This window comes from Polaromonas sp. A23, assembly GCF_002001015.1.
Lineage (GTDB): Bacteria > Pseudomonadota > Gammaproteobacteria > Burkholderiales > Burkholderiaceae_C > Polaromonas.
The window spans coordinates 1-53,393 of record NZ_MUNO01000027.1; the positions used below are offsets into that span (position 1 = coordinate 1).

The following is a 53,393-nucleotide window of genomic DNA, read 5'->3' on the forward strand; positions in this document are numbered from 1 at the left end:
CAGCCCAACACCCCGGGAGCCCCAGCAGCGCCCGCGCCAAGTAACCCCGCCGGAATCCGCTTCTAGACCCGAGGCGCCTGCCGCGTTCAGCGCGGCAGCCAGCCCAGACCGGCCGAGGTTCCACCCGGCTGGCCGCCTTTTTTCGGCCGGTACTCGCAACCCAGCCAGCCGTCCCAACCGCAGGCCTGCGACACCTCGTCAATCACGCTGAACAGGTAGGGGTAATTAACTTCCCCGATGTCGGGTTCGTGCCGCTCCGGCACACCGGCGATCTGGAAGTGGCCAACCGCTCCAGTCGGCAGGTACTGGCGTATCTTCATGGCCACATCACCCTCGACGATCTGGCAGTGGTACAGATCCATCTGCACCTTGAGGTTGGGTGCGCCGACCTCGGCCACGATCTCGTGCGCGTGGTCCTGCCGGTTCAGAAAGAAGCGCGGCACGTCGCGTGTGTTGATCGGCTCGATCAGAACATCCCGCCCATGTTTGGCGGCTTCGGCCGCGGCCCAGCGCAGGTTGGCGACATACAGCGGCCGCAGCGCCTCGCGTTCGTTCCCCGCTTCCAGCAGGCCGGCCATCAGGTGCATGCGCGGGCAATCCAGTGCTTCTGCGTACTCCAGGGCCAACAGCACGCCAGTGCGGAATTCCGCTTCGCGGCCCGGCACCGCCGCAGTCCCCCGGACACCGGACTGATCCCAGGCCTGGGCGATGGACGCGGCATCGGTTCCGCCCGGCGGCGCATTGAACAGCACCTGTTGCAAGCCGTTGCCCTTCAGGCGCGCGGCCAATTCCTGCTTGCCGAATGCATAGGGGAAAAGAAACTCCACCGCCTTGAAACCGTCCTTCGCTGCCGCCTCGAAGCGGTCCAGAAAGGGCAGCTCGGGGTACATCATCGACAAATTAGCTGCAAATTTCGGCATAGAAATTCTCTGAAACGCTCTTGAATTGATAGCTACTTGTGCACGTATTTAAAGGGCCGAAGGCCAATTTACCTACGAATCATCTTTACCAACGGGCTCCGAAAGTCTGGCGCAGCTCGTCGATTTGCGGCCCGGTCAGCGGCTCCGGCGACGCATCGGCAAGCAGCACGAGCCTGGCGGTTTCCTCGAGTTCTTCCAGCGCGGCCATGGCCGCGGCCGGGCTGTGGTGCCAGACATTGGGGCCCAGCCGCGCCAGCATGACAGCGCGTATCGGCGTGCCTCGCTGACCATACCGTGTGATGGCTTCACCCACCCGGGTTGCGGCGGCGGCATCGCCCGGGCGGTGGTAGCCAATCAGTGGCACATGGCCAACCTTCATCACGAAATAGGGCGTAAGCGCCGGCAGCAATTCCTCGCCCGTGGCTTGCAGGCTCAGCGCCACACAGTGCGTGCTGTGGGTGTGGATGACGCAACGCGTGGCGGGGTCGAACCTCGACGCCGCCGCGTAGATGCCGGCATGCAGCGCGATGGTTTTGCTCGCGGTGTCGCCGCTGAGCTGCTTCGCATCGGCATCGAGCCGGGCCAGCCGCGCCGGGTCCAGAAAACCCAGGCAGGCGTCGGTCGGCGTGATCAGGAAACCGCCGCCCGCCGAGGCATCGAGCCGCACGCTGATGTTGCCGGCCGTGGCGTGCACGTAACCGCGCTCGAACAGGCTTTTGCCAACGCGGCAAATCTCTTCTCTGGCCTGGTTCTCGGTGAGTGCAGTCATGCCAGCATCGTAAAGGCTTTGGTGAAGAAGTCGTCGCTGCCGAAGTTGCCTGACTTCAGCGCAAGATGCAGACCGCCATCGCCATCGCCGGTCGTGGCCGACGACCGCCGGGCCGCCCCAAGGTCGGCGACGCCCCCCTGGGGGGCAGCGAGGACACGCAGTGCCGAGCGTGGGGGCTCTATTGCGGCATGACACCAGGGCACGCCAGGGTCAATCTGCGGGCCGATCTGCATCTGCGTGATGCCCAGCGCCTGCACGCAGGCGCCCGAAGTCTCGCCGCCGGCCACCACCAGCTGGCGCACGCCCAGTTGCACCAGGCCACTCGCCACCGCGGCCAGCGTGCGTTCGACCAGGGCGCCGGCTTCTTCCACCCCGAGCCTTCCCTGCACGGCCTTCACGTCACCACTGTCGGCGGTGGAATACACCAGCACCGGGCCGCGCGCCAGCAGTGGCCGCGCCCAGGCCAGCACCTCGGCCACCACATCGGCACCTGAGGCGATGCGCAAGGGGTCGATGGCCAGCGCAGGATTGCCCCGCTTCATGAAGTCCTGCACCTGCCGGTTCGTCGCCAGCGAGCAGCTGCCCGACACCACCGCCTGCAGTCCGCCCGCAGCTGGCAAGCGGCTGGCCTGATCCGAGGGCGTGATGCCGAAGTTGGCTGGCAAGCCAATGGCGACGCCGGAACCGGCCGTCACCAGGGGCATGCCCTGGAGTGCCGGCCCCAGGCGCAGCAGGTCGTCATTGGATACCGCATCCACGATAGCCACCCCAACCCCGTCCGCCTGCAACTGCGCCATGCGTTCGCGCACCGCAGCCGCGCCGCGTGTGACCACACTGTGGTCGAGCAAGCCGACACGCCGCTTGGTCTGGGCCTGCATCACGCGCACCAGGTTGGCGTCCAGCATGGGTGTCAGCGGGTGGTTCTGCATGCCGCTTTCATTGAGCAGTACATCGCCCACAAACAGGTAACCCTTGAACACCGTGCGCTTGTTGTCGGGAAAAGCCGGCGTGGCAATCGTGAAGCCTGTCTGCAGCGCATCCATCAGCGCCTCGGTCACCGGGCCGATGTTGCCCTGCGCCGTGCTGTCAAAGGTCGAGCAGTATTTAAAATAAATCTGCTGAGCGCCCTGCGTCTGCAGCCAGGCCAGCGCGGCCAGCGATTCAGCCACCGCCTGGTCATGCGGCACGGTGCGCGACTTCAGCGCCACCACCACGGCATCGACCTCCGCGCCCAGCGGGCCGTTCGGCACACCGATGGTCTGCACCACACGCATGCCTGCACGCACAAGGTTGTTGGCCAGATCGGTCGCACCGGTGAAATCGTCCGCGATACAACCTAGAAATAGAGCCCCCACGCTCGCCACTTCGTGTGCTTCGCTGCCCCCCGAGGGGGCGCTGCGCCTGCGGGCCGGCAAAGCTGGTCCCGCGGCCCTGACTGTTGAAGAAGGGGGGTGGACACTCATGGTTTTTTCGGCAACTCGATGCCCGGGAATATCTTGATCACCGCGCTGTCGTCCTCTTTCGCAAAACCGGCAGTGGAGGCCTGCATGAACATCTGGTGCGCTGTTGATGACAGCGGCAGCGGAAACTTGCTGGCACGCGCGACATCGAGCACGATGCCGAGGTCTTTCACGAAGATGTCCACCGCCGAAAGCGGCGTGTAGTCGGCCGCCAGCACATGCGCCATGCGGTTTTCGAACATCCAGCTGTTGCCGGCGCTGTGCGTGATGACCTCGTAGAGCGCGGCCGGGTCCACACCCTCGCGCAGGCCCAGCGCCATGGCTTCGGCGGCTGCGGCAATGTGCACGCCGGCGAGCAGCTGGTTGATGATCTTGACCTTGCTGCCGGCGCCCGCCGTCTCGCCCAGCCTGTAGACCTTGGCAGCCATGGCCTGGAGCGCGGGTTCGGCCTTCGCGTAGGCGGCCGGCGCGCCTGAGGTCATCATGGTCATCTCGCCGCTGGCGGCCTTGGCGGCACCGCCGGAAATTGGTGCATCGATGTAAAGCAGGCCCAGGTCGGCCAAGCGTTGTTCCAGCGCGATCGACCAGGTCGGATCGACGGTGGAACACATCACAAACACGCTGCCGGGTTTCATGGCCGACGCGCAGCCGCCAGGGCCGAACAACACGGCCTCGGTCTGCGCGGCATTGACAACCACCGACACCACCACGTCACAGGCGGCGGCGAGTTCTGCCAGCGAGGCACAGGCCACACCGCCACCTTCGGCAAATACCAGCCCGGCTTCTGGCCGCACATCAAACACATGCACCTGGTAGCCGGCGCGGCGCAGCGACTGCGCCATGCCGCTGCCCATGGCACCGAGGCCGATCACTCCTGCAATCTGGCTCATTGACTCACTCCTTCAGCCGGGGCATGCCCGATTTCTGATTTGCTCTATTCATATTGTTATCATACAAATTATAGCGAGCAGCATGGCGGCTTTCTTTCGGGGCCGCGCTGCAGAAAACGGCTAGGAGTCTGGGCGGCAGAAGGCGTCGAAGCGAGAAGTGGCCCCGGCGAGGCCAGTTTTTGCCGGGTTTGCAGCGCCATAGCCGTAGCTATGGGGCAAAAAGCCGGTGAAAAATGGACCGTCGCGGCCACTTTGCAGCCGACGTTCCTTCTGCCGCCCAGACTCCTAGGGATCAGTGCGCGCGGGCTTGTGGAAGCAGCGCACTGGCCAACTGCACACCCTCCTGCTGCCAGAAAGCCGGATCGGCCTGTTCGATGCGCCGGATCGCGTTGTCCATGTGGCGGGCCGCAGCCTGTCGTGCCTTCAAGGCGTCGCCAGCCTCAATGGCCTTGGCAATGGCTTCATGCTCTGCCCGCACCTGCCCTGCAAAGTCAGCCCGGCGCGCTTCGTTGGCGCGGGTGACACGCGTGACGCCGCGCAGGAACTGGCGCAAATAATCCAGCGTGCTGATGAGAAACGGGTTCTGTGCCGAATCCGCAATCGCGCGGTGGTAGTTCACATCTTCTTCGGCGCCATCGCCGCCGGCCTTGACGGCCTTGTCAAGCGCCGCCATTGCCTGGCGAATGCGCTTGACGTCGGCGGCCGTGCGGCGCTGTGCGGCCAGCGCTGCCACCTCTGCCTCCAGCGCGCGGCGTACCTCCACCATCTGGATTACGGCCTGCTTGGAGGCCGCCGAACGTGTATCGAAATTCAGCGGCGCAAAAGCGGCACGCCGCACAAACACCCCGCTGCCCTGGCGCGACTCCACAAGGCCCAGCGACTTCAGGCGCGAGACCGCCTCGCGCACCACCGTGCGGCTGACGGCGAACTGCTCGACCAGCGCCGCTTCGGTCGGCAGCTTCTCGCCCGCCGCCGGCCGGCCAGCGCGGATTTCGGCCGACAGGGCCTCGGCTACCTGTTCTGAGAGGTGAACACCGGGCGTGATGGACTGAAAACGGTGGGTCATGGGTGCCTGAAATTTGTCGTACAACTCTACAACATCCAGTCTTTGGCCCTGTGGGGGTTCACCCCGGTTTCTTCAGTTTCCTAGAAAACCAGCGTCTTGACGCCGGATTCCGTGCCGAGCAGGCAGACATGCGCCTTCTGGAAAGCAAACACCCCGACCGTCACCACCCCGGGCCACTGGTTGACCTGGGACTCGAAGGCCAGCGGATCGCTGATCTTCAGGCCGGTCACATCCAGAATGTGCTGGCCGTTGTCGGTGACCAGCGGCGCACCGTTTTTCAGGCGCAGGGTGGCGGTGCCGCCCAAGGCTTCAAATTGCCTGCGGATGCGCTGCGCTGCCATGGGAATCACTTCCACCGGCAAGGGAAAATGGCCCAAGGTCTGCACCAGCTTGGACTCGTCGGCAATACAGACAAACTTGCGCGACTGGGCCGCCACGATTTTTTCGCGCGTCAGGGCCGCGCCGCCGCCCTTGATCATGTAGCCCGCATGGTCGATCTCGTCCGCGCCGTCGATGTAGACCGCCAGTTCCTCCACATCGACCGCCTCAAACACCTTGATGCCCAGCGCCTTCAGGCGTTCGGTGGAGGCCACCGAACTGGACACCGCACCGGCGATTGTGTCCTTGATGCCGGCCAGCGCGTCGATGAACTTGTTGACGGTGGAACCGGTGCCGACACCGACGATGCTGCCGGGCTCGACATAGCTGAGGGCGGCCTGGCCGACCAGTGTTTTGAGTTCGTCTTGGGTCATGGTGAAGAAGGTTGTGAGGTTTGCGACAATAGCTAAGCGCACCGCGCTATCGCCAGAACAACCCAAATTATCCAATGTCCCTGCTGCCTTACGCCCTCGCCCGCCCCTTTTTATTTGGGCTCGACGCAGAAACTGCCCACGAACTGACCATGGCCTCGCTGGCCGGAACCCAGCGCACGCCGCTGTCGCTGGTTTACTGCTCAAGCCGGGTGGACGATCCGATCGAGCTGGCCGGGTTGAAGTTCGCCAACCGCGTGGGCCTGGCCGCAGGGCTGGACAAAAACGCGCGCTGCATCGACGGCCTGGCCGCCATGGGTTTTGGCTTCGTGGAAGTCGGTACCGTCACGCCCAAAGCCCAACCGGGCAACCCCAAGCCGCGCATGTTCCGCCTGCCGCAGGCCAATGCGCTGATCAACCGGCTTGGCTTCAACAACGAAGGCCTGGACGCCTTCATCGCCAATGTGCAGAAGTCCAGCTTTCGCCGCCAGAACGTCAAGCATCCTTTGCTGCTGGGCCTGAACATCGGCAAGAATGCCGCCACGCCGATTGAGAACGCGGTCGATGACTACCTGATCTGCCTGGACGGTGTTTATCCGCATGCCGACTATGTGACGGTCAATATCTCCAGCCCCAACACCAAAAACCTGCGGGCGCTGCAAAGCGACGAGGCGCTGGATGCACTGCTGGGACGCATTGCGGAACGCCGCGAAAGCCTGGCCAAAGAGCATGGCAAGCGGGTGCCCATTTTTGTGAAGATCGCGCCCGACCTCGACGAGGCTCAGGTGGAAGTGATTGCCGCGACGCTCAAGCGCCACGGCATGGACGGCGTGGTGGCAACCAACACCACCCTCAGCCGCGACGCCGTCAAAGGAATGCCCCACGCCGAAGAAGCCGGTGGCCTGAGCGGAGCGCCGGTGCTTGAGGCCAGCAATCGCGTGATCAGCCAGCTACGCGCCGCATTGGGAAAAGGCTTCCCCATCATCGGCGTGGGCGGCATCATGAGCGGCCCGGACGCGGTGTCCAAAATCAAGGCCGGCGCCGACGTGGTGCAGATCTACACCGGGCTGATCTACAAGGGGCCGGATCTCGTCCCCCAGGCCGCATTGGCGATTAAAAAGAGCCGCTAGCCCAATAGATACGGACGCAAGCAGCTCCTATATTCGTAGCAAATCAACCCGCCAGTTCGGCCAGCCGCACCGCGACTTCCCGCTTGCCCATCTTTCTCAAGCTGGCGATGGCCGGCAACTGGCTGGCGCGGGGACGGGTCTTGCCCTCTTCCCATTTGTAGACGGACTGTACGGACACATTGAGAAGCTTTGCAGCCGCAGCGGCCGTCAGGTCCAGCCGGCGCCTTTGCGCAACAAGCCCTTTGGCGCTGAAGCGCAATCCACTGCGTGGGTCCTCTTCTTCTGAGGCGGCCGGCGCAGATTTCCTGCCTGACCTGGCCAGGCGGCCCAGTTGTTTTTCGAGGGCAAGCACCCGCCTTTTCAGGGCAGCAATGTCAGAACGGTATTGCGCTGACGCTTTCTTGAGGGGTTGGGACTCTGCGCGGGCATCCTTGCGCGCGACGCGGGAAATTTCTGCCTTTAAAACGCTGGCGATATTGGGCACTTCAACAATCTCCTGGTTGGAATTACGAGGGCATCTCCTCCAATTGTAGGAGGGAAAAATTCGGCGGCGCGCGGCGCTCAGTCGGGTACAAACTTCTGCTTGAAGCGCAGCTCGTCTTCAGGCAGCTCCAGCGTGACCAACTGCCCCATTTTGTTGTCGGCGAGCCGGCAGGCCGCGAACAGGCTGTATTTGCCCTTGAGGTTGTAGCTGTCCATGTCAATCAGCATGTAGGGGTAAGGCACGAAGACCTGATACAGGAAAATCGTGCGATGCCGGTTGCGCGGCGATGGAAACAGCTTGTAGTCGTCGGTGGTAATGCTTTGTGCGGTGGCCATGCGGTGCGGTCGATGTGGAAATCTGTGGGAAGGCAAGCGCTCAATAGCGCGGTGGAAGATCGTTGGCGGCAAGGCCCGGCTGGCGGGTGCCGGCTTCGGGGATTTGCTGGCGAAGCTCACTGACTTCCCGGATCAGCAAGTCGATTTGCTGTTGCTGCCGGACGATCACCTGGTTGAGTTCTTCCAGCAGGTCTTCGCCAAAACTGGCCTTGATCTCCAGGTCGGTCAGGCGCTTGTCTATCTCTTGTGCGGTATCCATGCCCCTATTGGACACGAGTTTGCGCCAGCAACGGCCACGGTTCTGCGGCTCATCTGCCAGAGGTTGCTGGCAACACGGCGGAAAGCTGCTTTTCGACCAACCCGTGCATGCCAGGACAGGCTCGCAAGGCCTTCAACCGGCAAAAGCATGAATCAAATCACCTCTTTGCCCTTTAAACACGGGCGCCAGTAGCTATAAAATCGATAGCGAACAGGGTGCCAACCCAAAGTGCCCCGGCCAATTTCTATCGGACACCAGCCAGCATGTCCACCACACACTCCCCCAGCGCCAGCGAGCTGGTCAGTCCCGGCGACTCGATACCGAACAGGTTGACCAGGCCCGGAACACCATGCGTGCCCGGCCCCTGGATCAGGAAGTCCCTCGCAGGCTCAGCCGGCGACTGGATCTTGGGGCGTATGCCGGCATAACCGGGAATCAACGCTCCGCCGGGCAGTGCGGGCCAGTATTTACGCACTTCCTGGTAGAAACCGTCGCCGCGCCGTGGGTCCACCACCAAATCATCGGGTGAGTCAACCCACTGCACATCGGGGCCAAATTTGGCTTGGCCGCCGAGGTCAATGGTCAGGTGGACGCCCAACCCGGCAGCTTCGGGCACCGGATAAATCAGACGGCTGAAAGGCGAGCGGCCTGACAGCGTGAAGTAATTTCCTTTGGCATAGTGGCTGGGTGGCACATGCTCCGTAGCCAGGCCCTCGAAGCGCCGCGCCAGCGCCTGCGCATGCAGGCCGGCGGCATTGACGACGGTTTGCGCTTCCAGCTCGGTGCCATCTTCCGCTACCAAAGTGATAGCTGCCTGCGCACATCGGGCAAGGGCCAGGGGCGAATTGAGTACCACCATGCCGCCTGCATTCTCCAGATCGCCCTGCAGGGCCAGCATCAGGCCATGGCTGTCCACAATTCCCGTGCTCGGTGAAGACACCGCCGCCACGCATTCCAGATTCGGCTCCAACGCCTGTGCTTGTTCGCGCGTCAGGAACTTCAGGTCATGCACGCCATTGGCCGCGGCCTTGTCGATGATGGATTGCAACTGGGCAATTTGTGAGGCCTGCGTGGCGACGATCAGTTTTCCGCAGCGGCTGTGGCCAATACCGCGCTCGGCGCAATAGCGGTATAGCAAGTCCTTGCCTTCCACACACAGCCGCGCCTTGAGCGAGCCCTGCGGGTAATAAATACCGGCATGAATCACTTCGCTGTTACGCGAACTGGTTCCGGTACCTATGGCATCCGCAGCCTCCAGCACCATCACCTCGCGCCCGCGCAGGGCAAGGGCGCGCCCCACCGCCAGCCCGACCACGCCTGCGCCAATCACCACCACATCAACACGGTCCATTCACGCTCCCTGATCAAATCCGTCAAGCACCTCGACCGCGTTGGTGCCCAGTGCCTCGGCCGCGTAGCCGCCCTCAAGCACAAACACGGTGGGCAACCCAAGCGCGGCCAGCTTCTGCCCCAGGCGTCTGAAATCGGCAAGCTTCAGGGCAAAGGTGGAAATCGGGTCGTCTTCAAAGGTATCCAGCCCCAGTGACACCACCAGCGCCTCAGCGCCAAATTGGCTGATGCGCAGGCAGCCCTGTTCAAGCGCGTCAAACCAGGCGCCTGCCGACGAACCGGCTGCCAGCGGCAGGTTGAGGTTGAAACCCAGCCCGGCGCCCTCGCCTGTCTCGTCCGCATGGCCCAGATAGAACGGGTATTCGGTGTGCGGATCGCCATGCAGGCTGACAAAGAGGACGTCGGAACGGTCATAAAAGATGCTCTGCGTGCCGTTGCCATGGTGGTAGTCCACATCGAGCACAGCCACACGCGCCCGGCCCGAATTGCGCAGGGCCTGAGCTGCCACGGCGGCATTGTTGAGAAAGCAATAACCGCCCATGAAATCAGCGCCGGCATGATGCCCCGGCGGCCGGCTGCAGCAGAAAACCGCCCTGGCGCCTTCGCCCAGCAAGGCTGCGGCGCTGGCTGCAGCATCGGCGCCGGCCTTGGCGGCGGCCCAGGTGCCGGCCGACAGTGGCGAGCCGTTGTCCATCGAATAAAGACCCAGGCGCGCTACAAAGTTCGCCGGCTCCCGGTCACTGCGCAAGGTGCGCACCGGCCATACCGAGGGAAAAGGCTGCAGGCCGGCATTGCCCGGCGCCAGGGCCAGCCAGTCGCTCCATGCGTTCTCGAGAAACGCGAGGTAACGCGCACTGTGTATCTGCGCCAGCACCGCACGGCTGTCGACGTGAGGTTGACGCAGTGCATGCCCGGCCTGCTGCAGGCTTTTTTTGACAAAGGCGGCGCGCGCAGGGGTTTCAAAACAGGGCACGCGCTCGCCTCGGAAAAACTCGAAGGCAGGCGCGTGGAGTTCGTGGGTGTCGCTGAAGAGGGCAATCATGAAGCGTGGGGTCAAGGTCGGCGCCCGATCGGCGCCGGGTATTTATAGCAGCCGCGGATCGGTGTGCAGCAGCCGCTCTGTCAATGAACGGAGATTGGCCTTCAACGCATCGAAGCCATCACCGGGTTCCAGCGTCTCTTCATTCATATAAAGCTTGCGGTTGATCTCCAGCTGGATGCTGTGGCGGTGAGCATCCGGGTCGGCATAACGCCGCACCAGCTCCACGCCCTTGTACGGGTGGTTGTAGGCCACGCTGTAGCCGAGTTCGCGCAGATGCTCGCAAACCAGCATACCCAACGCCGGGCTGGAGGTCGTCTCGTCGCGGTTGCCGACCACAAAGTCGGCATGTTCCTCCCCCGGAAAATCCGTGGAATAACTGGAAGCGACTGCGGGCATGGAGTGGCAGTTGATATGGATGCTGTAGCCGTGCTGCGCATGCGCGGTGTCTATCGCCCGCGCCACCGCTGCGTGATAAGGCTGCCAGCACTGTGCAATGCGCGCCTGCACTTCGGCCACCGAGAGCTTGCGCTGATAGATCGGCACGCCTTCATCGGTGGTGCGCCAGACCAGCCCCTTGCCGAGCCTGACTTTGGACAGGACCGTGGGATCGGTTGCCACCGGGCCGGGCCACTCTTCGTCGAACAGCTCCACATCGATCTCGGTGGTGTCGCGATTGACGTCCAGATAGCTGCGCGGAAAGAGCGCTTCAATCCAGTGCACACCCAGGCCCGGGGCGAAGTCATAAAGTTTTTCGACGTGAGTGTCTTCGGCGCGGCGCAAAACGCGAAACTCGCAGGCATGGGAGAAATCGGCGGGGTACACAGTGCCGCTATGCGGCGAGTCCAGCACCAGTGCACTGGCCCCTGGTAAGTGGCGAACAGGTGAAGTCATGGCTTTCATTGTGACCTGCCGCGCAAGCCTCTGCCTGGCAGTACGGATGCGCAGCAGACTCGCAGGATGCATCAATCTTGCGAACGGCATCAATCAAGCCGGATTTTTGCAAATCTGGCGATGCGCTGCATCTTGTCAATTTCTTTTTTGAGCTGCGCTGCGAACTCGTCGGGCGACGTGCCGGAAGCGAACAAGCCCTGCCCCGAAAGCCTGGCGCTGACCGCCGGTTCGCGCAACACACTGACGACCGCCTCGTGGATCCGCCTGACACCGGCAACCGGCGTTCCCGCGGGCGCGACCAGGCCAAACCAGGACGGATCATTGTTGGAAAACAGCGATAACTCCGCGTAGGTCGGGGTGTTCGGCAACACCTCCAGGCGTTTGTTCCACGACACCGCAATCGCCCTGAGCTTGCCCGACTGGATGAAAGGCAGCGAAGCGGCCACCTGGTCGAAATAAACCATCACCTGGCCGGCAACCACATCGTTGAGGGCCGGACCGGCGCCGCGATAAGGGATATGCACCATGAAGGTATTGGTGGTGCTTTTGAACAGCTCACCCCACATGTGGCCGATGGTGCCGTTGCCCGGTGAGGCATAGCTGAGCTTGCCCGGGTTGGCCTTGAGGTAGGCAATCAGTTCAGCGTAGTTGCGCACCGGCAGGCTGGCGTTGACGACTATCACGCCCGGCGCTTTAACCAGTTCGGTCACCGCCACAAAATCCTTGATCGGGTCATAGGGCAGCTTGGTGTAGACCGCCGGATTCACACCATGCGTCGACAAGGTTGCCACGCCCAGCGTGAAACCGTCCGGCGCAGACCGCGCCACTTCAGCCATGCCGATGGAGCCACCTGCGCCGGCGCGGTTTTCCACGATCACGGGTAGCCCCAGAACGCGTGCCAGGGGCTCTGACAATACGCGCGCAGTGATGTCAGTCGCTCCGCCGGGAGGAAAGGGAACCAGCAGCCTCAGGGGCTTGCCGGCTTGGGCCGAACCAAGTCCTGGAAGTAATGAACTTGCCGTCAATGCCATCAGGTGTCGTCGCTGCATGTGAACTCCATGGAAGTAATTTGATGAATGAATTGTGGACGAATGAAACCACCTTCAGAGGCCAAAGAAGCTGAAGTATTCGACTCAAGTCATTCCACAATGGAATGAAATTAGCGATAAGATCGCGCCATGAATGTCATGAAACGGCTGCAGCCCCCCATTCATTTGCTCAAAGCCTTCACCGCCACCGCGCGTTTTGGCAGCGTCTCGCGTGCATCCGAAGCGCTTCATCTGACGCAAAGCGCCGTGAGCAAACAGATCAGCGAGCTTGAGCAGATGACCGGCGTGCTGCTTTTCGAGCGGATACGCCAGCGGCTCACGCTGACACCGGCCGGCGTGCGTTATGAAGCGGCCATCCGCCCGCTGCTGGCCCAGCTCGAAGCGGCCACGCTGGACCTCATCACCAGCGGCGACGGCGGCGGTGCTCTTCACATTTCAACGCTGCCGACGTTCGGCGCCAAATGGCTGATCCCGCGGCTGCCCGACTTCCAGAAAGCACAGCCGCTGATCGCGCTTAATTTCGTGCCTTATCTGCAGGGTTACGACTTCCAGCGCGCCGACCTTGACTGCTCCATCCTGTTTGGCAACGGCAACTGGCCCGGTGCGGTGGCCGACTACCTCACCGGCCGCGATGTCGTATTGATCGCACCGCCGGCCGTGCCGCGCAAGCCGCACCTGCGCAAAGCCCAGGACGTCGCAGGCTTTACCCTTCTTCAGCATGTCAGCGTGCCCCATGCCTGGTCACATTGGTGTGAAGCCCACGGGGTGAGCGGCGTCAACGCCCTCATGGGTCCGCAGCTGGACCAGTTTCACAGCCTGATCCGTGCCGTGATGGCGGGCATGGGCCTGGCACTGGTGCCGCATTGCCTGGTCAAGGACGACATTGCGGCAGGGCTGGTGTCAGCACCACTCAAGGACGGGTACATGGACGAGATGGGCTACTACCTGTGCTACCCGGAATCACGCAGCCACCTCAAACCGCTGATCAGTTTCCGGCAGTGGCTGCTGGATGCGGTGAACAAGGTCGACGGCCAAGCCCCCTACCCCGACACGATCACAGGAAAGAACCCATGAACATCGACATCCGCGAGGCGCAAGCGCCCGACACCGCCTTGATCCACGCCTTCATCGTCGAGCTGGCTATTTATGAAAAAGCAGCGCATGAGGTGGTGGCCAGTGCGGCGGATATTGAGTCTAGCCTGTTCGCGCCTGACTCTCCCGCACGGGCACTCATTTGCACGGTCAACGGCCAGCCCGCAGGCTTTGCGGTGTATTTCCTCAGCTATTCCACATGGCTGGGGCGCAAGGGCATGTACCTCGAAGACCTGTACATCTCCCCCCAACACCGCAGGGGCGGCGCCGGCAAACACCTGTTGCGCCACTTGGCCAAACTGGCTGTTGACAGCGGCTGTGGACGGCTGGAATGGAGCGTGCTGGACTGGAACGAGCCCGCCATCGTGTTCTATCAATCGCTAGGGGCCAAGCCGCAATCTGAGTGGGTGCGATATCGCCTGGCCGGTCCAACCCTGAACGACTTCGCACGCCAGGAAGTTAAATAGATAACGCAAAGCCAACTGCAAAAGCTCGCACTCATTCATGCGCGCGCTCTGCAGGGACCAAACGGGGTCACTTCATCTGGACAGAGCCCGAGACGTTGACCAGAACCGCGCTCTTCCCAGCCTCCACAGGAATGGACGAGTCGGCCATGGCGGCTTTGGCCTCCATGGCCATCATGCGCGGACGAACGGGTCCCTGGTCGTTGGCATTGATGGAAACTTCGCGCAGCGAATAGCTGGAAAAGCCAAATGACCGCGCAACTTCCGAGGCCTTGGCCTTGAAACGCTCAATAGCCTGCGCCTGCGCATCGCCCTCAACCTTGGCACGCTGTTCGCGGCTCAGCGCAAAACTGACGCCGCCCATCGTCAATGTCTGAATCTTGCCGGCCGCCGCAGTGATCCGCGGGAAATCCCTGCCCTCCAGGACCAGTTCCGTGCTGCCTTGCCAGCCGTTGATCTTGCCATCCTTGCCGTAACGCGGATACAGGCTGAAATTACCCGTACGCACATCCATCAAGCCCGGCTGGGCCGTTTTTTTTGCTTCAGCCAATGCGGATTCGAGCGCCTGTTTGAGCTGGTTCTGTACTGCAGCCGAGTCCGTTCCGTCACGCGTGGTGCTCAAGGCAATCGACAACAGGTCCTGCTGGACCTCAATCGTTGCGCTGGCCGAAAGCTGCGCCACGTTTTGGGGCTGTGCAGCAAGCACGGGCATCACACCTTGTGCCAGGAGTCCGGTGCTGCCGACCAGCAAGAGGCAGGCTGCGAAGAGTTGGGATTGATTTTTCAAGAAAGGCTTCCGTTGGGTTGAGGAAAAAAGGAAATTGGTGGAGCTTGGCCGAAGGCAGGTCACCGCGAGCCTAGAGTATTTTTTCTGCTTTCCTTGTCAGCATTGGTCGCTATTGATCGTCATCTTTGACGCCAATCATCGCTTTGGCCTGCATCTGGCCGTTATCGTGCTTGCACCAGCCCGCAACTTCTGTAACAGTATGTCAAAGTGCACAAAAAAATTCGATTCTGCGTTTTTAGCCCTCAAAATCGGCTCTGTTACAAATTACGATGGCCCTATGACACAAGCTAGCAATTCGACCCGTGCCGACAAGATCCTGATTCTTGACGACGATGCCCGTATCCGTGACCTTCTGCGCCGTTACCTAACCCAGGAGGGCTTTGAAGTCATCCTGGCGGAAGACAGCAAAGCCCTTAACCGCATCATGATGCGCGATGCAGTCGACCTCATCGTGCTGGATTTGATGATGCCAGGCGAAGATGGCCTCTCCATTTGCCGCCGCCTGCGCGCCGCCAACGACCGCACCCCCATCATCATGCTCACCGCCAAAGGCGAGGACGTGGACCGCATCGTCGGCCTGGAAGTGGGTGCCGACGACTATCTGGCCAAACCCTTCAATCCTCGCGAACTGCTGGCACGCATTCATGCCGTGCTGCGCCGCCGCCCCGCGGTGGAAGTGCCGGGAGCCCCTTCGAGCGAGCAGGAAGTGGTCAATTTTGGCCCTTTCAGCTTCGACATGGGCTTGCGCACGCTGCAGAAAAACGGCGAGGAGCTGCCGCTGACCACTGGCGAATTCGCCATGCTCAAGACGCTGGTGCGGCACCCCCGCCAGCCGCTGTCGCGCGAGAAACTGGCCCAGTTGGCACGCGGCCGCGAGTTCGAACCCTTTGACCGCAGCCTCGACGTCCAAGTGTCTCGCCTGCGCAAGCTCATCGAGGTGGACGCCGCCGTACCGCGCTATATCCAGACCGTGTGGGGCATTGGTTATGTGTTCGTGCCGGACGGAACCAGCTAAGACGAGCCTCGCTGCCGACCGCCCAGTCCTGCCCTGGCTGAACGGGCCGCCCCACCCTCTCCTGTCTCCCAAGGCCCCGCATGCAAGGCACTGCTCACCTGGAAACCGCCCCCGCAGCGCTTGAAACTGCGCCAGCGCCGCTGGAAATGCGCCCGCGGGTCGGCCTGAGCCTGTTCTGGCGCACCTTCCTGTTCCTGTCGCTGCTTCTGATTGGTTGCATCGTCGCCTGGTTGCAGACCTTCCGTGCTCTGGAATTTGAGCCACGCGCCGTACAAAGCGCCAAGCAGCTGGCCTCGCTGGTTAATTTGAGCAGGGCCGCGCTGAAGTATTCGGATGCCATCACCCGTGTCTGGCTGATCAAGACCCTGGCCGAGGAGGAAGGCGTGCGCATCTCGCCTCGGGAACCGCGCGACAAATATGAGCATTTTGTCAACGATCCGCTGAGCGAGCGTATCGGCGAAGAACTCACGGCGCGCATGGGCGAAGGCACGGTGGTGGCCAAGTCCGTCAACGGAACGCCGGGCCTGTGGGTAGGCTTCAAGATCGACGGCGACTCTTATTGGCTGCTCACTGACCCGTCCCGCCTTGGGCCGTTGCAGGGCGGAACCTGGTTGATCTGGCTGATCACAGCGGCGATTCTCTCGCTGCTGGGCGCAGCGCTCATTGCCAGGCTGATCAACCGCCCGCTCAAGCAACTTTCATTTGCGGCCAGCCGCATGCGCGACGGCGATTTTGACGCCAGCCTGCTCGACGAACAGGTGGCCACCAGCGAAATCCGCGAAGTCAATATTGGCTTCAACCGGATGGCCGAACAACTTTCAAAAATCGAGGAAGACCGCGTCATCATGCTGGCCGGCATTTCGCATGACCTGCGCACACCTCTGGCGCGGCTGCGGCTGGAAACAGAAATGAGCGTTTCCGATGCAGAGGCCCGGGCCCACATGGCCGCCGACATCACGCAGCTCGACGCCATCATCGACAAATTCCTGGACTACGCCCGCCCTGATCCGCCGCAGCTGGCGTCGGTATCGCTCAATGCCATCATCAGTGCAGCCGTTTATTCGGTGGCCGAATACACAGACATGCGTGTCAATGTCACGCTGCCGGGCCAGATCACCGTGCTGGCCGACGAGGTGGAGCTGTCCCGCGTGATTGCCAATCTGCTTGAAAATGCGCGGCGCTACGGCAAAACGCCGGAAACCGGCATGGCCATGGTCGACATTGCGGCCAAGGAACGCGACCAGTGGGTGCTGATCAAGGTGCGCGACCACGGCACGGGCGTCGCTCCGCAGGCGCTGAACAACCTGACCAAGCCTTTTTTCCGCGGCGATGCGGCCCGCACTGCGGCCACCGGGGCCGGTTTGGGCCTGGCCATTGTCGAGAGAACCCTGCATCGCATGGGTGGGGTGTTTGCACTGGCCAATACCAGTTCGGGCGGGCTGGCTGCGCATATCAAGCTAAGGAGGGGTTGACTGTTGGCCCCCACGTTCGCTCACTGCGTGTAGCTCTCTGCCCCCCGAGGGGGCGCTGCGCCTGCGGACCGGCAAAGCCGGATCCGCGGCCCCGGCTTGCCTTAAGAGCCTCCGCTCTACCCGTTCGTCCTGAGCCTTTCGAAGGAAGTCGTCAAAGGGCCGCTGAGTACCTTATGCATGAAATCGCCTCTCAACCCTTATTCCGCGGGCGTGAGCAGCTACTAAAACAATAGCGCAATAGCGCGTGCTTCCATGCTCAGGCCTTGCCCTACCGGCCCCAGCTTCTCGGCTGTCTTGGCCTTGACATTGACGCGACTGGCATCCAGGCCCAGGGTTTGCGCAATGCGCTCGCGCATGGCGGGAATGTAGCTGGCGAGTTTGGGGGCCTGGGCAATCACGGTGCTGTCGATGTTGCCGATGCTCAGCTGGTGCTCAGCCAGAAGGCGGCCGGTCTCGCGCAGAAGTACGACCGAGTCGGCTCCGCGAAAACGTACATCGGTATCGGGAAAAAGCCCGCCGATGTCGCCCAGCCCGGCGGCGCCCAGCAAGGCGTCAATGATCGCGTGAATCAGCACATCGGCATCCGAATGCCCGAGCAGGCCGGTACTGTGCGGCACAGTAATACCGCCAATGATGAGCGGCCGGCCCGGCACCAGCGCGTGGGTGTCCCAGCCCTCGCCGATGCGGAAGGGTGCCCCCACGTTCTCCCCACGTGAGGGGTCAGGCGGATTCGCGGCTCGTGTCATCAGATAAAACTTTCTGCGCAGCTTTCGGAGCTGCGGCTTTGCGGGTCCGCTTGGGGCTGCGAGCCTTGATCAGCGCTTCGGCCAGTTCAAAATCTTCCGGATAGGTGACCTTGAAATTATGCGCACTGCCGCGAACCAGCTGCGGCGCCAGGCCAGCCGCTTCCATGGCGCTGGCTTCATCGGTCACGGGCTCGCCCAAGGTCCGGGCCATCTCCAGCGCCTGGGTCAGTGCAGCCAGGCGGAACATTTGCGGCGTCTGCGCCAGCCACTTGTCCGAACGGTCCACCGTGGCAAGCACGCGTTCATCCTGGCTCTGCTTGAGCGTGTCAGGGACCGGCTGAGCCAGAAGGCCTCCAACCGGGTCGCAATGGCAGGCATCAATCAGGCGGTCAATCAGCTCCGGCGTGACCAGGCAACGCGCTGCATCGTGCACCAGCACCCAATCGTCGGGTGCAGCGCCGCTGGCAGCGAGGTGATTCAAACCATTGAGCACGCTGGCCGCGCGCGTGGGGCCGCCGCAAGGCACCACTTCAAATCCGTCTGCGGGCTGATCGCCAAAAAAGGAATCTTCCGGGGCCACCACCACCACACAGGAGTCAATGCGATCGACCCCTGCAAAAGCCTGAAGCGTGTGCCGCACCATCGGCAATCCAGCAATCGGCTGGTACTGCTTGGGGAGCGTCCTGCCCTTCTCCGGCGCGCTACCGGCCACTGCGCGCGTACCCTGGCCCGCACATGGAATCAGTGCGAAAAGGCTGGGAATCAGGGATTTTGGCGGCGGCGTCGTCATGAGCTGATCATAGATTCTAAAATCGGGACTGCAAAAGCTTCGAACACCCCATTCCAACCGGTTTGGGGTGTTTCCCTTTTGTTCGCCAATTCTGTTGCCCGATTCTGTTACCTTTTCCGACTGCCCCATGGATTTACCCAAACTGCTTCCCGGCAAACGCTACACCTTGCCGCAACCCGCGGGGTCTGCCGACGCCCTGTTGCTGGCGCAGCTGGGCCTGAAAGAAAAGGCAAATGGCAGACTCACCGCCATCATCACCTCGGATGCCAGCACGGCCCAGCGCCTGCTCGACGAACTTGCCTTTTTTGCACCCGACCTGCGCTGCGCCCTGTTTCCCGATTGGGAGACCCTGCCCTATGACACGTTTTCGCCGCACCAGGACCTGATCAGCGAGCGGTTGGCCACCCTCTGGCGCATCAGCCAGCGCGACAAGGAAACCGGAGCCGATGTCGTCATCGTGCCGGCCACCACGGCGCTGTACCGCCTAGCGCCTCCCTCTTTTCTGGCCGGCTACACCTTTCACTTCAAGGTCAAACAAAAGCTGGATGAAGCCAAGCTGAAGAGCCAGCTCACGCTGGCCGGCTACACCAACGTCTCTCAGGTGGTAAGCCCGGGCGAGTACGCCGTGCGCGGCGGCCTGATTGACCTGTTTCCCATGGGTTCGGCGGTTCCCTACCGCGTGGACCTGTTCGACGACGAGATCGACAGCATTCGTACCTTCGACCCCGACAGCCAGCGCAGCCTGTACCCGGTCCCTGAAGCCCGCCTGCTGCCGGGCCGCGAGTTCCCCATGGACGACGATGCCCGGGCCCGCTTCAGGAACCGCTGGCGCGAACTGCTGGACGGCGACCCCACCAAAAGCCGCATCTACAAGGACATTGGCAACGGCGTGGCCACTGCGGGCATCGAGTACTACCTACCGCTGTTTTTTGAAGAAACCGCTACGGTGTTCGACTATCTGGGCAGCGAAGCCACCGTGGTTCTGCACGGCGACCTGGAACCGGCTTTCCAGCGCTTCTGGCAGGACACGAAAGACCGCTACCGGCTGGTGAAAGACGCGCCGGACCGTCCGGCCCTGCCTCCCGAGGCGCTGTTTCTGGGGACCGAGCAGTTTTACGCGCGTGCCAACGACTACGCACAACTGGCCATCCGCCCAGCGATTGAAGACGTGGCCGACAACGCGCACTTCCAGAAACTCGGCGAGATGTCTGTGGTGCGCGGCGCCGAAGACCCGCTCGCGCGCCTGAAAACCCACATCCGCAACACGCCGCACCGTGTGCTGCTGCTGGCTGAAAGCGACGGGCGGCGCGAAAGCCTGCTCGACTTCCTGCGTGCCAGCAGCGTGAGCCCGCCAGCTTTTGACTCGCTGGAAGACTTCCAGACCAGTGATGAAAAACTGGGTATTGCCACAGCGGCGCTGAACACCGGCTTCAGCTGGCTGGCCGGCGACATTGATTTCATCACTGAAACCGAACTGTTTGCGGCCGGTGTCACCACGCGACGCCGCAACAAAAAGCAGGAACAGGTCAGCGATGTTGAGGCGCTGATCAAGGACCTGTCCGAACTCAATGTCGGCGACCCGGTCGTGCACAGTGCGCACGGCATCGGCCGCTACAAAGGCCTGGTCAACATGGACCTGGGCCAGGGCACGACGGAGTTCCTGCACCTTCAGTACGCCGACGACGCCACGCTGTATGTGCCGGTCAGCCAGTTGCAGCAGATCAGCCGCTACACCGGTGTCAGTGCCGACGAAGCGCCGTTGCACCGTCTGGGCAGCGGCCAGTGGGAAAAGGCCAAGCGCAAGGCGGCCGAACAGGTGCGCGATTCCGCCGCTGAACTTCTGAACATCTATGCCCGCCGCGCCGCGCGCGAAGGCCACGCTTTCCGTTATTCGCCCGACGACTACGAGACCTTTGCCAACGACTTCGGCTTTGAGGAAACCGCCGACCAGCGCGCCGCGATCCACGCCGTGATACAGGACATGATCAGCCCGCGCCCCATGGACCGGCTGGTCTGCGGCGATGTCGGTTTCGGCAAGACCGAGGTTGCCTTGCGCGCCGCATTCATCGCGATTACCGGCGGCAAACAGGTCGCATTCCTGGCGCCCACCACACTACTGGCCGAGCAGCACTACCAGACGCTGGTGGACCGTTTCGCCAAATGGCCGGTCAAGGTCGCCGAGATGAGCCGCTTCCGCTCGGGCAAGGAAATCACTGCCGCCATCAAGGGCATCGCCGACGGCAGTATCGACATCGTGGTCGGCACGCACAAGCTGCTGAGCCAGGATGTGAAATTCCAGCGCCTGGGCCTCTTGATCATCGACGAGGAACACCGCTTCGGCGTGCGCCACAAGGAGGCCATGAAAGCCATGCGCGCAGAGGTCGATGTGTTGACCCTGACCGCCACGCCCATTCCGCGCACCCTGGGCATGGCTCTCGAAGGCCTGCGCGACCTGAGCGTCATCGCCACTGCGCCGCAGCGGCGCCTGGCCATCAAGACCTTTGTTCGCAGCGAAAGCAATGGGGTGATACGCGAGGCGGTGCTGCGAGAGCTCAAACGCGGCGGCCAGGTCTACTTCCTGCATAACGAGGTCGAGACCATCCAGAACCGCCGCGAGAAGCTCGAAGCCTTGCTGCCGGAAGCGCGCATTGCGGTAGCGCACGGGCAGATGCCCGAACGTGAACTCGAGAAAGTCATGAAGGACTTCATTGCGCAGCGCTACAACCTGCTGCTCTGCTCCACCATCATCGAAACCGGCATCGACGTGCCCAGCGCCAACACCATCGTCATGAGCCGCGCCGACAAGTTCGGCCTGGCGCAGCTCCACCAATTGCGCGGGCGTGTAGGCCGAAGCCACCACCAGGCCTATGCCTATTTGATGGTGCCCGACATTGAAGGCCTGACCAAACAGGCCAGCCAGCGGCTTGAAGCGATCCAGCAGATGGAAGAACTCGGCTCGGGCTTCTATCTGGCCATGCACGACCTGGAGATTCGCGGTACCGGCGAAGTGCTCGGCGAAAACCAGAGCGGCAACATGATGGAGATCGGTTTTCAGCTCTATAACGAGATGCTCAACGAAGCCGTTGCATCACTGAAGGCTGGCCGGGAACCTGACCTGCTGGCCCCGCTCAACGTCAGCACCGAGATCAACCTGCATGCGCCGGCACTGCTGCCCAGCGATTACTGCGGTGATGTGCATCTGCGCCTGTCGTTTTACAAGAAACTTGCCACCGCCAAAACCACCGACCAGATCGACAGCCTGCTTGAGGAAATCGTCGACCGCTTCGGAAAAATGCCAGCGCAGGCACAGACGTTGATCGACGTGCATCGACTGCGCGTGATCGCCAGGCCTTACGGCGTGGTCAAGGTCGACGCGGCCCCCACCCTGATCAATATCACTTTCAAGAAGGACCCGCCCATCGATTCGATGGCCATCATGCATTTGATCCAGAAGAACAAGCACATCAAGCTGGCCGGCAACGATAAGCTGCGCATTGAACGTGAACTCAAGGAACCCAAAGACCGGGCACATATGGTTCGCGATGTATTGAAATCCCTTGGACAACCCAAAACCACCACGGAAGCCACGCCTGCATGACCCCTTCTGAAAACCTCCCTGGCCTCGTCGTCAATGTTGCCACGCCAGACCTCAAGCTCAGCGACTTCAAGCTGATTGCCTTCGACATGGACTCGACGCTGATCAACATCGAATGCGTCGACGAAATCGCCGATGCCGCCGGTCGCAAAGCCGAAGTGTCAGCCATTACCGAAGCGGCCATGCGCGGCGAAATCACCGACTACAAGGAAAGCCTGCGTCGCCGGGTAGCTTTGCTTAAGGGTGTGAGCGTAGACAGCATGGACGAGGTCTATCACCAGCGTCTCAAACTCAATCCGGGTGCCGCAGAGCTGGTTCACGCCTGCAAGGCTGCCGGCATGAAAGTCTTGCTGGTCAGCGGTGGTTTTACTTTTTTCACAGACCGTGTGCGTGACGAACTGGGCATCGACTACACCCGATCGAACGTGCTGGAGGTCAGGGACGGCCTGTTGACCGGGCGCATGGTGGACCAACCCTGGGGCGACATCTGTGACGGTGACGAAAAACGCCGCATGCTGCTTCAGACCTGCGCCATGCTGGACATCAACCCCCTTCAGGCGATTGCCATGGGTGACGGCGCCAACGACCTGCCCATGATGGGTGTGGCCGGCCTGTCGGTGGCCTATCACGCCAAGCCCAAGGTGCGTGAGCAGGCCATGGTGGCCATCAATGAAGGCGGGCTGGACCGGCTTCTGGATGTCATCCGTTAAGTGCAGTGTTGCACACCATCAGCACTTGAGGCTTGATGAAGTTACCTGCTGCCTCCAGAAAAGACCTCAGGCTTTTTCAACCAACGGCCTGCCGGCCCGCACTGAAAACTGAGCCAGCGTTTCAATGCCGCTGTCCTCGCGCGTGACGTCGCTCACAACGCGCAGCGTGGTCATCAGGCGCTTGGGCGTGAACTCCACCACCCCGTAGCCCTTCCGCTCCGAGTCCGCAAATACAAAATGCGGATTCTCGGCAAGCACCTGCGCAATTTTTTCGTTTCCCCCCGAGCGTGAGGTAATGCTGGTGCCGCAAAACTCCACGCCTATGGCAGGGCTGGCGGCCTGCGCATAGTCGGACTTGACGTGACCGACCCAGTTCTCATGCACGTCACCACCGAGCAGCACAGGGTTGGCGACGCGGTGTTTTTGCAAAGCATCGGTCAAGCGGGTACGCGCCGCCGAATAACCGTCCCAGCCATCGTTCCAGAAAACCTGGGCCGCACCGGCTCGAAAATCGCGCTGCCCGAACAGTGATGGCTGTCCGAGCACATTCCAGTGGCTGTCCTTACTGGCGGCCTTGCCCAGTTCGGCTTCAAGCCAGCGCTCCTGCTTGCGCCCCAGCATGCTCCGGGCCGGATCGCCCCATGCGGGGCAGATCGACGGATTCACGGTGCTGGAGCCGTTTTTGCCGTCGCGTGTACAGACCTGCACATCCTTGTACTGACGCGCGTCCAACATGTACAGCGAAGCCAGTCGCCCGTACTGCAAGCGGTCATAAATGCGCATCTCCGCCCCACTGGCCAGTCCGGCCAGTGCTCCAGTCAACACCGAAGCGCGAACCGGCATGTGTTCATAAAAAGCCTGGTACGCCGCAGCGCGCCTGGCAGCAAAGTCCGATACAGGAACACCGCTAAGGCCTTCTGTTCCGCCTGCGTAATCGTTTTGCACTTCATGGTCGTCCCAAGTCACCAGCCAGGGACAGGTTGCGTGCATAGCCTGAAGATTGGCATCCGACTTGTACAGGGCGTAACGCTGGCGGTAGTCGTCCAGCGTAGTCACCCAGCCCCCTGTCGGGACGCGAACGGCATGGCCGGTATTCGGGTATTCATAGATGTAGTCGCCCAGAAACATCACCAGATCGAGGTTTTCTTCGCGCATGTGGCGCCAGGCGCTGAAGTGGCCGTGCTCCCAGCGCTGGCAAGAGGCATACGCCAGCCGGAGCCGCGAGACCACCGCGTCGGCTGCGGGCAGAGTTCGCGTGCGGCCGGTGCCACTCACGGCCGGGCCCAGCAGGAACCGGTAAAAATACCAGCGATCGGATGGCAGGCCCTGCACCTCCACGTGCACCGAATGTCCCAGCTCCGCCAGCGCGGGGGCCGAGCCGCTCTGGACGATGCGGGAAAACTTCTCGTCATGCGCCACTTCCCACCGCACTTCCAGAGGTTGCGCCGACAGGCGCGGGCTTTGATCCTTTTCAAGCATCAGGCGCGTCCACAGCACCACTGAATCGTGTGTTGGCGAACCACTGGCAACGCCCAACGTGAAAGGGTCGCCGGCCAGGCGCGGCTGGCCGCTGGCGATGCCGGGAAGGTACATGCCAGCGCCTGCGACGGCCGCCCACTGCAACAGTTCACGACGACCGACAGAAAAGGAACTGCTCATGGTTCGACCTCCGTTCGAAACGGGCTTGGCCCGGAGGATGACACCCCCGCCGCAAGTGGCAGGCGTACCGTGAAACACGTCCCTGACGCAGCAGCCCCCACCCGGCTACGCACGTCGATGGTTCCGCCATGAACATTCACGGCATTCCTGGCGATGGCCAGGCCCAGACCCGTGCCCTGGATGGCCCCCACATTGCTGGCACGGTGAAAAGACTCATACAGATGGGCAATTTCGTCTTCGGGTATGCCGATGCCGTTATCGGACACCTCCAGCACCATGGCCTGCGGCTCCTTGACCACCTTGAACAGCACTTCACCACCCTGCGGCGAATACTTGACGGCATTGGACAAAAGGTTGCCCAAAATGTGCCGCAACAATTTTTCGTCGTACAGGCCGGGTTCATCACCCCCGGCATAGTCCAGCCGCAGTTCGCAAGCGCTTTCGGGTTGCTGCACCTGCGCTTCTTCGAGCAGGTCCAGGCAAAGCCGGCGCAAATCCGTTGGACGCGGATCAAACTCCAGCATCTGCGCCTCGGCCTTGCCGATCAACAGCACCCTGTCCAGCATGCGCATCATGCGTTGCACGCTGGCGGCGATGCTGTCCAGGACATCAGCCTTTTCCGGTGCCGACAAGCGCTCCCCATAGTGTTTGAGAATTTCCCCGGACGACAGGATGGTGGCCAGCGGCGTACGGAACTCATGGCTGGTCATGGCCACAAAGCGGCTGCGCAGCTCGTTCAGTTCCTTCTGCTGCTCCAGAGCCTCGCGTGTGTCTTCTTCAGATTTTTTCCGCTCGGTGATGTCCAGAAATGTCCAGATCACCCCGGCATCGGGGTCGTTCGGTTGCAGGCAACTTCCGCCCATTTGTACCCAGAACAGCTCGCCATTGCGCCGCCGCAATTCGCGCTCGCAGGCATAGGTGCCGTGGCGTTGCAACTCGTCACGCGCCTGCCGCCCGAAATCCTCCCAGGCAGCTACGTTGGCGTGCAAGTGCATGGACGACCGCCCGATCAATTCGGTACGCGGGTAACCCATCATCTCGGCAAACTTTTCGTTAACCCATTCATGCCTGCGCGCCACTGACAGCACGATGCCGACGAGTGCACTGTTCAGGATGGCCTCGCGTTCGGAGGATGTCCGGACCAACTCCGCCTCCAGCTCCTTGCGCCGGGTGATGTCCATCATCACCCAGACCGTGCCCTGGGTCAGGTCGCGCGGACTGACCGACTTGCCGGACAGCGAAATCCAGATCAGGGTGCCGTTGTATTGCCGGACCTGTATTTCGGTCTCGTAGGTCTTGCCGTCGCGGATGCAGGCCGCGACGTCCCCGCCGACGCGCAGGTACTGCTCGCGCGACAGGTAAAACGGCTCCATCGAATTCAAGGGCTCATCGCCAGCCCCGAAAATTTCAAGCATGGCCTGGTTGGCCCAACGGAAACGCCCTTCCGGAGTAAGAAACGCAATGCCGACGATGGAGTTGGCAAGAATGGTTTCCCGCTCCTGCAGCACCGTACGGTAACGCTCTTGTGACTGGCTCAGAGCCTCCACCATGGCCTGGTCAGCTTGACTGGCCGCCTGGGCCTGCTCCTTTTCTGCCCGTTCCATGTTGATGCGGTCCGCCAATGCAAACGACAGCAGCACCATCTCCAGCGCCGAGCCGATGAGCAGGGAGTTTGAAGTCAGCAGATTCGAAGGCAGTACCCCGGTGTTGTGCAAGACAAGCGTGGCCACGCCAAGCAAAAGCACAGCCCAGGCCGTCAGAAAGTAGCGCGCGCCAGGGCATTTCTTTAGAACGCTCAGCACCGCAGCGAGTACCACCACGGTCACGCTCACCACCGCCAGTACAGTCACCATCCACGAAGACACCGTGTACGGCAGCAACAGCGCGGCCAGCAGCGCGAGCAGCCATCCGCCTGTAAGCGCCAGCATGACGCGGTTCATCCAGGGCATGCGTGTAGCGCTGTCCAGGAATTTGCGCGCGAACAGGATGCCAAAGGTCGCCGTCACCGCCATGCCCACCGGCGGGGAAACACTGTTCCACCATGTCAGACCGGGCCAGAGAAACTGCCCGCCCAGTCCCGTGAGTGCCGCCTGCGAAAGCGCCATTCCGCCCGCAAAACCGGCATAAATCACATAGGCTCTGTCGCGCACTGAAAAATAAAGCAGCAGGTTGTACAGCAGCAAGCCAATCAACAATCCGAAGTACAGGCTGAGCATGGCGTACTCGGCCTGGTCGTGCTGCCAGAGGGCCGACGGCTGCCATAGCCGCGCCGGCGCGGACAAGGTGCCCTGCGACTGCACACGAAGGTAAAGCACGTTTTCCGCGCCGGGCTGCAGCGTCACCGGCAAGACGTGGTTCCGGTGGGGAATTTTCCGGGTTTCGAAAGCTTGCAGATCGCCACCGATCTGCCGGTCATACCCGCCGTGCGGCCTGGGGGTGAAAAGTTCCAGTTGGTCAAGAGCTGGATAGGCGACTTCAAACAACCATTGCGCCGGGGAATCAATCTGGGTTTCCAGGTTGATTCGCAACCAGAAAGCCGAGAGCGTCAGCCCGAAATTGGTGGCTGAACCACTTTGGGACACCGGTTTGAAGCGTTCTTGCTGACCCGGTTTCAGCACGTCATCCAGTGTCAGTTGCCCGGTGCTGTCTTCCAGCACCGTGAAGGCGCGCGACAAGGTATAGCTGCCCTCCGCATCAATCGCCAGTTTTCCGCTTTGGGCGTGGGCCTGTGAAACCGGTAACAAAACCAGCAGAAACAGGACCAAAAATGGCAAGAACCGAAGTACCCCCCTGATCGGAGAGACGGCGTACCAGAAGCGCGGGAGGTTCGGCATGAGCGTGGCACAAGGCCCCTGTTTTTGGGCTCATTATCCACGCCGTTCCGCACCGCACGGCTTCGGGTGTTCCGCCTCTGGACAAGCAGGTGCAGTGTGGCTACTGTGGGAGCAGACACCTCACGGAGAAACATCATGGCCCTGGTCCACGCGCAACCGCTCGACGTCATCAACGTGCATCCCCTCGCCGGAAAGCTGCATGAAGTCAAAACCCACAGTCTTCTCAAAACCGGCAACTTGCAACTGATGCGTCTGGTATTGGCAGCAGGTCAGACCGTCCCCGAACACCACGTGCCCGGAGAAATCACCATTCAGTGCCTGGAAGGAGAAGCTGTGGTCACCACGCCTGGACGTGAAGTTTTATTGCGCGTCGGTCAATTGACGGCCTTGCCCCCGCGCGAGCCGCATGGGCTCGAGGCCCGCACCGATGCGTCCCTGCTGGTAACCATTCTTTTGCATGCCTGAACGACCCTGCCGGTCCGGCCCGGGTTCAGTTCTTCCTGGCCAGCTGGTCAGTTTCGGCGATGCAGTACGCGAAGAACTCGTCGAGTTCGTTGGACTTGTCAAACACCGCGTCTGCGCCGAGCACCAGGCAGCGGCTGCGTATCTCTGGTGTCGCGAAGTTGGTCAGGGCCACCACTTTCTGGCAGGGCTCCCGCTCGCGACAGCCAGCCAGCACACCAAGGCCGGTGCCTTCGCGCAAAAACATGTCCACCACAGCCAGTTGCCATTGCCCATCGTGCAGGGATAGCCAGCGCGTCGCTTCTTTCTCCGTCGCAGCGTGGCCCACCACCGTGACCAACGCAATTTCTTCCAGCGTTTCGATCAGGTTATCAAGAATGGTCGGGTTGTCCTCGACGAGATAGGTCATCAGTGCCAAAGCGATTTCCTGTCAGGATGGAGTCGTCGCGGACGCGGTAATCGAAAAGCTCAAGACATTCAGGTGTTTCTCACTTACCTAGTTCAAAAGACCAACCTGCTGTTGCAGATGGGCCGCCTTCAAACGTTCATGGGCAGCATCGAGTGCGGCAAACGCTGCATTAATGGCACGCTGATCGGGCGCGGGTGCACGCAACAACATGTCGTAGGTCGCCCTGAGAAAATCATAGTCAGCCAATGCGACCGTAGGCCGCGCGTGCGAAGTCAAGACCTGTGCCTGCATGTTGATCTCCCTATTGCTCATTCACAAAAGCTCATTCACAAAGGCGGTCTGTCCACCTTCTCTGAGATTCATTGTGAAAAGTTCGGAAGAATGACGATATAGGTCAAGGCAATCACCAGCTGTGGGAAACAACCTACCTGCAACCGCAGTGTGTCGGCGGCCTCGGCGACCAATAGGGCCAGGCGGCGACATCGCGAAAAAATCAAACCGGTCGAAGCGATGTCGGTGCATCGAAGTCGCCCATGGCCTGCTTGAACCGGATATGCGCCTCGTCCATGGCAACCATTGCATCATTGACCGCCCTGTAGTCCGGGGGATCCATGCTCAAAAAGCGCACGTAATCGGCGCGGGCTTCGTCGTAGTCGGCGAGTGCCTGCTGGGCTTTGGAAAGTGGGAGCGACATTGGTTGAGCTCACAGCGCCGGCTGAACCGCGCCCGGCTCTTCCGGATGCGCCAACGGGGGAACGGGGCCCAAGTCTGGCTCGACCGGCAGTTCAGTGGGAGCAGGCTCTTTTTTTCCCGGCAACAGCGGGGAGCCGTCTTCGGAAGGATGCGGACGATGGGTTGCAGACATGCGACTTCAGATGACTGCCGTCAAAATTTCGACCGGAAGTTCGGCATTGACAAATGCAACCACGGCCGCCACCCCGGCCAACACCGCAGAAAGATAGGCAATGAGCGCACCAGCAAGGCGACGCTCGGCCGGATGGCCGGACGGTGCTGGTTGATTGCTGAAGTTGAACACGTTGAACATAGCCCGATGATGCAGCTCCCGCAATGCAAGCTCCATAGGAAAAAATTACCTGGCGCTGTCAGAGGCGGCTGACAAACGCAGAACCGCGCCTCAATCACTACGCTGGAATGCTATGTTTTCAATAGCACATAACCAGCACACACTGTGGGAAAACCCGTCATTTAATGAGAAAGTTCGTAACTACTCAGCTCGCCTGGGCTGGAGTTACTCCCTCTCCCTCTGGGAGAGGGCGGGGTGAGGGCTGGCGGTCTGTGCGTAGAGCTATCGTATGTTGTGGCTTGCTGGCCCCCTCACCCCAACCCTCTCCCAGAGGGCGAGGGGGCAAGAAAAGCGTGCCGCATGCAGCGAGCTGAGTAGTTACGAAAGCTCGTTCCAGCCGTTGCAGACGCCCTAGAGTTTCGGAATGTGCAGGGTCTTACTCAACATCAGTGATCCGGAGAGCACAAACAACAAAGACAACGGGTGCAGGCTCCAGGGCCCTGCCATCCAGACGCCACCATAAATCTGCTCTCCCAAACGGCCCTGCCAGGCGGCTACAGCCAACAGGGCGGTCAGCACGACACTGGTGGGAATGGGCGTGCCTTCAAAGTAGGGCACCTTGTCTGCGCCTTCGGAGAGGGTTTCGGCTGTGACGTTGTAACGCGCCAGGCGGCTTACACCGCAACACACAAAATAGATCAGCGCCACCCAGTCCCACCCTCCACGCAAGCCACCGGCAAAGGCAAGCGCAGCAGGTGCCACACCGAAAGAAATGATATCGGCCAGGGAATCGAGCTCACGGCCCAGGGCCGAATGCTGCTGCCGCCAGCGCGCCACCCGTCCGTCCAGTACGTCAAAGATGAAGGCTGCAGGCGCCATCGCCGCCGCCACATAAAAATACGTCCTGGAGTTTTCCACCACATACAACATGGCCAGAAAAACCCCGGCCACGCCGCAAGCCGCGTTACACAGCGTGAAGAAGTCGGCGAGGTGAAAGCCCCGCAACATGGAGAAGTGTTTGGCTTTGTCAGACACGGGTTAGCGTTTTCATTGGCCCTCCAAACAGCAGCCGCACGTTACCCGCAATCTTATTTTTGCGGTACGGGTACAAGCAACACTGGCGCGCTGGTTTTCGGCTCAATACGTACGTTCGACGCATCCGCAGGCACAACCACGGTTTCAACCTCCCGGATCACGCCGCCACCGGCCACACTGCCGCTGGTATTGCCATAACCCATCACACGTGCTTCACACGCCGACTTGTCTTCGCCCTTGAGTGCCTCGCAACGCACACGGGCATTCGCGCCAAACTGGGCGCCGGCGTTATCCAGCTTGCCTTTGCGTTTTTCGGCCGCTGCATTGTTGGCTTCCCGCAAGCAGGTGTCGCGGTCTTGCTGGGTGCGTCCAGCCATGCAGGCGGCACGCTCTTTCTGTACGTCACCGGAAGCATCTATCCCGGTGTTGCCTGTCGCCGTGACTGGCACCTGGGCAAAGGCTGCACCTGCGGCCAACAGCAATGACACGCCAAGGCTTGAAGCGGCCCGACGTGCGCGAAAAATAGGGGTAATGTTCATGTTCTGCTCCTGGACAGTGAAAGATCACCAGTCTAGGAAGCATCGAATGCCAGCCGTGAGGGATATCGCGCCCGCTGCGCGGTGCCTCGCACCCAAACCCTTGTAGGACAGGTCTCTCAGTCATGGCCGGGGCGACAACGCGCCTGCGGAATTTTCAGGAAAACTACCTGCCCGGCCGGTTGTTGTCCGCGTGCGTGTAAGAGTCTTCCCACTGGGTCGCAAAACGGCCCGGTTTGTCCCTGGTCATGAAAGAGCCGGTTCCATCAGGATTGAATCCCACGTTGCGGTTTTTCTCTTTGGGATCGGCATCGGCGGCCTGTTTGGCATTGAGTTCCTTCAGCGCAGCAGCCTTGGCAGCACGGACTTTCTCGCTGGTGAACTCGTCGAGCGCCGCGTGGAAGCTGCTGTCACCGCCACGCGTCTCCTCGGCCTCCGCCTCGGAAAGCACCGCTTCGCCCAGAAACGCCGCCCGCATGGCGCCCCCCGAAGGCAGGCTGCTGTTGCGTACCGTCGTGTAGCCGATGCCACATTCCAGCAACAGGCTTTCCTTCATTTCCCTTTGCGCCTTGGTCATGCCGCGTTTGCCCGGCACATCGACACAGCCCACTACTTTTCCGCCCAGGGTGCACACCGTGAACGTGCAATAGACACCTTCAAGCAGTTCGTGCCAGTTCTGGTCCTTGTTTTCAGGCCGGTCTTTGGTACTGGGAATCGTGAAACGCATCACCGGCACCTTGACCATGACGGCGTGGTCTGCAAACGTAGTGCGCAGCCAGTTCCAGATTTCCTGCTCTTCGGTATTGACCATGGCCCGGGCATTGAGCAACCACTTGGCAGGCAGCTTTTGCTTTTTCATCGCGTGGCGGCGCTGCCACTCCCGTTGCACCCACCATCCGAGCACCGTGCCCACGGCAATACCAAGCACAGTCATCAGCCATGTTTGTAGGTTCAAAGTTCTCTCCTGGTGTGAATAAGTTGCTCAAGCGCAACAGTTCCGAAGGGCCAGCATAAATCACAAAGGGCCGGTAGGTCAAAGCATAGGTTGCCGGGTGAGTTACTAAATCAACACACCGCCAACCGTTGGGGATATGGCCCCATCTGACGGCGTGGCGAGAAATCACCACTGAAACCTCTGACCGGGACGGGGCATGCACCAGACTCATGCCTCGCCAAGCCCCGCGAAACAAGGCTCCGATGCTCACATTTTTGGGTAGTCTAACCAAATATCGGGCGAAAGATAAGCTTTCTTTCAATCCCGCAGCCAGAGGCACGCCGACCGGACGGCCCGACGGCGATGGCGTTTGCCACCGCCTGCAACAACCGTCGCCGCAAAAACGATGCCGGCAATGCTGACCCGCTAGCGGAATTTTTTGGTGAACTCTCTAACCACCCCGATGATCTCGGCGTCGCCCAAGGGCTTGATCGGGTAGCGAACATTGAGCGGCTTCAGGTAGAACTCGCCGCCGTCCTTGATCAGCTGCTTGAAGGTGGTTTCGTTATAGCTGTTCAACGCAATGACATAGTCACCCGGCATCGCCTCCATATCCGGCTCCACAATGAGCAGCGATCCTTCGGGGAAGGAGTCCAGGCTCTCCCCAACCATGCTGTCTCCCTGCACGCGCAACGCGAAGGTGTGGCGCTTGATTGCAACGGTAACGGGCACCATTTCAAGCCCACCTTTGGGCTTGAAATTGTCGATCACCGTGTAGTTTCCGGCCTGAACATCGGAGATCAGGGGCACTTCAGCCCGCACGTCGAAGCCCGGGCTGACGTTCGATCCGCCGGAGACCAGCTCCGCCACGGAAATCCCGAGCAGCTCTGCCACCCTGCGCTGGTTGGATCGTTTCGGAGCTGTTCCGCCTGGTCTTTCCCATTGTTGTACAGCCCCGCGGCTCACGCCGACGGCGTCAGCAAATTGCTGTTCGCTCATGGCGAGGCGCTTGCGGCCTTCCCGGATCAGTGTATGAACGCTCATAGTCTAGAGGGTATTCCTCTGAACCGATAGAAAATTGTTCACTAGATAGATAAATTAGCACACTCGAAGTTGCTTTTATTTACACACCCGGACAGACTCCGCCAAGCGGCGGCGCACCCACAGGCTGCACCCCACCGCGGCCGTCGCGTCAGGCGTTTTTGAGTAAAAACTGCATGCTGGTTCCCGCCAGCTCCAGTACGTCGTTGTGCGCCAGAGGCACCGCGTCCTCCCCAATCGGCACACCATTGAGCATGGGCTTCGCGTCGCCCGCCAGGTGCGCCACGTAATAACCGTAACGCCGATGGGAAACCGCCACCACACTGACTTCGGGCTTGCCGAAAGTCGTTACCGCTTTCACCACGGGCACTTCCAGCCCGGCCGATGAACCGGACAACACCTGAAAACTCGCGTGCAGGGCACCGCCCCCACCCGGCGAAGCATGTGCTTCGAGTTTCATGGCCGCGGTTTCGTGATAACCCGAGTCTTCGGAAGCCGCAAGGTATTGGATCCTGAAGTTTCCGATCGCGATAACGTCGTTGTCGTGCAGCAACTGCCGCGACTTGATCATGGTGCCGTTGATATAGGTCCCATTGGTGCTGGCCAGGTCTTCCACATAAACATCCGCCAGCCCTTCCAGTTCAAACACGCAGTGCTCGCCACTGACCACCAGGTTGTTGAACACAATGTCGTTGTGCGGCCTGCGCCCGAGCGTGGTCCGGTCCTTGTGCAGGTAGACATGTTTGATCTCGACTCCCTCGACCGATGCAATAAGTTGCGGCATAAGGCCTCCCGGCTGCGTCAAGACCGCGCTGCACGCCTGTCGCGCAGCGGCCTGGCTTCCAGTCATCGTAGTACTCTCGCCGCAGCGACACAAGGCCCTGGTTGTCAGCGCCTGCGTAGCGGCTCGAGCAGCGAGGAAAGGCCGTTGTGGTCGATTTCGTGCATGAGCGCAAGAAGGCGGCCGATCTCGCCATCAGGGAAACCTTCGCGGGCAAACCAGGTCAGGTAATTACCCGGCAGGTCGGCGATAAGCCGGCCCTTGTACTTGCCAAAGGGCATCTCGCGCGTTACCAGCAGTTGCAGGTCTTCGGGCTTCATGCCGCTTTTCCACCTGCCCGTTTGACCGTCCAGCCATGCTTTTCAAGCCAGGCGATCACCAGCACGCTGTGATCGCCCTGCACTTCAATCACGCCCTCCTTCACCGTACCGCCCGAGCCGCAGGCAGACCTGAGCTGCTTGCCAAGCTGGATCAGCGCCGGCGCATCCAGCGGCAGCCCGCGAACCACGGTGACGCTTTTGCCACCCCGGCCTTTGGTTTCGCACGACACCCGCACAATGCCGTCGGCGGGTGGAACAACCCTGGCTTGCCGGCAGAGGCAGGCACTCACCGGCTGCCGGCAGGCGGGGCACATCCGGCCAGCATCCGTGGAGTAAACCAGGCCTCCGCCTGATGGATAACTTTTCATGTCGGGTTCTTCGCTCTACCGCGATTTTCCATTAGCGTCCGGCAGCCGCTTCCCTGAAATAACGCACGCGGTCCGCATCCGCTGGATGGGACGCAAAAGCAATGCCCAACCATGAGTCCTGCACCGGCGCCCTGCTCCCGCGTTCGCTCTGGCCCTTGTTCCCGGTCGGGTCCTGGCCTGCCTTTTTCATTTCTTCCTTGTTCATTTCTTCTTCAAGCTTGTCGAACAGGGTGACCATGACGTCGGGCGAAATAGCCGCAGCCTTGAGAATGCGCACGGCCTCGGCGTCGGCCTCGCGCTCGGCCTCCCGCGAATAGCTTGCCTGCCCCAGCAACACGGGCACGCCTGCCAGCACGGTGCTGAAGTCTCCCAGCACCACGGCAGCCAGCCCGCTCAAAACGGTGGCTTGCACCAGCAGGCGCACACCGTGGCGATGCCGCACGTGGCCAAGCTCATGGGCGAGCACGGCCGTAATCACCTTTTCGTCCCGCCCCACCAGCGCCACCAGCTCATCGGTCATGACCAGGGTGCCGCCGGGCAGAGCGAACGCATTCGGGCCGATGCGGCTTTGGCGAAACACCAGTTGCCAGGCGGGCACAGTACCTGCCGGTGCAGCGCCGGCCGCCTGCGTCAGCGCCGCCCGCAGCCGCGCCTGCTCACTCGCGGGCAGCTTGCTGGGTCGCATCAGGTGTTCGTCAATCAACGCCAGCGACGCCTCACCGAGCGCCACATCCACACTCAACGGCATCACGGCCACCACGGCGCGGGCAGCGACCGGCAAGCCCCACTGCTGCACCGCCACCGCGATCACCAACAGCGCTACCACGCTGCCCAGCACCCAGCGCCAGCTTTGCTGTGCGGTGACCACCAGGGAATCGCGCAGTCCATGGTTTCGACACCAGTTGTCCCACGCAGAGGCGTCAGCACACTGCACGGAACCTCCGCCCTTGAGGTGCGCTACCCTCATGCCATGGCGGGTACGCTCCGGCCACTGTACGTCGGCAATCGCCAGCGTGCGGTGAATTCCCTCGCCGGCGATCTGCAGGACAGCACCGTCAAGTTGCAGCGTGACCGGCCGCGCACGGGCACTGATGCCATCAAAATAAGTGGCATGGAGCCTTGGCTCTGGCGTGGTGTCCATCACGTTGCAGCTCAAAGCCCGATGTCAATGCCGAACACATCGCCAGCGGCGTCACCGGCGGCATCCCCTTCAGCAGCCCGCATTTGACTCACCAGCGTATCCGGGCTAACCCGGCTCTTGACGGTCACCGCCTCCAGCCGGAGGCGCGCAAGCGCCACCGCGGCAAACGGCCAATACAGGCCCAGCGTAACAATTACCAGCAGCCAGTTCTGAACACTGAGCCACAGCATCGACCTGAAACGCAGGTTGCTCAGGAACCGCAGCGAGGAATTGCCGGTGCGCGTCCATACGAGGTTTTGCATGCGCGAAACCGCATAGGGCTTGACCACCACCAGCATGGCGATAAGACTGGCAAGAAATCCGAGGCTCACAGCAAGAACGATCATCCCTTTGCCCGCCCGGCCCATGACCCCGCCCGCAAAAGCAATGGCTGCAAACACCGCCGCGGTCAGCAGCGCTGCCAGCAGCATCACGCCCAAAGTCTTGAAGACCACCTTGTAGAAGGAGCCCAGCGTCGCCTTGAAGTTTGTTTGCAGGGACGCCAATGCGTAATGGTTGTGCTGATACTGCTTGAGATTCCACATCAACCAGGGCGCCACGGCCACGCCCACCAGCACCACGCCCAGCACGGTAAACAAATACCAGTTCGGCGGTTTCTCGGGGTCGGCCACCCTTGTGACGGCCGCAAGAATCACCAAGCCGGGAAGAAACATGGGCAGCACGGCCCGATAGGCATCGCCCAGCGAACCCCTGAAACTGAAACGCAGGCCGCGCCAGCTGGTGTTGGCCATGCGGAACTGCATGGAAGATTTCAGCAGCGCGGGCCAGATGGCCGTCACGATGACAAAGGCGATCAGGCCAGCCATTGCCGAAAAATTCCCCGCCACCGAATACAGCCCGAACAGCAGGCCTACCAGCAGATAACCTTTCAGCATCTTCAGCGGGTTTCCATGAAAGTCCAGCGGTTCACCATCGACCAGCGTATTGCCGTAAAAATAGCGAAGGCGCCGCACCTTCGCCCACGGGAAGTAAATGCCCAGGGTCACCAGCAACAGCAGCAGGTTGACAATCCATATCCGGAAATACTCGCTCCCGGACCCGGTGAACTCAATACGCAGGTGGTACGCCTGGGAATCACCAGCCCCGGATGGGTTGGTCAACGTCCGTTCCGGGTTCGACACTGAATCATTCATAAAGCTCCTCCGTTCTGTTGTTGTGACGGGATGCGTGGAGCATCCTCCCTGGCAAATAATGTAACGCCATCAAACCCCTGCACACTGCGCAGGTGCGACGGCGCCGCAACGAACCCGGGTTCTGAATGGCGGCCGAACAGGCACCGCACTGAACTTATGAATTGAATCCGGCTTTTGCCCTTTCCACACGGGCATAGTTCGCTTCCTTTTTAATAGCACCCGTACGCCTGAATACAGAAAAATTCCGGTTGAGCGTTTTCCGCCGCCAGCGTATGCTGCGCCCTGCCCTCACCCTTTTCCAAGGAGAACCCCATGCCGCCACGCCTGACCGCACAGGATTTCGACCAGGAGCTGCTGATTCTTTTTGACGCCTATGTGCACGGCAACCTGGACCGGCGCGGGTTTCTTAATCAGGCGCAAAAATTTGCCAAGGCAGGCATGACCGCAGCCGGTTTGCTGGCCGCACTCAGCCCCAACTTCGCCGCCGGCCAGCAAGTGGCCAAAGATGACGCGCGACTGAAAACCGAATTCCTGACCTACCCCTCAACCGCAGGCACCGGCACCGTCAAGGGCTACCTGGCTCGCCCCGCCAGCGCTGGCAACATGCGCCTGCCGGCCGTGCTGGTCGTGCACGAAAACCGCGGCCTCAATCCGCATATCGAAGACATCACACGCCGGCTGGCACTGGACGGCTTCATGGCCTTCGCACCCGACGCACTGACACCGCTGGGCGGCTACCCCGGCGACGAAGACAAGGCACGCGCCGCTTTTGCCACCCTGGACCAGGCCAAAGCGCGGGAAGACTTTGTGTCCGCTGCGTATTGGCTGAAGGGGCGGCCGGACGCAACCGGAAAAATCGGTGTGGTGGGCTTTTGTTATGGAGGCGGCATCGCCCACCTGCTCGCCACCCGTTTGCCCGAGTTGAACGCCGCCGTTCCCTTTTACGGAAACACCCCCGCCCCCGCGGATGCCGTCAAAGTCAAGGCCCCGCTGCTGGTGCACCTGGCCGCGGTAGACGAACGCATCAACGCCGCCTGGCCCGAGTACGAGGCGGCACTGAAAACCGCCGGGGCGAAATACGCGGCACACCAGTACGCCGGCACCCAGCACGGCTTCAACAACGACACCACTCCCCGTTATGACGCAGCGGCCGCAAAGCTGGCCTGGGAGCGCACCGTCGCCTTCTTCAAGGCGCAGCTCTAGCCATTATTGATGCTTCCATAAATCATGACACCCCACCGTTCGCCCTGAGCCTGTCGAAGGGTCCTTCGTCAAGCTCAGGACAGGCTCAGCCCGAACGGTGAGGTGTCATGAACATCCATAGTGCAGCGTTGCACTAGACTGTCTGTACAAAAACAAGGAGGCCACATGAATCCGTCACACCCCAACAACTCTCTCTGGCTGCTGAGCGTCTGTGCTGCAGCTGCGTTGACAGGCTGCGGCAAGGAAGGAACCACCACCACAGTGGTTACTCCCCCACCGCAAGCCGCCGTGCCGGCTGCGCCGGCGGCCCCGGCAAGCGCTCCTGCCAATCCCGCCACGCCTGTCGCTCCGGCCGCGCCTGCCCCGGCCCCTTCAGCGCCCACGCCCGCCGCATCCACCGACCTGGACAACCCCACCCCGTTGCCGTCGCGCGAGCTCAAAGGCACAGGCGTCAAGCAAAAGCTGTCCTATTACTACAGCTTCAGCGCACCTGCCGGCCCCATCAAGATCACCACGGTTTCCAAAAACTCACCCAGCGGTGCCACGCAGGCCTTGGGTTTTGCGCTGTACGACAAAAAGGCCAACCGCCTGTGTTTTGATTCCAGCGGAAACACCAACAGCGACAAAACGGTGATGCTCAACTGCCAGATCGAAAAAGCCCAGCCCCTCATCCTGCGGCTCGATCTTTCTGAAGAAACCATCGACTACAGCGTTCTGCTCGACGGCACCATCGAACTGCCCGCACCGCAGGCAGCCACCACCACCAGCGTTGCCGGGCCGGGATCAACCGACATTGACGAACCCACGCGCCTGAAAACCAACCGCGTCAAGGGTGAAGGCATCAAGAAGGCGGTGGCTTATTACTACGCCTTCAACGCAGGGCCGGGCGAGCTCACCCTCACCATCGACGGTAAAAACACCTCTGCCGCCACCACCGAAGCCTTGCTGGGCGGCCTCTACACCCTGCGCTCGGAGCGAATTTGCCAGATTGAACTGGGCAACACCACGCTGGAAAAGCGGGGTGTGGTGGCCTGCAAGGTTGACAAGCGCCAGCCGGTCATCCTGCGCCTGGACCTGTCCGCCGAAACCGTGGACTTCCGCGCGCGGTTTGACGGCCCTTACGATTTCGAGGAGTTTGTGGCGCCCAAAGCCATCGCCATTGCGCTGGACGCCGCCGTGCTGTTTGACTCGGGCGCGTCGGTGCTCAAGCCGGAAGCCCGCAAGACCCTGAACGAAGCCGCCGCGCGGGTGAAAAAGTTCACCGACGCACCGGTCGCCATCTCGGGCCACACCGACAGCGTCGGCAACGACGCCGCCAACCAGTTGCTGTCCGAAAACCGCGCAGCTGCCGTGCGCGACTATTTCGTCAACCTCGCTGCCGTGCCGGCCGCGCGGCTCAGCGTCAAGGGTTATGGAAAATCACAACCGGTGGCCGACAACAAGACTGACGAAGGCCGCGCCCGCAACCGCCGGGTGGACGTGCTCATCACGCCGAAGTAAGCCAGGCGCGCGGGGCGCAATAAAGCAAAAGCACCTCCTGCGGTGCCCAAACGCCTTTACTCTGCAAGCCTTGCTAGTTGACCTGCACATTGCCGGTTTCGCAGGCCGCGCGGATGATGCGCGCCGTCGGATTCGGACTGACATCAAGAAACTGCATGGCGCGCGGATTGGCCTTGGTGTACACCGACGTGTTATGCGATTCGCCTGCCCACAGAGGCTGGCGATAAAAATTCAGCGCGCTGTATCGCGCCGTCCTGCTCGCGCAGTCAACCACCACCTCGGACACATAAGAACGGTAGGGCACGCCATCCCAACTGATGCGGTCGAGTGAACGGCTCACCCGGACCCGCATGGTGCGCAGGCTCCCGCCGACCGCGATGGGCACGGGATCCACTTCAATGGTATTGACAGCAGGGTCGTTGCGATCACCCAGCACGGTAAACCAGTTGGCCTGGGCGCTGGCCAAGGTGCAACAGAAGATGCATAAAAGCGTGAAGATATTTTTCACGAGGGCACTGCTTCGAGCCGGTTTCTGGGGGACACCGCGCCTTTTATAGCAGATGCCAGCCCTCCCCGAACGGCCCTCAACTGCTGAAGCAAAAAAAGAGCCGGGGGCTGCTAGTCGGCCATCCGATGCATCCGCATGACACCGCCCTCAAAGAGCACGAGCGCCACCACCTTGCCGCCGGCATCACGCTCGAACAGCAATTGGGCATTCGGGTTTTCGTAGACGAACCGGTCGGCCTGGCCAGGCACGGGAAACACCGGCCGCCGCGACCAGTTTCCCGATCGGACAGCCAACTGGCCGTTTTCTGTCTTCACGTCAAAGTCAAGGGGCCGGCGCAAGGTCCGGTCCAGAGAAAACCTGCCCACGTAGTCCTTCTGTCGATCAAGGGGCACCACTGCGGTTGGGGGTGCGGCTTCCCCGGTACGAACGCCGCTCATCCCACCTCCGCCCTGGGTGTAGTCCACACCAGTGATGGCCCCGTCCCGTCGTGTGAACACATATTGCACACCGAAGGCGGTATCTGCAAAAGTGTCCGGTCCCGTCTGCACCATCGGCCGGAACCCACCACCGGTGATGCGCCGGTACAGCAGCCCATCTTGCGGCACAAAAGTGAAAGCCGTGAGCTTGTCGACTCTGAACACGCCGGCATAGGCCGCCAGCACCCCGGCATCCGCAGCTACGGGCGTCGTGACGATCGGATAGCGCATGGCGGTGATGGCGACGAACGCCTTGCCCGGCTGCGCATGGGCGTTGCTGGTCAGCACCACCAGAGCATCTTGCGTATCCGGTGCCACCATCCACAAGGTCCGGTAACCACCCGTGCTCCCTTCGTGGAAATAGGTGCGCCGGCCTTCCGGTCCGCGCATCATCACCGCGTAACCAATCCGGTTGCTTTGAAAGACGCCCAGCGGCGTCAGCATCCGTTCCGCAGCCGGGCCCAGCGGCCCGTTACGGCCGGCCATGACGGCGCGGCTGAAAATCAGCATGTCTGCAGCCGTCGAACGCAGGGCACCCGCCCCGGCCAGGGCCTGAAAATCCCACACCCCTGCAGTTGCCGCATGGTTAAAGGCGGGCGCCATGCGCGTACTTTTGTCGCCCAGCAATTGCACCGTGTCGTACATCCCCAAGGGGGCGGTGATGTTCTCGCGGACCAGCACGTGCCAGGGCTTGCCATAGTGCTCGGACAAGATCTCTCCCACAATGCCCAGCCCGAAGTTGCTGTACGAGGCAGCGCAAGGCGCCGGGCTCTCCAGCTTCAACCCGCCCAATGCCAGCCAGAGGCGCTGGCGGTTATACACGGCATAGGGGTTTTCCGGCGTCCGGTCTTCGGAAAAGTCCGGCGGCAGGCGCGGCACACAGGCGCTGTGCGTCAAAAGTTGCCGCAGCGTGATCGCTTCGACCTCGGGAGAAACGAACCTGACCTTCCCACGCAGTAGCACACCCAGCTTGTCGTCCAGTCCCAGGTCGCCCCGCTCCACAGCCTGAGCTACCAGCAGCCCGGTGAAGACCTTGCTGATGGAGCCGATCTCGTAAATTCGCCGGCCCTGGGATGCGGCGCCAGATGCGTCTGCCGATACGGCTTTGCCGTCCATGCCGTTCTGCCTGGCGACGTAGGCCACCCGGCCACCCGTGAGCACGCCAACGTCGACAGACCCGGGTTCCTCGCCCAGCGCAAGGGTTGCAAACAGATTTGGATCGGCATCAAAGCGCAAGGGCTGCGACCCTGCCGCCACCAGCCACAAGGCGCCAACGGCACCCAGGCAATACCGCACCAGTCGCCGCTTGAAGCTGCTTCCCATTGTTTTCATGCCCGCCCTCTTCGTGTTATTCGCCAGGATGTCATCGCTGGCCATAACCATACCCAAGGTCGCGCGGATTTACAACGCCGCCACGGCGTAAAAGATACGGTTTATGGTCCTGGCCCCGCGGGCTCCCCGACGGAGCGCCGCGAAGAGCCCGGTACAAACCGTCTTGCAGGGTGCTTTAACAGTGGAGCTATGAAACGAGTCCCACCAGGTGGTAGATCTTCGCTACAACCATCCACCTTGGCCCCACCTTCACCAGGTTGAGATTGTCAGCAAACAGCTTGTCGTGGATCTGCACGCGGACCTGCGCCAGCACCATTTCATCGGAAAGAAAGTCGATCTTGATGATTCGCTCCTTGTCCCGGGACTGAGCGCGGGATTTCGGAGGAGTCCTCGTGCTCATCTCGCGCCGGTACTGCTCAAAGGGTTTGACTACCAGTTCCGCACCGCCGGCAGTGAATAGCGAGCACGAGGGGTGGAAGACCTGGTCAAACTTCTCCATGTCGCATTCGTACATGACGTCGAAATAGGTTTGCAAAGTCGATTGGATTTCGGTGATGTTCATAAGATCTCCTGGAGTGAATGAAGACCTCAGTGTCCGTTCGCACATGGCGCTCTCGCTTCACAAACGTGTTAAGCATGAAAGAATTACCTGCCATCGCCGCCGCAGCCTCGTTGTTGTCCGGTCCAGCGCGGCATACCTGGCTTGAATATCAAATTATTCGATGCCCGGTTCGGTAAATTTTGCGCTTTGAGCTTGTGCGATTGGCAGCCAATACTCCATGACGACTCATTAACTTGTTAAGCATGGAAGCATTACCCAACATCGCCGCCGTAGCCTCCTTGTTGTCCAGTCCGGTGCGCGCCAGCATGGTCTGGGCACTGATCGACGGCTCAAAACGCCCTGCGGGCGAGTTGGCGACCCGCGCTGACGTATCAGCCCAGGCCGCGAGTCGACATTTGGCCCTCATGCTCGAAGGCGGACTGCTCGAAGTGCAAACCAACGGGCGTGCGCGCGAGTACCGCATCGCCAATTCGGAAGTGGCGTGCATGATCGAGAGCATGGCAGCGCTGGCCTCAGAGGTTGCCGCAGACCGGTCTCTGCTTTCGCGCCTTCCCAGGAACAATCCAGCGCAGTTCCAGCAGGCACGTACCTGTTACGACCACTTCGCAGGAAAGTTTGCTGTGGACCTTCTCAAGGGGATGTTGTCTTCAGGATGGCTTGAGCGCAAGGAGTCCGAGTTTCAACTGACTGCTGCCGGGGTAGCAGGGTTTACCGAATTTGGAGTTGATCTCGGCCAAGCGCGAATGCAGTGTCGCGTCTTCGCGCGCCCCTGCTCGGACATCACCGAAGGCACGCCCCATCTTGGGGGTGCCCTGGCCGCTTCATTCCTTGACATCTGCGTCAACCGCGAACTCGTCTTGCGCTCCAGGCATTCCCGGACCGTGAGCATTACACCTGCGGGTTGGGACGCGTTCAGACGCGCGGGGCTGTTCCCGAGTTTGTGAGCTTTGCATTGTTGCCTGCCTCCCCGTAGCTCAGGCACTCGCCGCCCTAGATATGCCCGAGCGGCGCTGGTGTGTGCCGCAGATGCAGCGACAGGTCCAACGCCTCCATGTGGTTGCGATTGCGGCTCAGCACAGTCTGCGCCAGAGGCAGGAAATGCTCTTCCTCAAAGCGTGCATGCGCGGTGTACAGCCGTACCAACTTTTCCACGGCCCCCAGGTCAAGGTCTACCGTGCGGGACTTTGCCACAGCCTTCACGTCGGGCTCGATCTTTTTCCACAAGGCTTCAATAGTGCGGTGCTCTGCCGTCAGGCGCAGCACCATGGCCTGCGCAAAATCAGACTCCTCACCCCGCGTGGCACTGCGCAACACGGCCGGAAACAGCTCTCGCTCCTCGTCGGCATGGTGTTCCAGGACCGCATCCTGAAACAGCGCCAGCGTCTGGGTGGCAACGGTTCGGGCCTGGGCCGCTGCCGCCTGCAACGCCGGCAGTTCCCTCAAGGCTTCAAGCTTCGACAAAATGCCCATATGGCATTGCGAAAAGTCGGCCAGCGGTTCGCTGGAATGATGCAAACCGGGCGTGACGGCAGGGGTAGTCATGCCGCCAATGTAGTTTGCCGCCCGCGCGGGCCGCTTGATGCATATCAACAAACCCCGCGCCCAAGGGCCCGCCAGAGCCGGTGGAACAGCCCGTCAGGCGAAAGTTACTTTCGGGCCGGCAAGCGGCGCATCAAACGCCGCCACCCATTGCTCGCCGGGCGCCACCGGCCAGGCGTCCGTCCAGGTGCCCGTGGTTATCACGTCACCCGGCTGAAGGTCAACGGCGCCGGGGCAGGCGCGCAATTCCTGCAGAAAATAAAGCAGCGCCTGCAGCGGGTCGCCCAGCACGTTGGCGCCTGTGCCGCGGTCCATGGGTTTGCCATTGCATGACAAGGTGACACCCGCCCCGGCCAGCGCCAACCCAAAAGCCTGCGCATCTTTCGCCAGCCCGGCTGCTGCCATACGCGGGCCCACCAGCAAGCGGGCATGCAGGCCACCATCGGCTACCGCGTCAGGCGCGGCAAATTTCCAGCCCGCCTGGTGCGACTGCACAATTTCAAAACCGGTAGCCACCCAGTCAACGCACGCGAATAAGTCATCGAGCGAAGCTTTTTGCGGTGGTGTGGCTCGCATGCAGAAAACGACCTCGGGCTCGATGCGCGGCTGGCAGGTATCTGCAAGCGCCACATCTCCTTCACCCTCGCAGAAACTCAACGAGGTGTTCCAGATCGTTCCCCAGATGGGCGCGAACACGTTGTAGCGTTGCCAGATGCCGCGGTTGGTAAAACCCACCTTGTAACCGCGCGGCTGCTCGCCGCGCGCCATACGCAATGCGCGCACGGCCAGCGCCCGCTGGTAAGCCGCAGGCACATCTTGCAGCCCGCTGTTGCCGGGCTCAACGGGCCATAAGCGCGCGCTGTCATGGTGTTCCAGCAGATCTTCAGGGCTCATGCATCGTCTCCAAAAAGCATGATCCTGTCACGGCACGGCCGGTTGCGGTTTGAACAATGCAATGCAGGCTGTGAAAAAAATTCAGGCGTGCATGCAGCCTCAAGTCTTGGTCTGCGCAGCCTTGCGGTCGGCCACCACCTTCTGTGCGGAAGGCCTCTCACCAATGAACTTGATGTAGCCCTTGTAGTCCACGCCACCGGCCAGCAGCAGGTCTTCACCAAACGTCGCCTTGGTGGCCATACCGACCAGTGGCAGGCTGGCAAATGCAGCGCAGTCCGCCTGGGTGAAGCTCTCGCCCGCCACATAAGGCGAAAATTTGGCGAGGCGCTTGAAGGCCGCAATATTGGTTTCCAGCTGCTTGCGGATGCGCGCCAGGTTGCCTTCACTCAGCGGCTCGGCGCCGAAAAATGCCGAACCATACAGCTGCCGCGCGACGATCTCCAGGTGCCAGTCAATATAGGTGGTGAGCTCGCGCACCTTGGCCGCGGCAAAGGTGTCGGCCGGCATCAGCGGCGGCTGCGGATAGGCCGCCTCGATGTAGTCCAGGATGGCCTGGCTTTCGCACAACCCGCCCTGCTCCGTGCGGATAAAGGGAATCTTGCCGAGCGGCGAGGCACCCAGAATGGCCTCGTCCTTGCTGTGCGTGGCCGCGTACTCTTCGGTAAAAGGCACGCCTTTTTCAAGCAGCGCCAGCTTGACCTTGTTGTAGTAATTGGAAACGGGAAAGCCGCAAAGGGTAAGCATGAAGAGTCTCCTGATTTGATGACTCCAAGTTTATGCCTACCTGCCGGGCCGCCGTGCAACGGCGGTGACAGGCCGGGCCGCTTCCGGCGGGCTCAGCGCGGCGATTCCCCAGCTGCGCTGCCTGTCAGCTTAATTCTTGAACAGTGGCGTCAGCAGCCGCACGGCGACGTTAAAACCGTCGCCAACCGGTGTAACGCGCACCACCTCAGCCTCGCAGGTCAGTGGGTGGGGGGTCGTGCCATCCGGAAACTCCAGCACCAGCTCCAGCGGGCTACCCACCTCGTAGCCGCGGTCAGAAGCAAAACTGAGACCGGTCGCACTCAGGTCATGCGTGGCGCCCTCGTTGCCCTCCACCGTCAGGCGCAGGGCAACGCCAAAACGCGGCGCTGCACGGTGGTCCACAAGCACGGCCTTCTTTTCAGTGATGCTGTCAGTTTCCATGTGTTATCTCCTTCTCTTGCCAGTTCGGGGATCCATCAGCCAACGGTCAGCCAACGGTCAGCCAACGCAAAAAGTACCTCCAACATAACTGCTTCGCGCAAATGCAGGTGTAAGCGTTAGAACAGGATTTTTGTGGGACAGCAGGCAAGCGACTGGTCTGACGAACTCAAGTGAGGCACTCCTGCTGCACCTGCTGCACGCAGCATTCGGCAGAATTTCAGAGAAAATCGGTCGATACTCCAATAATGACGGGCGCTACCAGCTATAGAGTTGATAGCAAGCAGAATTCGATCGAACCGCACCTATTTGCAAAGCGGGGCTTCGCAGGGCACGTCATCGTTGTCACAAGATAGTCCAGTGCGTATTCGAAGCTGCCGGGCTGGGTCTGGGCATCGAGCACGATGGGGATGAACTTGGGCGATCGGTCAACCAGTCGATAGCGGGCCATGGCAATGTCCTGATGCTGAGTTCAGCAACACATGAAAGTCGCGCGCCAGATTAACGACTTGGTGGGACTAAAAATACAGCTTCAACGGTTGAGCTGAGCGCCGCATGCCCGGCTATTTGAACTTGGCACTCTATCTTTCACGTGTGCGCGCCAGCGAGATGACGGCAATGGGAGGACATGGTCAAGACGCAACGTTGACCTTCCTGCGCCACTGGGGTGCCTACAAAGCTGGTTTGAGATCCAGAACCGGGGTTCCATCGATGGCCTCCAGTGGACCCACATTGAGGCGGAGGCCCTCGACCGCGAGGAGAATCACAGGATGCAGGCCAATTGGATTGGGCCGATCAGCCGAGCGGGTTGCGAACACGCCCTTGAGAGGAGCGCTCAAGTCATCCCGCGGGTGCACCAGTTGGAGATCGCGCCGTGCTTCGTGCAACCACGTCAGCAAGATCAGTTGATCTCCGATGGTAAGCCCCAGGACCGCCTCCGCAAAGCGCGAATCAAGCTCGATCCAGGCTGTAGGCGCGCCCTCCGAGCCCTGCTTGGGAGCGGCCTTGGCGCTTCGCAGCGAAGAGCGAACGACACCGATGGGTGCGAAGAAGTAGGTAGGGTCGCTCACAGGTCTAGTCGGTGCATTGCCGTCTAACGTAAAAGGACCGACCCACCAACACTTGCGGCGAAGCCGCCTTCTGCTGTTGTGGGGGAACTTGATTCGGTTTAGTTGACACTGGTTTCTCCCTACATGCGACGTTCGCCTCCGACCGGCGGCAAATATTGCAGCGACGAATGTAGCTGTTTAGCGTACCGCGCAACTGCTGCTCGGTGTCGAACTTCTTCCCGTACAGTTCCTCGCACTGCTGGACCTTTCACCTTTTCTTTTTTCCGGCATGTGTCACTCCATTTTGGCGCTATTCATGAGCGGCAGTAATTTTCTAATAGCGGCATCTCTGAACCACAATGAGCACCACATAAATGCGCCCAAATAAATACTAAAGAGCGTGTGGCTAAACAGCGGGCTGCCAACCCGCCAGTGGCTTGCGAGCGCTCCCCCCAACAGCCCTGTCAGCAGCACTGTTCCAAGTAATGCGGTTCTGGGAATCACAAATAATACAGTGCAGGTGAGTTCAATAATTCCGATGAGCAGTAAGTGCTGAGACGGCCACCCTATACTTTCCATCGACTCCACAGCTACCTGTGCTCCGAGCAATTTAGGTGCAGCCGAAACCACTATCATAAAAAGCGCAAAAAGTGCGCTCATCGACCATCCGGCTTTCTTCATGTGATCCCCCAAGGGTGTTAACAGTACGTCGATACCATCTAGCGTCGCGCACAAAGACGCGAGCGCAGCGAGTGTCCGGCCGCCGCAGGCGATTGGTGCGCCTTGTTAGACACTGGATCTACCTTCCCACTTGGCTATATGTGGTAACGCGAACAGGTATAGACCAGTAACCAGCATTAGAAAGAGCGGAAGTAATGGCGAGTATGTTATCCACGACGACGGCTCTGTCGAATCTACGACTCTGACAACGAAGTTGGCAACCACAGTCGCCGTAAAAACCATAGACAACCAACGGTGGCTTTGTCGAATCCAGAGGTTCCAGTTCATTTCGAACTCCTTGACTGTGGATTGGACACTGCCTCGATCATCTTCCATCCGTTGCCAGACGGATCCCGAAAGCCGGCATCCACCGTGCCGTAGCGTTCCACAGGTTCCTGCGTAAACTCCACGCCGCACTCTCTCATACGTTCGTAAGCAGCACGACAGTTATCCACCAAGAATACCAGCGGCGGCATGGCACCCTTTGCTACCATCTCATGCAAAGTCAGTGCTGTTGCTGCGTCATGCACTGGCGGACCAGGTTTGAACAAGCCGAGTTGGAAAGAGGGCTGCTCCGGATGTTGGACCGTCAGCCAGCGATAGTCGCCATTGCGAACATCGGTATGGACGATAAATCCCACTTTCTCGACGTAGAACGTGAGTGCTTCATCTTGATCTCGCACGTACAGACCTGCCGCGTTTACACCTGTAGTCATAGAACCTCCTCAATCAGATTGGAGCCCTAGCTTACTAGTCGCCGTCAGTCGGCGCTTCTCCGAAACTGCTGTATTGAGATCTGGCCGATCGACAGCGCGCATGACGCATTCGGGTATTTCCTTACGATCATGCAAAGCCGAGCATTCACGGGCTCGAAGCTCTCCAGGGCTCTCACCGGTAATATCACGAAAAATGCGCCCAAAGGTACCAACACTGTTCCAGCCAGTTTGGAGTGCAATTTCTGTAATGGGTTGGCCGGTGTCGCGGAGTAGCGCTATGGCTCGTTCTATACGTCGGGTGAGCAAGTACCGATGCGGAGGTACACCGAAGGCTCTTTTGAATTCGCGCGCAAAGTGCGCCACCGAAACAGCACTAACCTGGGCCAACCGATTGACAGGCCACTCCTCGTGAGGTGCGCCATCCATCCGATCTTTCGATCGCAACAATCTCCGCAATAGTTCGGGACTCTGACTCATTTCATGCCTAACGAGGCTGTATCAAAAGCTGTTTTCCGACGGCCTGGCGCCCTGCGATGGCGCCAGTGTTGCAATGAGTTCTGGATTTGACACGCATGCACCCAGTTTGCCCGAGCCGGCGGCCTTCATGCAAGCCTGCCGGAGAGAACGGAACGATTTGAATCATGGATCTCCTCTCACGTCTAATATGGGATCTGAACCGCTTGGCGGCGTGGCAATGAAACTTTAGACAAGCGTCGTTCCATCTTTCGCGGTACCCGGCGGTTCGATGAGTATGAAGTGAGCCTCCTCGGTAGCAACGGGACGATGCTCAACACCTCGTGGAACGACGAATATCTCTCCCGCGCCGAGGCTAACACTGCGATCGCGCATTTCGATCGTGATGTTGCCCTTGAGTACCAGGAAAAAGTCGTCCGTGTCTTCGTGCTTGTGCCAGGCGTACGAGCCCATGGCTTTGGCAACCATGACTTCGTTGCCATTGAAGCGCGCAACCGTTGCAGGCTGCCATGGTTCTGAAACGCTTGATAACACTGCGGAAAGGTTGACCGAATTCATGGAGTTGCACTCTTTCTACGTGAAGTGGGATGTGACGCTTAACTTTTGAGATGAGAGGCATAACCCAGCTCGCCGTAGCACGTCCGTGTCGACAAGTTAGACAACATTTGCTGCACGGGACATCCGCTTTCTCAATGAGGCGGCAACCGCCATCGCTATCAGGAAGATGATGCTGTACGCGGCCAAGAACGCCAGGCCCAGGACAAATAGCGGGCCAACCTTGAGAACGACCAGTTCGTACGCCATCTGCCCCACCACAGCGCCAACATAGTGGACCACGGGATGCTTGGGAACGGCCGCCCCTGAAATGGCGCCGGCGATAGCCAACGCGACCAAATAGTAAGGTCCCTCGGCGTCCCACGGCTCGTTCTTACCGGTCAGAAAAATCGAGAGCCCCCAAACGGCAGCGGCTAACACCGCAGACAGGACAAACGCAAGGGGCGCGCGACTCTTCATTGCTGTCTAACGTTGGAGTTAGGCGACATCTTCCACATACGTTGGATCGCCATGGAGCACAACCTTTGCTCCATCGCCGGCTATTCGAATCAGTTCTTCGGAGAACACTACCTCTAGGGTGACGGTGAGCGGCCCAGGTACGTCCAGCGGAAGCTCCAGCAGATTGTGGTACGGGCCGAGTTTGGATTTGATTCGCCCGTCCGCCAGCTCCGCCGGGAGATCAACACCAGCCAGATCGACCTGCGCATTCCCAATGCGAAGGTCCGCGTCCTGAGTCCACCCCTTTGCGTCTCGATGAATGTACGCGGGTCGCAATTCAACGACGGCCGTGCCGTCTTCCATGCGCACTGCAGCCAAGGTGGAGTCGTGAAGCTCGATTGAGTATGGAAGCTGCGCCACGATGCCGCCTAACGTTGAAGGCAATCGGGCCACAACATGTGCGGCGCAGCCGCCACTTGCAGTTGTGGCTCCGTGTTGGCCAACCAGTTATACGGTTTACTTCCCATAGCGTTCAAGCAGTTCTTTCGTGGAAAATTCTACGTCCATAGCGAAGCCTCGAAGATCGCCTGGGTCAGGGGTTCCCTCGGGAGGTGCCAGCTTTGACGCCACTGCTGGGTACTGTTTTCGATACTGCGCCACATACTCTAACGACCGCGTGTGGTTCCAGACCCCAGCATTCGGCCAAAACAGCCAAGGCATTCCGGATTTCTGAAACTCGATAGCGCTCACGACATTGCTATCGACCTCCATCTCCTTCATTTCGATAATTTCCCCTACGTTTCCGGCGCGCAATGCCCGAAGTTCCGATGTCAGGACTGATGCTTTTGCGGAGCTGTCCATCTTCAACCATTGCTCGGCGCCTACCATTACCCCGGTGCGAAGGCCTGCAGCGAACGATGCCGCAATTGCGATTGCCACGCCAGTCCACAGGAAAAATTTGCGCGCGATCATTTCGTATAACTTTGATATATCCCGCAAAACTGCGGAATAACATGGCGCCTTGTCAGATAACGTGGCGCGGAAAAATCGAAAAATGTGTTTGTAGTCATGAAGTTAGCGTGTTTGACTTCGTGTTTATACAGGTATATTGAATTTGACAAAGTCGCCGTTACGGGTTCAGCTGACTATCCCAAAAATGAACGAAGGGCGCAATCTAAAGGCTTCTAAGCCTGCCAAACCCCATACCCCAACTCCCGCAGCGCAATACCCAACTCCACCTCCATATCGCGCGCACCTTCATAAGGCATCGGGTTGTACATGACGTACAGCGCAGGCAGCAGGCGCACACCCCACTTCTGCACATACACATTGGCCTGAATGCCGGCTTTGTGTTTGTCAAAGCGCACATCGGGGTCCAGGCCCGTCATGCCGACGTACACAAAGGGTTTGCCGAGCTGGTAGTCGGGGTTGGCGCGGCGAAAGCGGCCTACGTTCCACACCTCGTCGGACAGCTCGATCACGTACACGTGGTAGTGGTGGCTGCGCGGGGTGCGTGGTGTTTTCGCGCGCGGCGCAGTTTTCACCGCCGAAGTTTTGGCTGGTGATTGTTTGGTGCGGGTCTTGCGGGGCGCGGTAGCCATGATGGAAAGTATGCGTCAAGCTGGCAGACAAGCGACACGCTACGCGCATCAATGCGAAACCTGACGCGTCAGACAGGCACGAAGCCGCGGCGGCGCAGCATCGCCAGCAACCAGCGGTTGCCATAGATGCCTCGCGCCACGGCGTAAGCCACATTGGCAAGTAGAAAAACAGTCAACAAGGCAGGGTTGCCCGCCGTGGCTGCGTAGCCGCCCGCCGCCCACAGGGCTGCCTCCAGCACCAGCAGCAATGCGGTCAGCAGCCACGCCCGTTTGACGAAGGCCCAGAGCGAGCCGAAGAAAAAGGCTGGCCATGAGAACCCCTGTCCGACGCGCGCATACACGCCAGACGGATGTTTCAGCAGAGTGCTGCTTTTCGGCTTAGTCCCCATGAGGCTCCACACGCTCCGGCGGTTCAACAGGGCCGGCAAGCTGCGCGGCTCGCCGCCCCAGCACCCAGGCAAAAAACACACCTTCCAGCGCCATCACCAGGCCGCCAAGGGCCACCACCGCGCCTGTACCCAGCCAACCGATCAGGCTGGCAGCCACCACCACACCCACTGATTGCCCCAGGAACAGGAAGGAGGCAAACAGCGTGACCGCTGTGCCGCGCGCTCCCGGCGCCATTTGCGTGGCGTTGGCCTGCATGGTGTTGTGAAACATGGCAAACCCGAAGCCTGCCAGCAAGGTGGCCAGCATGGCCGGCAGCCAGTGCGGCGCATAAGCCAGCACCAGCGCACACACCCCCACCAGCGCTCCGCCCAGCAGCACCAGTTTTTGCTGGCCAAAGCGTCGAATCATGTGCCGGCCCACCACCATGTAAAGCACGCCCCCCATCCCGAACAGCGCCACGATGGCACCCGCCACCGAGAGCGACAAACCTTGTGACCGGTGCAGGTGCGACGCCCACATCGCGAGCACGCCAAAACCCGCGGCGCCTTCAACCAACGCCATGAGCAGCACCACACGTGACCACGGGCCGGTGATGATCAGCAGCGCCTGCCGCACAAAGCCGGGGCGCGTGGCCTGTGCATTGGGCACGGCCATCGCGGGCAAGTTCACCCGCGCGGCTTGCTGGCGCCGCCAGTCCATCAGCAAAAGTAAGCCCACCACCGCAAACAGCAGTGTCAGGAATGCAAAAGCCCAGCGCCAGCCGAGCGTGTCGGTCAGCAGCCCGCCCGCAAGCTGGCCGCCCACCATGCCCAGCGTGCTGCCCAGCCCGGTGCGCGTGAGCATTTCCTGCAACTCCTCGGGCGGCACGGCATCGCCCACCCACGCCATGGCCAGCGGAATCAGCGCGGCTGCGCCCAGCGCTGTCAGCAGGCGCGCAAACACCAGCACATCGATGCTGGTGGCAAGAGTAGCGAGCGTCGTACCCACACAGCAACCCAGCGTGGCAAAGGTGACGATGCGGAACTTGCCCAGCCTGTCGCCCAGCGGGCCGTAAAAAAGCTGGGCCACGCCATAAGCCACGGCAAACACCGACACCACCTGTGCGGCCTGCACCAGGCTGACGGCAAACACGCGCGACAGCTCGGGCAGCATGGCGTCGCAAATGCGCTGCGCCACCATGCTGGCAAAGGTGGCAAAAGAGAGAAAGAGTATGGACCGCCGCGTGGCAGCGGAAAGAGAAGCGGAGGCGGCGGCAGTCAAGGCGGTAAGGGTTTCGTCAAGGCCGGTGCGGGCCAATTAACGCACCTGTCCCGGCGGCAGGCCGATCACCACGCCGGGCGTGGACTGCACGGCGCCGCCCTGCCCCGGCTGCGTGGGTGTGGCACCGGGAACAGGGTCCCATCGTTGCTCACCGGAAGGCGGTGGCGACGGATTGACGGGCGGGGTGTACAC

61 protein-coding genes are annotated in these 53,393 nt (G+C 60.9%); 11 read left to right on the forward strand and 50 right to left on the reverse strand.

Annotated features, from left to right (window positions below; all coding sequences use genetic code 11):
- Nucleotides 1-86 precede the first annotated feature (86 nt).
- The 6 genes from otnI to rpiA all read right to left on the reverse strand — a co-directional run bounded on the left by otnI (nucleotide 87) and on the right by rpiA (nucleotide 5,857).
- The gene (gene otnI / locus B0B52_RS15455) at nucleotides 87-920 is read right to left on the reverse strand and encodes a 2-oxo-tetronate isomerase (RefSeq protein ID WP_077594557.1); all 834 of its coding nucleotides are present in this window, start codon (nucleotides 918-920) and stop codon (nucleotides 87-89) included.
- A gap of 85 nt (nucleotides 921-1,005) precedes the next feature.
- Nucleotides 1,006-1,689 (reverse strand): aldolase, encoded by a 684-nt coding sequence (locus B0B52_RS15460; RefSeq protein ID WP_077594558.1) that lies wholly within the window; start codon nucleotides 1,687-1,689, stop codon nucleotides 1,006-1,008.
- Complete coding sequence (gene otnK, locus B0B52_RS15465; protein ID WP_077594611.1) at nucleotides 1,686-3,044, reverse strand: 3-oxo-tetronate kinase; 1,359 nt, start codon at nucleotides 3,042-3,044, stop codon at nucleotides 1,686-1,688. Before otnK ends, B0B52_RS15460 begins: the two co-directional genes overlap by 4 nt.
- Nucleotides 3,045-3,148: 104 nt before the next feature.
- Nucleotides 3,149-4,039, reverse strand: a complete 891-nt coding sequence (gene ltnD / locus B0B52_RS15470) for an L-threonate dehydrogenase (protein WP_077594559.1) — start codon at nucleotides 4,037-4,039, stop codon at nucleotides 3,149-3,151.
- A 292-nt stretch (nucleotides 4,040-4,331) separates the two neighbouring features.
- On the reverse strand, nucleotides 4,332-5,105 hold the full coding sequence (locus B0B52_RS15475; protein WP_077594560.1) for a FadR/GntR family transcriptional regulator: 774 nt from the start codon (nucleotides 5,103-5,105) through the stop codon (nucleotides 4,332-4,334).
- A gap of 80 nt (nucleotides 5,106-5,185) precedes the next feature.
- Complete coding sequence (gene rpiA, locus B0B52_RS15480; protein ID WP_077594561.1) at nucleotides 5,186-5,857, reverse strand: ribose-5-phosphate isomerase RpiA; 672 nt, start codon at nucleotides 5,855-5,857, stop codon at nucleotides 5,186-5,188.
- Between the two features lie 74 nt (nucleotides 5,858-5,931).
- Between rpiA and B0B52_RS15485 the strand changes: the two genes are divergently transcribed.
- Nucleotides 5,932-6,984: a quinone-dependent dihydroorotate dehydrogenase gene (locus tag B0B52_RS15485; RefSeq protein WP_077594562.1), complete on the forward strand. Its 1,053-nt coding sequence runs from the start codon at nucleotides 5,932-5,934 to the stop codon at nucleotides 6,982-6,984.
- A 43-nt stretch (nucleotides 6,985-7,027) separates the two neighbouring features.
- On the opposite strand, the gene B0B52_RS15490 is transcribed toward B0B52_RS15485, so the two are convergent.
- The 7 genes from B0B52_RS15490 to B0B52_RS15520 all read right to left on the reverse strand — a co-directional run bounded on the left by B0B52_RS15490 (nucleotide 7,028) and on the right by B0B52_RS15520 (nucleotide 12,394).
- Nucleotides 7,028-7,468: a DNA-binding transcriptional regulator gene (locus B0B52_RS15490; protein ID WP_077594563.1), complete on the reverse strand. Its 441-nt coding sequence runs from the start codon at nucleotides 7,466-7,468 to the stop codon at nucleotides 7,028-7,030.
- 77 nt (nucleotides 7,469-7,545) lie between these two features.
- Entirely contained in the window at nucleotides 7,546-7,803 is a 258-nt protein-coding gene (locus B0B52_RS15495; RefSeq protein WP_077594564.1) for a hypothetical protein, read from the reverse strand.
- A gap of 40 nt (nucleotides 7,804-7,843) precedes the next feature.
- Nucleotides 7,844-8,062, reverse strand: coding sequence for a SlyX family protein (locus tag B0B52_RS15500; protein WP_077594565.1), 219 nt, complete (start codon nucleotides 8,060-8,062; stop codon nucleotides 7,844-7,846).
- 244 nt (nucleotides 8,063-8,306) lie between these two features.
- Nucleotides 8,307-9,413 (reverse strand): NAD(P)/FAD-dependent oxidoreductase, encoded by a 1,107-nt coding sequence (locus B0B52_RS15505; protein WP_077594566.1) that lies wholly within the window; start codon nucleotides 9,411-9,413, stop codon nucleotides 8,307-8,309.
- On the reverse strand, nucleotides 9,414-10,454 hold the full coding sequence (locus tag B0B52_RS15510) for a histone deacetylase family protein (protein ID WP_077594567.1): 1,041 nt from the start codon (nucleotides 10,452-10,454) through the stop codon (nucleotides 9,414-9,416).
- A 42-nt stretch (nucleotides 10,455-10,496) separates the two neighbouring features.
- The gene (locus tag B0B52_RS15515; RefSeq protein WP_077594612.1) at nucleotides 10,497-11,345 is read right to left on the reverse strand and encodes an N-formylglutamate amidohydrolase; all 849 of its coding nucleotides are present in this window, start codon (nucleotides 11,343-11,345) and stop codon (nucleotides 10,497-10,499) included.
- Between the two features lie 89 nt (nucleotides 11,346-11,434).
- Entirely contained in the window at nucleotides 11,435-12,394 is a 960-nt protein-coding gene (locus B0B52_RS15520; protein ID WP_077594568.1) for a tripartite tricarboxylate transporter substrate binding protein BugE, read from the reverse strand.
- A gap of 129 nt (nucleotides 12,395-12,523) precedes the next feature.
- Between B0B52_RS15520 and B0B52_RS15525 the strand changes: the two genes are divergently transcribed.
- Nucleotides 12,524-13,468, forward strand: coding sequence for a LysR substrate-binding domain-containing protein (locus B0B52_RS15525; RefSeq protein ID WP_077594569.1), 945 nt, complete (start codon nucleotides 12,524-12,526; stop codon nucleotides 13,466-13,468).
- Nucleotides 13,465-13,953 (forward strand): GNAT family N-acetyltransferase, encoded by a 489-nt coding sequence (locus B0B52_RS15530; protein WP_077594570.1) that lies wholly within the window; start codon nucleotides 13,465-13,467, stop codon nucleotides 13,951-13,953. The genes B0B52_RS15525 and B0B52_RS15530 overlap by 4 nt, the downstream gene beginning before the upstream one ends.
- 67 nt (nucleotides 13,954-14,020) lie before the next feature.
- On the opposite strand, the gene B0B52_RS15535 is transcribed toward B0B52_RS15530, so the two are convergent.
- Nucleotides 14,021-14,737, reverse strand: a complete 717-nt coding sequence (locus B0B52_RS15535) for an SIMPL domain-containing protein (RefSeq protein ID WP_077594571.1) — start codon at nucleotides 14,735-14,737, stop codon at nucleotides 14,021-14,023.
- Nucleotides 14,738-15,014: 277 nt separating this feature from the next.
- Between B0B52_RS15535 and ompR the strand changes: the two genes are divergently transcribed.
- The gene (gene ompR / locus B0B52_RS15540; protein WP_077594572.1) at nucleotides 15,015-15,752 is read left to right on the forward strand and encodes a two-component system response regulator OmpR; all 738 of its coding nucleotides are present in this window, start codon (nucleotides 15,015-15,017) and stop codon (nucleotides 15,750-15,752) included.
- An 80-nt stretch (nucleotides 15,753-15,832) separates the two neighbouring features.
- Nucleotides 15,833-17,224, forward strand: a complete 1,392-nt coding sequence (locus tag B0B52_RS15545) for an ATP-binding protein (protein WP_077594573.1) — start codon at nucleotides 15,833-15,835, stop codon at nucleotides 17,222-17,224.
- A gap of 221 nt (nucleotides 17,225-17,445) precedes the next feature.
- Here the strand turns inward: B0B52_RS15545 and ispF are convergent, their stop codons facing one another.
- Both ispF and ispD read right to left on the reverse strand, forming a co-directional pair.
- Nucleotides 17,446-17,970, reverse strand: coding sequence for a 2-C-methyl-D-erythritol 2,4-cyclodiphosphate synthase (gene ispF, locus B0B52_RS15550; protein ID WP_077594574.1), 525 nt, complete (start codon nucleotides 17,968-17,970; stop codon nucleotides 17,446-17,448).
- Entirely contained in the window at nucleotides 17,945-18,760 is an 816-nt protein-coding gene (gene ispD / locus B0B52_RS15555; RefSeq protein WP_077594575.1) for a 2-C-methyl-D-erythritol 4-phosphate cytidylyltransferase, read from the reverse strand. The genes ispF and ispD overlap by 26 nt, the downstream gene beginning before the upstream one ends.
- 127 nt (nucleotides 18,761-18,887) lie before the next feature.
- Here ispD and mfd point away from each other — a divergent pair, with 127 nt between their 5' ends.
- On the forward strand, nucleotides 18,888-22,358 hold the full coding sequence (gene mfd, locus B0B52_RS15560) for a transcription-repair coupling factor (protein WP_077594576.1): 3,471 nt from the start codon (nucleotides 18,888-18,890) through the stop codon (nucleotides 22,356-22,358).
- A complete protein-coding gene (gene serB / locus B0B52_RS15565) occupies nucleotides 22,355-23,065 on the forward strand; it encodes a phosphoserine phosphatase SerB (protein ID WP_077594577.1) in 711 nt (236 codons plus the stop codon). The genes mfd and serB overlap by 4 nt, the downstream gene beginning before the upstream one ends.
- A gap of 66 nt (nucleotides 23,066-23,131) precedes the next feature.
- Here serB and B0B52_RS15570 read toward each other — a convergent pair whose 3' ends face one another.
- Together B0B52_RS15570 and B0B52_RS15575 are read right to left on the reverse strand one after the other, a co-directional pair.
- Nucleotides 23,132-24,724 (reverse strand): alkaline phosphatase, encoded by a 1,593-nt coding sequence (locus B0B52_RS15570; RefSeq protein ID WP_077594578.1) that lies wholly within the window; start codon nucleotides 24,722-24,724, stop codon nucleotides 23,132-23,134.
- Nucleotides 24,721-27,498, reverse strand: a complete 2,778-nt coding sequence (locus B0B52_RS15575; RefSeq protein ID WP_168173561.1) for a 7TM diverse intracellular signaling domain-containing protein — start codon at nucleotides 27,496-27,498, stop codon at nucleotides 24,721-24,723. The genes B0B52_RS15570 and B0B52_RS15575 overlap by 4 nt, the downstream gene beginning before the upstream one ends.
- 195 nt (nucleotides 27,499-27,693) lie before the next feature.
- On the opposite strand from B0B52_RS15575, the gene B0B52_RS15580 reads away from it, so the two are divergent.
- Nucleotides 27,694-28,023: a cupin domain-containing protein gene (locus tag B0B52_RS15580; protein ID WP_077594580.1), complete on the forward strand. Its 330-nt coding sequence runs from the start codon at nucleotides 27,694-27,696 to the stop codon at nucleotides 28,021-28,023.
- 25 nt (nucleotides 28,024-28,048) lie between these two features.
- On the opposite strand, the gene B0B52_RS15585 is transcribed toward B0B52_RS15580, so the two are convergent.
- From B0B52_RS15585 to B0B52_RS15640, 14 genes are all read right to left on the reverse strand, one after another.
- On the reverse strand, nucleotides 28,049-28,438 hold the full coding sequence (locus B0B52_RS15585) for a response regulator (protein WP_077594581.1): 390 nt from the start codon (nucleotides 28,436-28,438) through the stop codon (nucleotides 28,049-28,051).
- Between the two features lie 78 nt (nucleotides 28,439-28,516).
- Nucleotides 28,517-28,720: a hypothetical protein gene (locus B0B52_RS15590; RefSeq protein WP_139351970.1), complete on the reverse strand. Its 204-nt coding sequence runs from the start codon at nucleotides 28,718-28,720 to the stop codon at nucleotides 28,517-28,519.
- A gap of 202 nt (nucleotides 28,721-28,922) precedes the next feature.
- Nucleotides 28,923-29,123, reverse strand: a complete 201-nt coding sequence (locus B0B52_RS15595; protein ID WP_077594583.1) for a hypothetical protein — start codon at nucleotides 29,121-29,123, stop codon at nucleotides 28,923-28,925.
- A 9-nt stretch (nucleotides 29,124-29,132) separates the two neighbouring features.
- Nucleotides 29,133-29,294: a hypothetical protein gene (locus B0B52_RS22485; protein ID WP_168173562.1), complete on the reverse strand. Its 162-nt coding sequence runs from the start codon at nucleotides 29,292-29,294 to the stop codon at nucleotides 29,133-29,135.
- A 6-nt stretch (nucleotides 29,295-29,300) separates the two neighbouring features.
- Nucleotides 29,301-29,510, reverse strand: a complete 210-nt coding sequence (locus tag B0B52_RS22280; RefSeq protein WP_139351971.1) for a hypothetical protein — start codon at nucleotides 29,508-29,510, stop codon at nucleotides 29,301-29,303.
- Between the two features lie 354 nt (nucleotides 29,511-29,864).
- The gene (locus B0B52_RS15600) at nucleotides 29,865-30,461 is read right to left on the reverse strand and encodes a phosphatidylcholine/phosphatidylserine synthase (protein WP_077594613.1); all 597 of its coding nucleotides are present in this window, start codon (nucleotides 30,459-30,461) and stop codon (nucleotides 29,865-29,867) included.
- An 80-nt stretch (nucleotides 30,462-30,541) separates the two neighbouring features.
- Entirely contained in the window at nucleotides 30,542-31,027 is a 486-nt protein-coding gene (locus B0B52_RS15605; RefSeq protein ID WP_077594584.1) for a hypothetical protein, read from the reverse strand.
- A gap of 163 nt (nucleotides 31,028-31,190) precedes the next feature.
- On the reverse strand, nucleotides 31,191-31,979 hold the full coding sequence (locus tag B0B52_RS15610; protein WP_077594585.1) for a DUF2726 domain-containing protein: 789 nt from the start codon (nucleotides 31,977-31,979) through the stop codon (nucleotides 31,191-31,193).
- A gap of 405 nt (nucleotides 31,980-32,384) precedes the next feature.
- On the reverse strand, nucleotides 32,385-33,002 hold the full coding sequence (locus B0B52_RS15615) for a LexA family transcriptional regulator (protein WP_077594586.1): 618 nt from the start codon (nucleotides 33,000-33,002) through the stop codon (nucleotides 32,385-32,387).
- 148 nt (nucleotides 33,003-33,150) lie between these two features.
- Complete coding sequence (locus B0B52_RS15620; RefSeq protein WP_077594587.1) at nucleotides 33,151-33,783, reverse strand: FHA domain-containing protein; 633 nt, start codon at nucleotides 33,781-33,783, stop codon at nucleotides 33,151-33,153.
- 104 nt (nucleotides 33,784-33,887) lie between these two features.
- The gene (locus B0B52_RS15625) at nucleotides 33,888-34,100 is read right to left on the reverse strand and encodes a DUF3820 family protein (protein ID WP_077594588.1); all 213 of its coding nucleotides are present in this window, start codon (nucleotides 34,098-34,100) and stop codon (nucleotides 33,888-33,890) included.
- Nucleotides 34,097-34,468: a translation initiation factor Sui1 gene (locus B0B52_RS15630; protein ID WP_077594589.1), complete on the reverse strand. Its 372-nt coding sequence runs from the start codon at nucleotides 34,466-34,468 to the stop codon at nucleotides 34,097-34,099. The genes B0B52_RS15625 and B0B52_RS15630 overlap by 4 nt, the downstream gene beginning before the upstream one ends.
- A gap of 31 nt (nucleotides 34,469-34,499) precedes the next feature.
- Nucleotides 34,500-35,609, reverse strand: a complete 1,110-nt coding sequence (locus B0B52_RS15635) for a M48 family metallopeptidase (protein WP_077594590.1) — start codon at nucleotides 35,607-35,609, stop codon at nucleotides 34,500-34,502.
- A gap of 11 nt (nucleotides 35,610-35,620) precedes the next feature.
- Entirely contained in the window at nucleotides 35,621-36,802 is a 1,182-nt protein-coding gene (locus B0B52_RS15640; RefSeq protein WP_077594591.1) for a YjgN family protein, read from the reverse strand.
- 312 nt (nucleotides 36,803-37,114) lie between these two features.
- Here B0B52_RS15640 and B0B52_RS15645 point away from each other — a divergent pair, with 312 nt between their 5' ends.
- Complete coding sequence (locus tag B0B52_RS15645; RefSeq protein ID WP_077594592.1) at nucleotides 37,115-38,005, forward strand: dienelactone hydrolase family protein; 891 nt, start codon at nucleotides 37,115-37,117, stop codon at nucleotides 38,003-38,005.
- A 165-nt stretch (nucleotides 38,006-38,170) separates the two neighbouring features.
- Nucleotides 38,171-39,505, forward strand: coding sequence for an OmpA family protein (locus tag B0B52_RS15655; RefSeq protein ID WP_168173564.1), 1,335 nt, complete (start codon nucleotides 38,171-38,173; stop codon nucleotides 39,503-39,505).
- 73 nt (nucleotides 39,506-39,578) lie between these two features.
- Here B0B52_RS15655 and B0B52_RS15660 read toward each other — a convergent pair whose 3' ends face one another.
- The 3 genes from B0B52_RS15660 to B0B52_RS15670 all read right to left on the reverse strand — a co-directional run bounded on the left by B0B52_RS15660 (nucleotide 39,579) and on the right by B0B52_RS15670 (nucleotide 42,383).
- On the reverse strand, nucleotides 39,579-40,013 hold the full coding sequence (locus B0B52_RS15660; RefSeq protein WP_077594595.1) for a surface-adhesin E family protein: 435 nt from the start codon (nucleotides 40,011-40,013) through the stop codon (nucleotides 39,579-39,581).
- A 110-nt stretch (nucleotides 40,014-40,123) separates the two neighbouring features.
- Nucleotides 40,124-41,821 carry a serine hydrolase gene (locus B0B52_RS15665; RefSeq protein WP_168173565.1) on the reverse strand — a complete coding sequence of 566 codons (1,698 nt, stop codon included), beginning with the start codon at nucleotides 41,819-41,821 and terminating at the stop codon, nucleotides 40,124-40,126.
- A gap of 187 nt (nucleotides 41,822-42,008) precedes the next feature.
- Nucleotides 42,009-42,383 carry a nuclear transport factor 2 family protein gene (locus B0B52_RS15670; protein WP_077594597.1) on the reverse strand — a complete coding sequence of 125 codons (375 nt, stop codon included), beginning with the start codon at nucleotides 42,381-42,383 and terminating at the stop codon, nucleotides 42,009-42,011.
- A 242-nt stretch (nucleotides 42,384-42,625) separates the two neighbouring features.
- Between B0B52_RS15670 and B0B52_RS15675 the strand changes: the two genes are divergently transcribed.
- On the forward strand, nucleotides 42,626-43,327 hold the full coding sequence (locus tag B0B52_RS15675) for a helix-turn-helix transcriptional regulator (protein ID WP_077594598.1): 702 nt from the start codon (nucleotides 42,626-42,628) through the stop codon (nucleotides 43,325-43,327).
- 46 nt (nucleotides 43,328-43,373) lie between these two features.
- On the opposite strand, the gene B0B52_RS15680 is transcribed toward B0B52_RS15675, so the two are convergent.
- The 15 genes from B0B52_RS15680 to B0B52_RS15755 form a co-directional block, all read right to left on the reverse strand.
- The gene (locus B0B52_RS15680; RefSeq protein ID WP_077594614.1) at nucleotides 43,374-43,925 is read right to left on the reverse strand and encodes a hemerythrin domain-containing protein; all 552 of its coding nucleotides are present in this window, start codon (nucleotides 43,923-43,925) and stop codon (nucleotides 43,374-43,376) included.
- 93 nt (nucleotides 43,926-44,018) lie between these two features.
- Entirely contained in the window at nucleotides 44,019-44,816 is a 798-nt protein-coding gene (locus tag B0B52_RS15685) for a 2-keto-4-pentenoate hydratase (protein WP_077594599.1), read from the reverse strand.
- Between the two features lie 99 nt (nucleotides 44,817-44,915).
- Nucleotides 44,916-45,560 carry a glutathione S-transferase family protein gene (locus tag B0B52_RS15690; protein WP_077594600.1) on the reverse strand — a complete coding sequence of 215 codons (645 nt, stop codon included), beginning with the start codon at nucleotides 45,558-45,560 and terminating at the stop codon, nucleotides 44,916-44,918.
- A 129-nt stretch (nucleotides 45,561-45,689) separates the two neighbouring features.
- A complete protein-coding gene (locus tag B0B52_RS15695) occupies nucleotides 45,690-46,001 on the reverse strand; it encodes a PilZ domain-containing protein (RefSeq protein WP_077594601.1) in 312 nt (103 codons plus the stop codon).
- Between the two features lie 668 nt (nucleotides 46,002-46,669).
- Nucleotides 46,670-47,068: a tRNA (N6-threonylcarbamoyladenosine(37)-N6)-methyltransferase TrmO gene (gene tsaA / locus B0B52_RS15700; protein WP_077594602.1), complete on the reverse strand. Its 399-nt coding sequence runs from the start codon at nucleotides 47,066-47,068 to the stop codon at nucleotides 46,670-46,672.
- A gap of 273 nt (nucleotides 47,069-47,341) precedes the next feature.
- Nucleotides 47,342-47,728: a DoxX family protein gene (locus B0B52_RS15705; RefSeq protein WP_077594615.1), complete on the reverse strand. Its 387-nt coding sequence runs from the start codon at nucleotides 47,726-47,728 to the stop codon at nucleotides 47,342-47,344.
- A gap of 323 nt (nucleotides 47,729-48,051) precedes the next feature.
- Nucleotides 48,052-48,483 carry a VOC family protein gene (locus tag B0B52_RS15715; RefSeq protein WP_077594604.1) on the reverse strand — a complete coding sequence of 144 codons (432 nt, stop codon included), beginning with the start codon at nucleotides 48,481-48,483 and terminating at the stop codon, nucleotides 48,052-48,054.
- Nucleotides 48,484-48,492: 9 nt separating this feature from the next.
- Complete coding sequence (locus tag B0B52_RS15720; RefSeq protein WP_077594605.1) at nucleotides 48,493-48,960, reverse strand: helix-turn-helix transcriptional regulator; 468 nt, start codon at nucleotides 48,958-48,960, stop codon at nucleotides 48,493-48,495.
- Between the two features lie 225 nt (nucleotides 48,961-49,185).
- Complete coding sequence (locus tag B0B52_RS15725; RefSeq protein WP_077594606.1) at nucleotides 49,186-49,515, reverse strand: cupin domain-containing protein; 330 nt, start codon at nucleotides 49,513-49,515, stop codon at nucleotides 49,186-49,188.
- 96 nt (nucleotides 49,516-49,611) lie between these two features.
- Entirely contained in the window at nucleotides 49,612-49,971 is a 360-nt protein-coding gene (locus B0B52_RS15730) for a hypothetical protein (protein ID WP_077594607.1), read from the reverse strand.
- Nucleotides 49,972-49,989: 18 nt separating this feature from the next.
- Entirely contained in the window at nucleotides 49,990-50,370 is a 381-nt protein-coding gene (locus B0B52_RS15735; protein WP_139351974.1) for a hypothetical protein, read from the reverse strand.
- A 96-nt stretch (nucleotides 50,371-50,466) separates the two neighbouring features.
- Nucleotides 50,467-50,922 carry a hypothetical protein gene (locus B0B52_RS15740; protein ID WP_077594609.1) on the reverse strand — a complete coding sequence of 152 codons (456 nt, stop codon included), beginning with the start codon at nucleotides 50,920-50,922 and terminating at the stop codon, nucleotides 50,467-50,469.
- A 212-nt stretch (nucleotides 50,923-51,134) separates the two neighbouring features.
- Complete coding sequence (locus B0B52_RS15745) at nucleotides 51,135-51,494, reverse strand: hypothetical protein (RefSeq protein WP_077594616.1); 360 nt, start codon at nucleotides 51,492-51,494, stop codon at nucleotides 51,135-51,137.
- A 125-nt stretch (nucleotides 51,495-51,619) separates the two neighbouring features.
- A complete protein-coding gene (locus B0B52_RS15750) occupies nucleotides 51,620-51,940 on the reverse strand; it encodes a DUF2628 domain-containing protein (protein ID WP_077594610.1) in 321 nt (106 codons plus the stop codon).
- Nucleotides 51,930-53,237, reverse strand: a complete 1,308-nt coding sequence (locus B0B52_RS15755) for an MFS transporter (RefSeq protein ID WP_254425731.1) — start codon at nucleotides 53,235-53,237, stop codon at nucleotides 51,930-51,932. Before B0B52_RS15755 ends, B0B52_RS15750 begins: the two co-directional genes overlap by 11 nt.
- Nucleotides 53,238-53,393: the final 156 nt, after the last annotated feature.

Excerpts from the sequence above, each read along its gene's own strand:
- B0B52_RS15730 (WP_077594607.1), bottom strand. The coding sequence starts at position 49,971 with ATGAAGAGTCGCGCGCCCCTTGCGTTTGTCCTGTCTGCGGTGTTAGCC.
- B0B52_RS15485 (WP_077594562.1), top strand. The coding sequence starts at position 5,932 with ATGTCCCTGCTGCCTTACGCCCTCGCCCGCCCCTTTTTATTTGGGCTC.
- B0B52_RS15665 (WP_168173565.1), bottom strand. The coding sequence starts at position 41,821 with ATGAAAACAATGGGAAGCAGCTTCAAGCGGCGACTGGTGCGGTATTGC.
- B0B52_RS15695 (WP_077594601.1), bottom strand. The coding sequence starts at position 46,001 with ATGGAAACTGACAGCATCACTGAAAAGAAGGCCGTGCTTGTGGACCAC.
- B0B52_RS15740 (WP_077594609.1), bottom strand. The coding sequence starts at position 50,922 with ATGATCGCGCGCAAATTTTTCCTGTGGACTGGCGTGGCAATCGCAATT.
- B0B52_RS15725 (WP_077594606.1), bottom strand. The coding sequence starts at position 49,515 with ATGAATTCGGTCAACCTTTCCGCAGTGTTATCAAGCGTTTCAGAACCA.
- B0B52_RS15605 (WP_077594584.1), bottom strand. The coding sequence starts at position 31,027 with ATGAACATTACCCCTATTTTTCGCGCACGTCGGGCCGCTTCAAGCCTT.
- B0B52_RS15580 (WP_077594580.1), top strand. The coding sequence starts at position 27,694 with ATGGCCCTGGTCCACGCGCAACCGCTCGACGTCATCAACGTGCATCCC.
- ispD (WP_077594575.1), bottom strand. The coding sequence starts at position 18,760 with ATGACGACGCCGCCGCCAAAATCCCTGATTCCCAGCCTTTTCGCACTG.
- B0B52_RS15460 (WP_077594558.1), bottom strand. The coding sequence starts at position 1,689 with ATGACTGCACTCACCGAGAACCAGGCCAGAGAAGAGATTTGCCGCGTT.
- ompR (WP_077594572.1), top strand. The coding sequence starts at position 15,015 with ATGACACAAGCTAGCAATTCGACCCGTGCCGACAAGATCCTGATTCTT.
- B0B52_RS15510 (WP_077594567.1), bottom strand. The coding sequence starts at position 10,454 with ATGATTGCCCTCTTCAGCGACACCCACGAACTCCACGCGCCTGCCTTC.
- B0B52_RS15635 (WP_077594590.1), bottom strand. The coding sequence starts at position 35,609 with ATGGACACCACGCCAGAGCCAAGGCTCCATGCCACTTATTTTGATGGC.
- ltnD (WP_077594559.1), bottom strand. The coding sequence starts at position 4,039 with ATGAGCCAGATTGCAGGAGTGATCGGCCTCGGTGCCATGGGCAGCGGC.
- B0B52_RS15720 (WP_077594605.1), bottom strand. The coding sequence starts at position 48,960 with ATGAGTCAGAGTCCCGAACTATTGCGGAGATTGTTGCGATCGAAAGAT.
- B0B52_RS15530 (WP_077594570.1), top strand. The coding sequence starts at position 13,465 with ATGAACATCGACATCCGCGAGGCGCAAGCGCCCGACACCGCCTTGATC.
- B0B52_RS15715 (WP_077594604.1), bottom strand. The coding sequence starts at position 48,483 with ATGACTACAGGTGTAAACGCGGCAGGTCTGTACGTGCGAGATCAAGAT.
- B0B52_RS15515 (WP_077594612.1), bottom strand. The coding sequence starts at position 11,345 with ATGACTTCACCTGTTCGCCACTTACCAGGGGCCAGTGCACTGGTGCTG.
- B0B52_RS22485 (WP_168173562.1), bottom strand. The coding sequence starts at position 29,294 with ATGTCTGCAACCCATCGTCCGCATCCTTCCGAAGACGGCTCCCCGCTG.
- B0B52_RS15525 (WP_077594569.1), top strand. The coding sequence starts at position 12,524 with ATGAATGTCATGAAACGGCTGCAGCCCCCCATTCATTTGCTCAAAGCC.
- B0B52_RS15690 (WP_077594600.1), bottom strand. The coding sequence starts at position 45,560 with ATGCTTACCCTTTGCGGCTTTCCCGTTTCCAATTACTACAACAAGGTC.
- B0B52_RS15520 (WP_077594568.1), bottom strand. The coding sequence starts at position 12,394 with ATGCAGCGACGACACCTGATGGCATTGACGGCAAGTTCATTACTTCCA.
- B0B52_RS15620 (WP_077594587.1), bottom strand. The coding sequence starts at position 33,783 with ATGCCGCAACTTATTGCATCGGTCGAGGGAGTCGAGATCAAACATGTC.
- B0B52_RS15645 (WP_077594592.1), top strand. The coding sequence starts at position 37,115 with ATGCCGCCACGCCTGACCGCACAGGATTTCGACCAGGAGCTGCTGATT.
- B0B52_RS15625 (WP_077594588.1), bottom strand. The coding sequence starts at position 34,100 with ATGAAGCCCGAAGACCTGCAACTGCTGGTAACGCGCGAGATGCCCTTT.
- B0B52_RS15475 (WP_077594560.1), bottom strand. The coding sequence starts at position 5,105 with ATGACCCACCGTTTTCAGTCCATCACGCCCGGTGTTCACCTCTCAGAA.
- B0B52_RS15680 (WP_077594614.1), bottom strand. The coding sequence starts at position 43,925 with ATGACTACCCCTGCCGTCACGCCCGGTTTGCATCATTCCAGCGAACCG.
- B0B52_RS15675 (WP_077594598.1), top strand. The coding sequence starts at position 42,626 with ATGGAAGCATTACCCAACATCGCCGCCGTAGCCTCCTTGTTGTCCAGT.
- B0B52_RS15615 (WP_077594586.1), bottom strand. The coding sequence starts at position 33,002 with ATGAGCGTTCATACACTGATCCGGGAAGGCCGCAAGCGCCTCGCCATG.
- B0B52_RS15590 (WP_139351970.1), bottom strand. The coding sequence starts at position 28,720 with ATGCAGGCACAGGTCTTGACTTCGCACGCGCGGCCTACGGTCGCATTG.
- mfd (WP_077594576.1), top strand. The coding sequence starts at position 18,888 with ATGGATTTACCCAAACTGCTTCCCGGCAAACGCTACACCTTGCCGCAA.
- B0B52_RS15500 (WP_077594565.1), bottom strand. The coding sequence starts at position 8,062 with ATGGATACCGCACAAGAGATAGACAAGCGCCTGACCGACCTGGAGATC.
- B0B52_RS15495 (WP_077594564.1), bottom strand. The coding sequence starts at position 7,803 with ATGGCCACCGCACAAAGCATTACCACCGACGACTACAAGCTGTTTCCA.
- rpiA (WP_077594561.1), bottom strand. The coding sequence starts at position 5,857 with ATGACCCAAGACGAACTCAAAACACTGGTCGGCCAGGCCGCCCTCAGC.
- serB (WP_077594577.1), top strand. The coding sequence starts at position 22,355 with ATGACCCCTTCTGAAAACCTCCCTGGCCTCGTCGTCAATGTTGCCACG.
- otnI (WP_077594557.1), bottom strand. The coding sequence starts at position 920 with ATGCCGAAATTTGCAGCTAATTTGTCGATGATGTACCCCGAGCTGCCC.
- B0B52_RS15570 (WP_077594578.1), bottom strand. The coding sequence starts at position 24,724 with ATGAGCAGTTCCTTTTCTGTCGGTCGTCGTGAACTGTTGCAGTGGGCG.
- B0B52_RS15705 (WP_077594615.1), bottom strand. The coding sequence starts at position 47,728 with ATGAAGAAAGCCGGATGGTCGATGAGCGCACTTTTTGCGCTTTTTATG.
- B0B52_RS15685 (WP_077594599.1), bottom strand. The coding sequence starts at position 44,816 with ATGAGCCCTGAAGATCTGCTGGAACACCATGACAGCGCGCGCTTATGG.
- B0B52_RS15600 (WP_077594613.1), bottom strand. The coding sequence starts at position 30,461 with ATGTTGCGGGGCTTTCACCTCGCCGACTTCTTCACGCTGTGTAACGCG.
- B0B52_RS15505 (WP_077594566.1), bottom strand. The coding sequence starts at position 9,413 with ATGGACCGTGTTGATGTGGTGGTGATTGGCGCAGGCGTGGTCGGGCTG.
- ispF (WP_077594574.1), bottom strand. The coding sequence starts at position 17,970 with ATGACACGAGCCGCGAATCCGCCTGACCCCTCACGTGGGGAGAACGTG.
- B0B52_RS15640 (WP_077594591.1), bottom strand. The coding sequence starts at position 36,802 with ATGAATGATTCAGTGTCGAACCCGGAACGGACGTTGACCAACCCATCC.
- B0B52_RS15630 (WP_077594589.1), bottom strand. The coding sequence starts at position 34,468 with ATGAAAAGTTATCCATCAGGCGGAGGCCTGGTTTACTCCACGGATGCT.
- B0B52_RS22280 (WP_139351971.1), bottom strand. The coding sequence starts at position 29,510 with ATGGAGCTTGCATTGCGGGAGCTGCATCATCGGGCTATGTTCAACGTG.
- B0B52_RS15750 (WP_077594610.1), bottom strand. The coding sequence starts at position 51,940 with ATGGGGACTAAGCCGAAAAGCAGCACTCTGCTGAAACATCCGTCTGGC.
- B0B52_RS15545 (WP_077594573.1), top strand. The coding sequence starts at position 15,833 with ATGCAAGGCACTGCTCACCTGGAAACCGCCCCCGCAGCGCTTGAAACT.
- B0B52_RS15595 (WP_077594583.1), bottom strand. The coding sequence starts at position 29,123 with ATGTCGCTCCCACTTTCCAAAGCCCAGCAGGCACTCGCCGACTACGAC.
- B0B52_RS15670 (WP_077594597.1), bottom strand. The coding sequence starts at position 42,383 with ATGAACATCACCGAAATCCAATCGACTTTGCAAACCTATTTCGACGTC.
- B0B52_RS15655 (WP_168173564.1), top strand. The coding sequence starts at position 38,171 with ATGAATCCGTCACACCCCAACAACTCTCTCTGGCTGCTGAGCGTCTGT.